Raw genomic sequence first — 54,245 nt, forward strand, 5'->3', positions numbered from 1 at the left:
CGCCGGTCGCCAGGATCGTGGCGCGCGCGGCGAAGCATTCGACGCGGCCAGTTCCGGTATCAAGCGCGTAGACGCCCCAGACGCGGTGACCGCCGCTTTCGCCGTCCGTGCGGTCGGCGCGGTGGCGGTCGGTTACCAGATCGATCGCGACCATGTCGGGCCGCAGGGTGATGTTGGGGTGCGCTGTGGCAGCCGCGATCAGCGCCTGCTGCACGGCCCAGCCGGTGGCGTCGTCGACATGGACGATGCGGCGGTGTGAGTGCCCGCCCTCGCGCGTGAGGTGCAAGGCGCCGGATTCGGCATTGAACGGGACACCGAGATCGGCGAGCCGGCGGATCGCCGCGGGTGCGTTCTCCACCACGAATTCCACGGTGTCGCGGCGGTTGAGGCCGGCACCGGCGACCATGGTATCGCGGATATGATCGTCGAAGGTATCCCCCTCGTCGAGCACGGCGGCAATGCCGCCTTGCGCCCACGCGGTCGAGCCGCCGTCCAGCGCGCCCTTGGCGAGCACGAGGACGCGGCAACGTTCTGCGAGCACCAGAGCGGCCGTGAGGCCGGCGGCGCCGGAGCCGATGATCAGGACATCAGGGCTGGCGGGTTCCGAGGCACTCATGACCAGACCCGGGGCACATCAGGAAGATGATCAAACACGCATGCTCTTTGCCTGTCCCTGCGGCGTTTGGAAAGTCTCATGCGGTGCGGGGCGCGAGGTAAAATAATTGTACTTACGCCTTTTGGGTGTTTGTTTCCGCATCTGCGAACTGGTAGGATTCTGGCGGTCGCTTCTCCACTCCAGGATCACATGCCATGCTATGGCGTCTACCATTCTGCCTGTTCAACAGGCATCGCTCCGATCCGGCGTCCGTACGGTGGAACGGCACCCGCCACGTCGGTCGGTGCCGTGACTGCAAACGCACGATCCGCCGGTCAGGCCGGGGCTATTGGAAGCTCTTTTCAGAGCAAAACGAGATTTAAAATCAAAAATATAGCAAAATGCTCGCGAGGCGCAGCGGGGTTTACCCGGCCGCGCCCGCAGGGGCGCTCGTCAGTTTGACGAAGACATCCTCGAGGTCTGCCTCGTCAGTCGAGACATCGACGATTCCGTAACCGAGCGACTGGACCAGCGTGAGCACGTCACCCGCGTTGATGCGGTCCTTGTTGTAGGTCACGCGAAGCTCGCGTTCGCCAGAAATCGTGCTCTTTACAAAGGCCTCGTGCTGCGGTGCGGCAACGATCGGGCGATCCAGTGTAAGCACCACGATTTTCTCGCGCATCATGCCCACCAGCTCACGCGTGGGCTGGTCGGTAATCAGCCGTCCGTGATTGATGATCGCGATGCGGTCGCACAGCTGCTCCGCCTCTTCGAGGTAGTGCGTCGTCAGGACGATGGTAACGCCCTGCTGGTTAAGATCGACCACCAGTTCCCAAAGCAGTCGCCGCAGTTCCACGTCGACGCCTGCGGTCGGCTCGTCGAGCACGAGGATCGGCGGGGTATGGACCATGGCCTTGGCGATGAGCAGGCGGCGCTTCATGCCCCCCGAAAGCGAGCGGGCATAGGCATTGGCCTTGTCGGCCAGATGGACCGACTGCAGGAGTTCGAGCGAACGGCGCGCAGCAGGCGGCACACCATAGAGCCCGGCCTGGATGTCGAGCACTTCGAGCGGCGTGAAGAACGGATCGAACACGATTTCCTGAGGCACGATCCCGATCGAGGCCTTGGCGTTGCGCGGCTCGCGATCAATGTCGAAGCCCCAGATCTCGACCGAGCCGGACGATTTCATCACAAGCCCGGCCAGCGTGTTGATCAGCGTGGACTTGCCCGCGCCGTTCGGACCGAGCAGGCCGAAGATCTGGCCCTGCGGCACATCGAAGCTCACGCCGCCGAGCGCGAGCTTGCCCTCTCCCGATTTGCTGCCAGCCGGGGCGTAGCGCTTGACGAGATCGCGGATGCGGATGGCGGGGGTCGTTTCCATGGGGTTCTCCCTGCCCCTTGATGCGCTTGGCGTAAAGGGGGCAAGGCAGGACGGGTGCAACCACCTGCTTGTCGGCGGCATGCCGGTTTGCTAACCGCGCGGCCATGACCACGATCCAGGCACCCGAGACGGTTCTCACCACAAGCTCGCGCGTCCGCTGCGACGGCGCTGACGGCATCCGCGGCGGCGCGGCGCTGGGGCATCCCCGCGTGTGGATCGAGATCGACGAGCGGGGCTACGCGGAATGCGGCTATTGTGATCGTCGCTTTGTGCTGAAGGGCGGACCGGCGGATCAGGCGGGCGCGTAATCACGGTGGCGTGATGCGGCAGGGCTGCCTATATCCCTGCGCATGACCCATACGCCCGATCCCCGCTCGCTGCTCTATCGTCCCGGACTGCTGACCCCTGAGGAGGCGCGGGCGTTGACCGCCACGGCGCTGGGCGCCTGCGAGGATGGCGAACTCTATCTCCAGTTCATTGCCAGCGAGAGCTTCGGTTTCGACGACGGGCGGCTGAAGACGGCGGACTATTCGCGCGATGCCGGGTTCGGCCTGCGCGGCGTTTCGGGCGAGATGACCGGCTTTGCCCATGCCAACGAGATTTCCGCCGCCGCCATCGCGCGCGCCGGCGAGACGCTGAAGCTGCTCGATCCGGCAAAGGGCGCGGCCGCCGTCCCGCCGCGCCAGAACAACCGCCATCTCTACACCGATGCCTCACCGCTCGATGCGATCCCCTTCGCGGCCAAGGTCAAGCTGCTCGAGACGATCGATGCCGCAGCGCGGGCGCGCGATCCGCGCGTGGCGCAGGTTTCGGCGAGCCTTGCCGCGAGCTGGTCGGTGGTCGAGATCGTGCGGGCGGACGGCTTTGTCGCTCAGGATGTGCGGCCGCTGGTGCGGCTCAACGTGTCGATTGTCGCGGAGCACAATGGGCGGCGCGAGACGGGCAGCTTCGGCATCGGCGGGCGGCGGCTCTATGACGATCTGTTCGAGGCGGACACGTGGAACCGCGCGATCGATACCGCGCTGGCGCAGGCGCTCGTCAATCTCGAATCGGTCGACGCCCCGGCGGGCGAGATGACCGTGCTGCTCGGGCCCGGCTGGCCCGGCATCCTGCTGCATGAAGCCATCGGGCACGGCCTTGAAGGCGATTTCAACCGCAAGGGCACCAGCGCCTTTTCGGGCCGGATCGGCGAGCGCGTGGCGGCACCGGGCGTGACCGTGGTCGACGACGGGTCGATCCCCGGACGGCGCGGCTCGCTCACCATCGATGACGAAGGCACGCCGACCGAGGAGACCGTGCTGATCGAGGACGGCATTCTCAAGGGCTATATCCACGACCGGATGAGCGCGCGGCTGATGGGCCTTGCGCCCACCGGCAACGGGCGGCGCGAATCCTATGCCCACGCGCCGATGCCGCGTATGACCAACACCTTCATGCGGGGCGGCAGCGACGATCCGGCCGAGCTGCTCAGCCGCGTGAAGAACGGCATCTTCGCCAAGTCGTTCGGCGGCGGGCAGGTTGACATCACCAGCGGCAAGTTCGTGTTTTCCTGCACCGAGGCCTACCGCATCGAGAACGGCAAGCTGGGCGCGCCGATCAAGGGCGCGACCCTGATCGGCGACGGGCCGAGCGTGCTGACGCGCGTGACCGGGATCGGCAATGACATGGCGCTGGACGAAGGCGTGGGCGTCTGCGGCAAGGGCGGGCAGAGCGTGCCGGCAGGTGTCGGCCAGCCGACCCTGCTGGTCGAAGGGCTCACGGTAGGCGGCACAGCCTGACCCCAGGGTATGCGGGTATTTGGCCCATGCCGGGCTGCAAACCGCCGCTTTCTGCGCTTCCGGTGCTCACGTACTGAAAGTACGCTGCGCGCCGGTTCTCGGAAGCGACGATTTTCGCTCCGGCCTGAGCCAAATCCCCGCACACCCTTGTGCGGACCGGGTCAGCAGTCTCGAAATGCGACACCAGGAGAACTACGTAGTAGGCATAGGGCCTGCGACTTGGTTTAGGGTGCCCTCAGGGAAACTACAGTCAGCGCTGGTTAAGGCGGCGCGGCGTAGCCTGCCCGCCAATTGGAATGAGAAAGGGCACGTCATGATCCGGAACGCCACAAAGCTCGGGTTCGTTGTCGCCGCCGGCGCGCTGCTGCTGGCTGGTGCGGCTGCCGACGCCCGTCCCCGCCTGACCGGTGAGGAACAGCTGGCCAAGCTGCTTGATGGCCGCGTTGCCGGCAAGCCGGTCAACTGCATCAACCTGCCCAACGTCCAGTCCTCGCGCGTGATCGACAAGACCGCGATCGTCTATGGCAGCGGCAGCACGCTCTATGTCCAGCGGCCGAAGTCGGGCGCTTCGTCGCTCAATTCGGACGATATCCTCGTCACCCAGCTGGTGAGCTCGCAGCTCTGCAATATCGACGTGGTTCAGCTGCGCGATCGCAACGGGTTGTTCTGGCGCGGATTCGTGTCGCTCGATCAGTTCGTGCCCTATAGCAGGCCGGCCAAGGTCGCGCTGGCCGATTGATTTCGGGCCGCGCGTGGCGGTATGGGCGCGGCATGCCTGCCACGTCCCTGCCGCTTCTGCGCCACGCCACTCCCGCCGATACCGCCGCGCTTGCCGATCTTGGCCGCCGCGCTGTCAGCGCCAAGTTCCAGCACCTCTACAAGCCGGAGGACTTCGCCACCTTCCTCGGGCAGGCGCACAGTGAGGAGAAGGTGGCCAAGGAAATCGCCGATCCCGGCATGCGCATCGCGGTGATCGAGGAAGACGGTGCGCTGGTCGCCTTCTGCAAGCTGGTGCTGCAGAGCACGATGCCCGCCGGGCACAGCGATGCGCGCGCGCCGCTGGAATTGAAGCAGCTCTACACCGATCCCGCGCGCATCGGGGGCGGATTCGGCGCAAAGCTGATGGACTGGGCGCTGGCCCAGGCAGAAGAAGTCGGCGCGGACGAGATCCAGCTCTCCGTCTATAGCGAGAATCCCGAGGCGCAGCGGTTCTACCATCGCTACGGCTTTGCCAAGATCGCCGATATCGAGTTCTGGGTCGGGAGCCACTGCGATCCCGAATTTCTTTATGCGCGCCGTCTCGTACGTGAAGGCCATGGCGGCGAAACCCATGGCCATGCCGGAGCCGAGCAGGTATAAGGCGACCCATGTCCTCAGTACGCCCCTGGCGCGATATCGCGCGCCGCAAGAGCCGCCAGATCATGGTTGGGTCCGTTCCCGTTGGCGGCGATGCGCCGATCACGGTGCAGACCATGACCAACACGCTGACCAGCGATCCCGTCGCCACGATCAACCAGATCCGCCGCTGCGAGGATGCGGGGGCGGATATCATCCGCGTTTCGTGCCCCGATGTGGAAAGCACTGCGGCGCTGGGCAAGATCGTGCGCGCGGCGCGCATTCCGATCGTGGCGGACATCCATTTTCACTACAAGCGCGCGCTGGAAGCCGCCGATGCGGGCGCGGCGTGCCTGCGCATCAACCCCGGCAATATCGGATCGAGCGACCGCGTGGCCGAAGTGGTGCGCGCGGCCAAGGCCAATGGCTGCGCGATCCGCATCGGCGTGAACGCGGGCAGCCTCGAAAAGGACCTCCTCGAAAAGTACGGCGAGCCTTGCCCCGAGGCGCTGGTGGAATCCGCGCTCGATCACATCAAGCTGCTGCAGGACCACGATTTCCACGAATACAAGGTGGCGGTGAAGGCCTCCGACGTGTTCCTTGCCGTCGCGGCCTACATGGGCCTCGCCGAAGCAGTCGATTGCCCGCTGCATCTGGGCATTACCGAGGCGGGCGGGCTGATCGGCGGCACGGTCAAGTCCTCGATCGGGCTTGGCAGCCTGCTCTGGGCGGGCATCGGCGATACGCTGCGCGTCTCGCTCTCGGCCGAGCCCGAAGAGGAAGTGCGCGTCGGCTTCGAGATCCTGAAGTCGCTCGGCCTGCGTACACGCGGCGTGCGCGTTGTCTCGTGTCCCTCGTGCGCGCGGCAGGGCTTTGACGTGATCCGCACGGTGGAGGCGCTGGAGAGCCGCCTCAGCCACATCAAGACGCCGATCTCGCTTTCGGTGCTGGGCTGCGTGGTCAATGGCCCGGGCGAAGCGCGCGAGACTGACGTTGGCCTGACGGGCGGCGGCAACGGCAAGCACATGGTCTACCTTTCGGGCGTGACCGACCACACCGTGCAGAGCGAGGAGATGCTGGAGCATATCGTCGCGCTGGTGGAGAAGAAGGCCGCCGAGATGGAAGCGGCGACGACCGATGCGGGGAAGGCGGAAGTGCTAGCGGAGTAGCTGCGCACAAGCCGCGCCAGCGAGGGGGACACGGCGCGATGGGTTTGAAGAACTGGCTTCTGGCAGCGGCGCTGCTGATCGGGCTGATCGCTGTGCCGGCTGCGGCCAGGAACAAGGTCGATCCCGCGGCAATCGCGGCGATGATCGAGAAGGCCAAGGCAAACGACGCCTCGACCGACATGCTCTGGCTGCGGCAGGAGAATTCGCGCGCGCTGGGCTACATGCCGCCATCGTGGGAAGACGGGGGCAAGGCCTATGACCTGCTCGACAAAGAGCCCGCCAAGGCGCTTGAGCGGGCGATGGTCTGGCTCAAGGTCAATCCGCTGGATATCGATGCCAACTACCTGTGCGAGATCGCCTACGAAAAGCTGGGCCGCAAGGACGAGCAGGCCCGCCAGCACAATCTGCTCATGTCGCTGCTGCAATCGGTGATGGGCGGCAAGAACGGCAAGACGCCGGACACCGCATGGAACGCGGTGAGCGTCGACGAGGAATACCAGATCCTGCGGCTGATCGGGTTCAAGCCCAAGAGTCAGGCCTTGCTGAACGACAAGGACAGGAAGTTCGATGCGATGACGGTCACCGATCCGCGCGATGGGAAGGACATGACCATCCACTTCAACATCGATTTCTTCTTCGCCAAGCAGTTTGAAGGCCTGGGCCTCTAACGTCCTCTGGCTCTAGCGGCAGGTCTTGGTGATTTCCTAACGCTTCGAGGGCACAATCGCCCCGTCATGACCCGCTTCATCGTCATTGCCGGCCTCGTCGTTTTCGGCAGCGCGCTGCTGGCGCCGCGGCTCACTGTCGAGCCGCCCGGAGATGCGCGCCCGGCAAGGCCGGAGCATGTCTCGCCATGGAGCAAGGATGCGCCCCCACCCAAGCGCGGCGGGACTGCCGAAATGATCGAGATTGCGCGCGATGCGCAGGGGCAGTTCCATCTCAATGTCGATGTGGGCGGTGAGCCGGTGCGCTTTCTCGTCGATACCGGCGCGGATGTGGTGGCGCTGACCGAGGATGATGCGGACCGGCTGGGGCTGCGGCCCGATCCTTCCGAATATCGCCCGATGCTGCAGACGGCCTCAGGCACCGGCATGGCCGCGCCGGTGGAGATCGAGCGGCTGACCATCGGCGGGCACGACCTGACCGGGATCGAGGCGGTCGTGGTGCCCGATCTGCCGGTCAGCCTGCTCGGCCAATCGGCGCTGCGGCGGCTGGGCAGTGTGACCTTGAAGGGTGACCGGCTGCTGATTGCGGGCTAAGAGCGCGCGCATGACAGTTACCATCCGCCCTGCCACGCCCGCCGATCTGCCGCTGATCGCCGACCTCATCCGCGCGCTTGCCGATTACGAGAAGCTGGCGGACGCCGTGCGCTTTGATGAAGCTGTGCTGGGGGCCAAGCTCTTCGGCGTGCGCCCTTATGCCGAGGTGATCATCGGCGAGGTTGATGGCGCGGCGCAGGGCTTCGCCTTGTTCTTTCACAACTTTTCGACCTTCGAGGGCAAGCCGGGGATCTATCTGGAGGACTTGTTCGTGCGGCCCGAGGCGCGCGGCAGCGGGCTCGGCAAGGCGCTCCTCTCGCGGCTCGCCGCGCTGGCAGTGGAGCGGGATTGCGCGCGGCTCGAATGGTCGGTGCTCGATTGGAACGAGCCCGCGATCGGTTTCTACAGGAAGCTCGGCGCGCGGCTGATGGACGAGTGGACGGTGATGCGGGTGGACGGCGCAGATCTGGCCCGCTTGGGCGCCCAATCGGACGCCCAGTCTGGAAAATCGGCGTAACTGGCCGTATATTCGGGACATATGACGGGACTGGTAAACAGACGCGGGCTCATCAAGGGCGCTGCGGCAACGGTTGTTGCTGCGGCCGCTCCTTTGCGCGTCTTTGCCCAGCCCTACAGCGTGCCCGAACAGAACCGCCGCATCCTTGCCGTGGCGAAGGAGCAGATGGAGCGCGTCAGATCGGTACTGTGGCGCACCGATATCGTTGGCGTTGCCGATTTCGCGCTGCCTTCGGCCATGCCGCGCCTGCATTTCGCCGATCTGGAGAAGGGCGAAGTCCGCTCGTTCCTCGTCGCGCATGGCAAGGGCTCGGACCCGGAGCACGACGGGTTTCTCAAGACCTTTTCCAACGACGTGGGCAGCCTCGCCACCTCGCGCGGGGCGTTCATCACCTATGAGTGGTACAAGGGAAAATACGGCACTTCGATCCGGCTCGGCGGGATCGATCCCGAAAACAGCAATACGCTGGAGCGTGCGATAGTGCTGCACCCGGCGTGGTATGCCAATCCCGACATGCTGGAGAAATGGGGCAAGCTGGGCCGCAGCGACGGCTGCTTCGCGATGAGCGAGGCGGACTTCAACGAGGCGCTCTGGCACCTTTCGGGCGGGCGGCTGCTCTATGCGGATCGGCTGGGGATTTATTGAGCGCCTCACCGTTCCCGCCTGCGCGGGAAGGACGAGGGGAGGATATGGCGTGCGGGCCAGAGCGCGCCGCAAAGTCTAACCCTCCAACCACCCCATCATCTTTGCCAGCAGCACCGCCTCCATGAAAACCAGCAGTGCATAGACCGTCAGCCACATCAGTGGGCGGGGCACTTGGGCCAGATCGGGTCGGCCTGCGGGGTGCCTGAGTGAAACCACGGTCCCTAGCGGCGGCTTCTGCGCTCCGCTGTAGACTGCTTCCACCACCTCATGCTCCGCGCTTTCGCTGGTAAAGTGATAGACCGGGGCGTAGCTGCGGCTGCCCTCGTTCCAGGTCGAGCGATAGCCCGTCACAACCGCCTCCACCCGCCGGGCCGGGCGCGTCAGCCGCACCCAGTCGCGGCGCGCCAGCACCCAGAGGCTGAAGAGGCACAATGCCTGTCCGGCGATGAGGACGTAGGATTCCATCCCGGGGAGCGTGGCATGGGGCCGGTTAAGCTCCCGTTCTCAACGTCCCGTTCGTGTCAAGTGAACGGCTGGCGTTGCAGGAGCGACGAACGGGATGCAGGGGCCATGGCCGCTCGCGTCTATTCCTCTTCCTTCAGCCGCGCCGCCAGCACCGCGATCTCCGCAGGCTCCAGCAGCCAGGTCCGCGTCGCACGGCCCTCGCGGTGGACCGGCACCGTCAGCAGCAGACGCGCATTCTCGCGCGCGTGCGGTTTGTAGAGCGTGAAGTGCAGCGCGCATTCGCGGATCGTGCCGATGATCGGCACGCGGCCTTCGAGGTCGATCATCGTCGCGGCCTGATCCCAGGGGATTTCGGCCAGAGTCGCGCCCGCCACCTCAGACGTCCAGGTTCGCCACGTTGAGCGCGTTTTCCTGAATGAAATCACGGCGCGGTTCGACCACGTCGCCCATCAGGCGGGTGAAGATTTCGTCGGTCACGTCGGCGTCTTCCATCTTCACCTGCAGCAGCGAACGCTGGGTGGGATCGAGCGTCGTCTCCCACAGCTGATCGGCGTTCATTTCGCCCAAACCCTTGTAGCGCGAGATGGCAAGGCCCTTGCGCCCCGCCGCCAGCACTTGCGCAAGGAGTTCGGACGGCCGGGTGATCCCGGCGCTTTCCTTGGTCGCAGGCCGCACGGGCGCTGGCGCTTCGGCCTCGCCCTCCTGCCCTTCCAGCACGGCCTCTGGCTCCGGCTCGGCAGCGGCGGCGCTGGTGCGCACCAGCCGCGCGGGCATGGCATAGACTTCGGCCTGCTCCCCGGCGAGGCGGGCGAGCTTGCGCGCCTCGGCACTCGAAAGGAAGCCGGGTTCGATCGTGTGGTTGTCAGTCACCCCGCGCCACACGCGCTGGATGCGATAGCCGCCATCGGGGGCCACTTCAGCAACCCAGCGCGCGTCGTGCTCGCCCCGGTCCATCCAGCGCACGCTGGCAGCCAGCGCCGCGTCGCGCTCGGCTGCGGTCATCTCGGGCTCAAGCGCGCCCGCCAGCGCCAGCGCCTCGATGATCGTCGGATCATAGCGCTTGGGCGCGAAGGCCATCAGGTTGCGGAAGCGCAGCGCGTGCTCGACAAGGCCGGCAAGATCCGCCCCGCTGCGCGCACCGCCGGCGGTTTCCAGCATGCGGCCGGCAAGGCCTGCCTCGACAAGGTAACGATCGAGCGCCGGGCCGTCCTTGAGGTAGACCTCGCTGCGCCCCTTCGCCACCTTGTAGAGCGGCGGCTGGGCGATGAAGAGGTGCCCTTCGCGGATGATCTCGGGCATCTGGCGGTGGAAGAACGTGAGCAGCAGCGTGCGGATATGCGCGCCGTCGACGTCGGCGTCGGTCATGATCACGATCTTGTGATAGCGCAGCTTGGCGAGGTTGAACTCGTCGCGAATGCCGGTGCCCATCGCCTGGATCAGCGTGCCGACTTCCTTCGAGCCGATGATCCGGTCGAACCGCGCGCGCTCCACGTTGAGGATCTTGCCCTTGAGCGGCAGGATCGCCTGGAAGTGCCGATCACGCCCCTGCTTGGCCGAGCCGCCTGCCGAATCGCCCTCGACGAGGAACAGTTCGCACTTGGCGGGATCGCGCTCCTGGCAATCCGCCAGCTTGCCGGGCAGGCTGGCGATATCCATCGCGCCCTTGCGCCGGGTCAGCTCGCGCGCCTTCTTGGCCGCTTCGCGCGCGGCGGCGGCGTCGATCACCTTCTGGATCACGGCGCGTGCATGGGCGGGGTTTTCCTCCAGCCATTCGCTCATCTTGTCAGCCATCAGGCTTTCGAGCGGCTGGCGCACTTCGGAGCTGACCAGCTTGTCCTTGGTCTGCGAGGAGAATTTGGGGTCCGGCAGCTTGACCGAAACGATCGCGGTCAGCCCCTCGCGCATGTCATCGCCGGTAAGCGAGACCTTCTCCTTCTTCAGCATCCCCGAGCGGTCGGCATAGCCATTGAGCGTGCGCGTCAACGCCGCGCGGAAGGCAGCGAGGTGCGTGCCGCCATCGCGCTGGGGGATGTTGTTGGTGAAGGCGAGGACGTTTTCGTAGTAACTGTCGTTCCATTCGAGCGCGACATCGATCCCCACGCCGTCGCGGCTCGCGGAAATGGCAATCGGCTCGGGCATCAGGGGCTGCTTGTTGCGATCAAGGTACTGCACGAACGCGCCGATCCCGCCGACATAATAGAGATCGTGCTCGGCCACTTCCTCGTGCCGCTTGTCGCGCAGCAGGATGCGCACGCCGGAATTGAGGAAGGCCAGCTCGCGGTAGCGGTGCTGCAACTTGTCGAAATCGAACTCGAGCACGTTCTTGAAGGTTTCGTGGCTGGCCGAGAACGTGACCCGCGTGCCCTTCTTGACCCCGCCCTTGCCATCGTCCGGAGCCGGGCCAGTGACCTTGAGCGGGGCGACCGCGTCGCCGTGTTCGAAGCGCATCCAGTGCTCCTGCCCATCGCGCCAGATCGTGAGCTCGAGCCATTCCGAGAGCGCGTTGACCACCGAGACGCCGACGCCATGCAGCCCGCCCGAAACCTTGTAGGCGTTGTCGTCGCTGGTGTTCTCGAACTTCCCGCCCGCGTGGAGCTGGGTCATGATCACTTCGGCGGCGGAAACGCCTTCCTCGGCGTGGATGCCGGTCGGGATGCCGCGGCCATTGTCTTCCACCGAGACCGAACCATCGGGGTTCAATTCGATCAGCACGAGATCGCAATGCCCGGCCAGCGCCTCGTCGATCGCGTTGTCCGAAACCTCGAACACCATGTGGTGCAGGCCCGAGCCATCATCGGTATCGCCGATGTACATGCCGGGGCGCTTGCGCACTGCATCGAGCCCGCGCAGGACCTTGATGGAATCGGCGCCATATTCGTTGGCGTTGGGGATGTTTTCGTTCGTACTGGCCATCATTCAGACATAGGCATTAAAGGCCGATTTCCCAAGCGAATCCGCCCTGTTTTGCACAAGGGAGAGCCCTGTTTCACCCGCTGAAGCGAGGGGGACTGGCGGCGGGGCGCCAATCGTGCTGAAACACGCCGCAACCCCCTCACGACAAAGGACTTGTCACCCCATGCGCAAGCTGCTGACCGGCGCCATTTCGGCCGCCCTGCTCACCTCTCCGGCACTGGCCGCGCCGGCCGCGAAGGCCGATCCCTACGGCGGAGAGGAAGCGTTCCGCAGCCTCTACAAGGAGCTCGTCGAAACCAACACGACACTCTCTTCCGGCAGCTGCACGCTGGCAGCCGAGCGCATGGCGGCGCGCCTCAAGACCGCCGGTTTCACCGACGACCAGCTGACGCTCTTTGCCACGCCCGAAAAGCCCAAGGAAGGCGGCCTTGTCGCCGTCATGCCCGGCACTTCGAAGACCGAGAAGCCGATCCTGCTGCTCGCCCACCTCGATGTGGTAGAAGCCAAGCGCGAGGACTGGGTGCGCGATCCCTTCACCTTGATCGAAGAGAACGGCTATCTCTACGCGCGCGGCACGAGCGACGACAAGGCGATGGCGGCCAGCTGGGTCGATACGCTGATCCGCTTCAAGCAGGAGGGCTTCAAGCCCAAGCGCACGCTCAAGCTCGCGCTCACCTGCGGCGAGGAGACGACTTACGCGTTCAACGGCGCCGAATGGCTGGCCAAGAACAAGCGCGATCTGATCGATGCAGCCTACGCGCTCAACGAAGGCGGCGGCGGGCGCACCAATGGCAAGGGCGTCTCCGAAGGCGGCAAGCTCGTCGTGGAATCGATCCAGGTCGGCGAGAAGGGCGTGCAGAACTACCGCTTCGAAACCCGCAATCCGGGCGGCCACAGCTCGATCCCGGTGCGCGACAACGCGATCTACGAACTCGCCGCCGCGCTCGTGAAGCTGCAGAACTACGACTTCAAACTCGAGCTTTCCGATACGACGCGCGCCTTCTTCGCCAAGGCGGGCGCCGCGCGGAATGACGATCTCGGCAAGGCGATGCAGGCGATTGCCGCCAACCCGGCAGACGGCTCGGCCGAGGCCGTGCTCAATACCGACCGCACGTTCCACTCGATGCTGCGCACCACCTGCGTCGCCACGCTGATCGACGGCGGCCATGCCAACAACGCGCTGCCGCAGCGCTCCGGGGCCAACGTCAATTGCCGCATCTTCCCCGGCCACTCGGTCGAGGAAGTGCAGAAGGAACTGCAGGCCGTTGTCGCCGATGCCGGGGTGACGGTGACCCTCGCTCCGCCCCTGCGGCCCATCGCCAAGACCCCACCGATGGATCCGGCGATCATCGGCCCGATGGAAAAGCTTGCTGCCAAGTACTTCCCTGGCGTGCCGGTGGTGCCGACGATGTCGACCGGCGCGACCGACGCGGTGTTCCTCGGCGCGGTGGGTATCCCGACCTATGGCGTGCCGGGCAGCTGGGGCAATCCGGACGGCAACGGCGTCCACGGCCTCAACGAACGGATCGAGATCAAGTCGCTGATGACCGGCCGCGCCTATCTCTATGAGCTGGTGAAGGCCTACAGCAAGTAACATCGCGGATTTGAAGTTCGGTTCATTTCTCAAAAGGCTTCCGTCGGCCCGTGCTTGACACGGGCCTGGGCTTTCCTTGGCAGCAAAGGTTAGCCAAGCCCCGTGTCAAGCACGGGGCGACGGGGAGTTTTCCGGGTAGGTGCCATGCGGATCACGCCCCTGTAATTGCTCGCTTTAGCGGGAATTGCCCCCATCCTGTCCACAGGCTTATGCACCTGTGGACAGGAATGCGCGCGTCCTCTTGACGCACGCGAGAGGGCTGTGGTCTTTTCTGCCCATGCGTCACGAAGCGGTCATCCGCATCCCTCACATCGCACCCCGAAGGCGCCTTGCTTCGCCTCCGGGTGAGGCTTCGGGCGCCAGGGAGCGAAAGGGCCGGTTGGGAGCATGCTTCACAGGGCGCTGATCGAGCGGGCGGCAGAAGCCAGGCCCCACGGCGGTGATACCGCGCTATTGGGCCATGATCGCCATCTTTCAAACTGCCCGGCGCTCGTGCTCAATGCGGACTACACCCCGCTCAGCTACTATCCCCTGAGCCTCTGGCCGTGGCAGACGGCGATCAAGGCGGTGTTCCTCGAACGGGTCGATATCGTCTCGACCTACGACCGCGAAGTCCACAGCGCCTCGCTCGACATGAAGATCCCTTCGGTCATCGCGCTCCGGCAATACGTGCGGCCGAGCGAGTTTCCCGCCTTCACGCGCTTCAACCTGTTTCTGCGCGACAAGTTCCAGTGCCAGTACTGCGGCTGCCCTGATCAGCTGACTTTCGACCATGTGGTGCCGCGCCGCCTTGGCGGGCGCACGACCTGGGAAAACGTCGTCGCCGCCTGCGCGCCGTGCAACATGCGCAAAGGCGGCCGCACCCCGGCACAGGCGGCGATGCGCCTGATCACCGAACCGATCCGGCCGACCTCATGGCACTTGCAGGAGCGCGGCCGCCTGTTCCCGCCCGGCCACCTCCACGATAGCTGGCGCGACTGGCTCTACTGGGACGTCGAACTGGAAGGCTGAGCGGTCTTCGTCAGAAGGCTCGCGCCTTTGAGAAACAGCAGCATCGCCACCACGGAAATGGCTGCGGCCAGCAGCATGGTAACGCCCGGCAGGTTGAGGATCGCAGCCGGGCCACTGAAGTGCGCCAGAGTCTGCGTGTAGAGCGGCGGGCCGATAATTGCCGCGATCGAATTGATCGACTGGGTCGCGCCCTGCAATTCACCCTGGCTTCGCGCATCAACCACCTTGCTGTTCATCGCCGCGATCGAGGGCTGGACCATGCCGGAGAGTGCACCAACGGCAATCGCGAGATAGACCACCCAGGTCGTGGTCGCGATCGTATAGAGCACCGCCGCCGCCGCCAGCGAGGCAACGCCCAGCATCACCGTCCGCCGCTCGCCCAGCTTCGGCATCACCAGCCTGAGCCCGAAACCCTGCACCAGCGCGCTGGTGATCCCCACCATCGCCAGCGCCAGCCCGACATCGCGCGTCGAAAAGCCATAGGCCGCAATCGCGAAGTAGGCCCAGGTCGAAGGGTAGACGATATAGGCCAGCTGCCACACGGCCAGCGCGCCGACAAACCACAGCACGGTCGTGCTCTGCTTGCGCAATGCGCGCAGCGAGGCAAGCGCATTGGCGCGGCGCCAGTCAAACGGGCGGCGGCTTTCGGGCGGAAGCGATTCCTTCAGAAACACGAGGCCGAACGCGAAGTTGGCCAGCGCCAGCACCGCCGCCGCCTCGAACGGCAGGCGCTGATCGATCGAGCCCAGCACCCCGCCGAGCGCCGGGCCGACCACGAAGCCGATCCCGAAGGCCATGCCCATCAGGCCAAAGCTCGCCGCGCGCTTTTCGGGCGGGGTGACATCGGCGACATAGGCATAGGCGGCGGAGAAGCTCGCGCCCGTCGCCCCAGCGACGAGGCGCCCGATGATCAGCCACCAGAAGGCCGGGGCCATGGCCTGCAGCAGGTAGTCCAGCCCCATCGCCAGAATCGCGGCGAGCAGCACCGGCCGCCGCCCGAACCGGTCAGACAGGTTCCCGATCACCGGCGCGAACACGAATTGCATCACGGCATAGCCCGCACCGAGCCAGCCGGCATATTCTGCCGCCACGGAAATCGGCACATGCGCGAGGGACATGATCAGCCCGGGCAGCACCGGCAGCGCAATGCCGAAGCCCAGCATGTCGATCAGCACAATGGCGAAGACGAAGCCGATGGAGGCGCGGTTCGCGGAAGGGGGCGGCACAGCGTTCACCTTCTTCGATCTGCGCTCAACCGCGCGTCAGCGCCGCCTCGCACTCCGTCATCAGTTCGGCCATGATCGCGGCGACCGGCTCTTCCTTAGTCACCATGCCGACAGACTGCCCGGCCATGACCGAGCCGCGTTCGACATCGCCGTCGATTACCGCGCGGCGCAGGGCGCCCGCCCAGAAATGCTCGATCTCCAGCTGCGCCTGGCCCATGTCGACCACGCCTTCATCAAGTCGCCGCGCGACTTCGATCTGCTTGGCGTTGAATTCCTCGCTGCCCTTGTTGCGCAGCGCGCGCACCGGGATGACGGGGAGGCGCGGATCGATCTGCACGCTGGCCACCGCATCGCGCGCATTGGCGCGGAAGAAGGCCGCCTTGAACGCCGGATGCGCGATGGATTCGCTGGCGCAGGCAAAGCGGGTGCCAAGCTGCACCCCGCTCGCGCCCATTTCGAGGTAGCTGGCGATCATCTCGCCGCGGCCGATCCCGCCGGCCACGAACACCACATGTTCAGCCGCCAGCGCGGGCAGGAATTCCTGCGCCAGCACCGAGGTCGAGACCGGGCCGATATGCCCGCCGGCTTCGGAACCCTCGATCACCAGCGCATCGGCGCCCGAGCGGAACAGCTTCTTGGCGAGTGCCAAAGTAGGTGCGAACACAATGACCTTGGCGCCGAACGCCTTGATCGCCTCAACCGAACCCTTGGGCGGAATCCCGCCCGCGAGCACGACGTGGCCCACCTTGTGGCGGCTGCACACCTCAATCAGATCGAACAGGCGCGGATGCATCGTGATGAGGTTCACGCCAAAGGGCTTGGCAGTAAGCGCCGCTGTCGCCGTGATCTCGGCATCGAGGAGTTCGGGGGTCATCGCCCCGCAGGCAATCACGCCGAAACCGCCGGCATTGCTGATCGCGGCCACGAGATTGCGCTCGGAAACCCAGCTCATCGCGCCGCACAGCACGGCATGCTCGGTACCAAGAAACTCTGCACCGCGCGCCATGAGGGCGTGGGTCTTGGGAAATGCGGTCATTCGGAACGTCTCGTCTAGCGCAGCCTGCAAACGAGCGCCTTTAGGGCTGCTTCGTGGCGGCAACAAGGCGGGAAGTTGGCAGCCTGATCGGCCGCCTCGATTTCAGTGCGCAAAGTTTGTCGTTTGCGCGATCGCCGTACAGCACGCAGAAAGGCGGCGTCAGGCATTTTCGAGAAAGCCGAGAGCCGGTCCACCAAGGCCCGGTCCCGGGTCGCACCCTGCCTTCCGGCTTCGCAACGGCGCCGGGAGGCGGGACTTTACGCCGCGTCGAGCTCGTAAGCGGTGTGCAGCACACGCACCGCGAGTTCCACTTCGTCCGCGTCGATCAGCACCGAAACCTTGATCTCGCTGGTCGAGATCGCCTGGATGTTGATGCCCCGGTCCGCCAGCGCCTTGAACATGGTCGAGGCGACGCCCGCGTGGCTGCGCATGCCGACGCCGACCACCGAGACCTTCGCGACCTTGCTGTCCGCGATCATGCGGTAGTAGCCGATCGCTTCCTTGCGCTCCTCGATCAGCGCCTGTGTGCGGGCGAGGTCCGCCTGCGGACAGGTGAAGGTCACGTCGGTCTCGCCCTTGTCCTTGGCGATGTTCTGGATGATCATGTCGACGTTGATGTTCGCCTCGGCGAGCGGGCCGAAGATCGCGGCCACCGCACCCGGACGGTCGGGCACGCGGGTCAGCGTCACCTTGGCCTCGTTCTTGTCGGCAGCGATGCCGGTGATCAGCTGGCGTTCCATGTCGGTTCCCTCCGTAATCTTGGCCAATTCTTCGTCGCTGACGATCATCGTGCCGGGAATGCTGTCGGCTGGCGGCGCGCTTTCATCGATGAACGAGGAGAGCACCTGCACGCGCACGCCTTCCTTCATCGCAAGGCTGACCGAGCGCGTCTGCAGCACCTTCGAGCCGACCGAGGCGAGCTCGAGCATTTCCTCGTAAGTCACGTATTTCAGCTTGCGCGCCTTCGCCACGATGCGCGGATCGGTGGTGTAGACGCCGTCGACGTCGGTGTAGATGTCGCAGCGGTCCGCGTGCACCGCCGCCGCCACCGCGACCGCCGAGGTATCCGAGCCGCCCCGGCCAAGCGTGGTCACTCGGGCCTGGGGGTCGAGGCCCTGAAAGCCCGGGATCACCGCAATCTCACCCGCCGCCATGGAGGCGAGCAGTGCGCCCGATTCGATATCCTCGATCCGCGCGGCAGCATGGGCATCGTCGGTGCGCACCGGCAGCTGCCAGCCAAGCCACGAGCGCGCCTTGCAGCCCAGCGCCTGAAGATGGAGCGCGAGGAGGCCTGCAGTGACCTGCTCCCCCGCCGCGACAACCACGTCGTATTCGGCGCGGTCATAGAGGGCATTGGCCTCGCGGCAGAACGTCACCAGTCGGTCGGTCTCGCCCGCCATGGCCGAGACGACGACGGCAACTTCGTGCCCCGCTTCCTGCTGGCGCTTGACGATGCCGGCCACGCGGCGGATGCGCTCGGTCCCGGCCATCGAAGTGCCGCCGAATTTCATCACGATCCGGGCCACGCTCTATCCCCCGCAGCAACAAAAAAGGTTTCCCCCGCGGCCCCTCGACCGCGCGGACGCGGCGCTTTAGAGTCGCAGCATGAGCAATGCAACCACCGCAGCAACCATCAGGCCCGAGGAAGCCGCCCATTTCGGCAAGCTGGCGGCCGAATGGTGGGATCCCAAGGGCAGCTCGGCCATGCTGCACAAGCTCAACCCGGTGCGGCTCGCCTTCCTGCGCGAAGCGATTGATTCGCACTTCGCCGCCGATCCGAAGGGCCTGCGCCCGCTGGCGGGGCGCCGCGCGCTCGATGTCGGCTGCGGCGCCGGGCTGCTGGCAGAACCGCTGGCGCGGATGGGCGCAAGCGTCACGGCAGTTGACGCGGCGGAAGAAAACATCGCCGCCGCCCGCGCCCATGCAGAGGGCAGCGGCCTTGCCATCGACTATCGCCACGGCGAACTGGCGGAGTTCGGGCTCACCGGCTTCGATCTTGTCACCTCGATGGAGGTGATCGAGCATGTGGCAGACAAAGCCGCCTTCATCGCGGGCCTCGTGGCGACGGTCGCAGAAGACGGCCTGCTGGTCATCTCCACCCCCAACCGCACCGCCGCCTCGCGCCTGTTGCTGGTCGGTGCGGCGGAAACGGTCGGCATGGTGCCCAAGGGCACGCACCACTGGGAGGATTTCATCACGCCGCTGGAGCTCAGCGATCTGCTCGCCGAAGCGGGATTTGCGATGGGCAACCCCAAGGGCATTTCGTGGAGCCCGCTGAAAGGCCTCCACCTCTCGGACGACCTTTCGCTCAACTACATTGTCACCGCGCGCAGAACGGAAGAGGTGCAAGCCTGATGGCGACCGGAAAAGTCTTCGAACGCCACAAGCAGGCCTGGACCACCGATGAGGTGCAGAAGCTGCACATGCTCGCCAAGAAGGGCATGGCGCTGAAGGGCCTCGCCAAGGCGCTGACCCGCAGCGAGGAATCGATCAAGATTCGCGCCAAGGAGGACGGACTGGAAATCGCGAAGCTGCGCTAAGGGGTGGTGCACAGACCCTCACCCCGCTCATCCTGAGCCTGTCGAAGGATGTTGCCGCAACCGCCGCGCTTGCATGCTTCGGCAAGCTCAGCATGAGCGGGGTGGGGTGCGAATTACCCCGCCGAAGTGGGCAGAAACTTCTCGACCAGTTCACGCGCCAGCCGCGCCGGACGCAAGGTGGCGGCATCGAGGCAGCACCAGCTTGATTTCACTTCGGCCAGCACATCCTCGCCGCGTTTGATGATCGTTTCGTAGAACGCGCGCGCACCCTGCACCCGCTCCAGAATCACATGCGCGATCACCGGATCGTTGAGGAACGTCGGCCGCCGGTACGTGATGTTGTGATTGGTCGCGACCCACACGTGGTCGGCAATCGCCTGCGCCGGGGCAAACGCGCGCCAGTGGCCGACGACGGCATCCTGAACCCATTTGAGGTAGGACGCGTTGTTGACGTGCCCCATGAAATCGATGTCCGAAGGATCGACGGTGATCGCAAAGGCGAAAGGTGCAGCAGTATTCACATCGATGTAGATAACACGGGGGAGCCCAGCTGAACAGGGCAACCCGCGTGTCTTTTCATGTCAATTCAGCCCAGAATGGAGCTCCACTCCGCTTCCTTGAATCCCACCAGCAGCCCGCCAGGATGCTCCACAATGGGCCGCTTGATCACCGAGGTATTGGCCGCCAGCACGTCCGGCGCACCCTCGCCGCCCAGCGCGGCCTGATCTTCGGACGAAAGCTTGCGGAAGGTCGTCCCCGCACGGTTCACCACTTTGTCGCGCCCCGCCGTAGCGATCCAGCCAGCGATCTTCGCAGAGTCCGCGCCCTGCTTCTTGTAGTCGTGAAAGGTGTAGGCGATCCCTTTTGCGTCCAGCCAGGTGCGCGCCTTCTTCACGGTGTCGCAATTGGGGATGCCGTAGAGCGTGATCGTCATGCCTTGGTCCTCGAAAAGCGGTGCACCCGGTTGGGCGTCCCCGCGAACAGCGTGTAGTCCTCGTAGTAGGTCTCGCGGCCCTTGGCCTGCATTTCGGCATGGCTTGCCACCCGCCGCCACGCCAGCGCCGCTTCCTCGTCCACCCATTCGCTGATCGCCACGACTTCGCCATCGTCGGCGGTGTAGCTCTTGAACGAGAGGTACCCCGGCTGCGCTGCGGCGAGCACTTCCATCGCATCGGCATCGGCGGCATAGGCAGCGGCATCAATGTCGGCGCGCTTGCGGTTGCGGAAGACGACGAGGAACATGGCGAAGCTCGGGTTTGGCCCTTCGACAAGCTCAGGGCGAGCGGGGTAGGGTTTGGCGCGAAATAACCGCTCGTGCTGAGCTTGTCGAAGCACCATTCACGCGCAAACGTGACATTTGCGGAAAATTGAGCAAAGGCGCTGCGCCATGAGCTTCAACACTTTCGGCCACATGTTCCGCTTCACCACCTGGGGGGAAAGCCACGGACCTGCCCTCGGCGCGGTCGTCGATGGGTGCCCGCCGGGCCTCGCCATCAGCGAAGCGCAGATCCAGCCCTTCCTCGATGCACGCCGCCCCGGACAATCGCGCTTCACCACGCAGCGGCAGGAGCCGGATCAGGTCCGCATCCTTTCGGGCGTGTTCGAAGGGCGCACCACCGGCACCCCGATCAGCCTGATGATCGAGAACGTGGACCAGCGCTCGAAGGACTACGGCGATGTCGCCAAGGCCTATCGCCCCGGCCATGCCGACTATGCCTATGACGCCAAGTACGGATTCCGTGACTATCGCGGCGGCGGACGCTCCAGCGCGCGCGAGACTGCGGCGCGCGTGGCAGCGGGTGCAGTGGCGCGCCTCGTCATTCCGGAAGTGACAGTGCTCGGCTGGGTCAGCGCCATCGGCGGCGATGCCATCGATCCGGCCAACTTCGATGCGGCAGAGATCACGCGCAACCCGTTCTTCTGCCCTGATGCCAAGGCCGCCGCACGCTGGGAAGCCCTGGTGGACAATGCCCGCAAGGCCGGTTCCTCGCTCGGCGCCGTCGTCGAATGCACCGCCACGGGCGTCCCCGCAGGCTGGGGCGCGCCGCTCTATGCCAAGCTTGATGCCGAGCTGGCTCACGCGATGATGGGCATCAATGCGGTCAAGGGTGTCGAGATCGGCGATGGTTTCGCCGCCGCGGCCAACACCGGTGAAGGCAATGCCGATCCGATGCGGCCACCAAAAACCGGATCGGGAGAAGAAGCGCCCGAATTCCTCGCCAATCACGCGGGCGGCATCGCGGGCGGCATCTCCACCGGTCAGCCGGTCCACGTGCGCGTCGCCTTCAAGCCCACCTCCTCGATCCTCACGCCCGTTCCCACGATCACACGGGAAGGCGAGGCGACCGAGCTCTTCACCAAGGGCCGGCACGACCCCTGCGTCGGCATTCGCGGCGTGCCGGTAGTCGAGGCGATGATGACGTTGGTGCTGGCCGATCAGAAGCTGATGCACCGGGCGCAGTGCGGGGGCTGACCGGCCAACGCCTTGCCTAATGCCACGACCCCGCTAGTCTCGCACGCCAAAGCAAACGGCAAATAAGCACACGGGGAGCCGAAAACTTGGGCACGCGCCTGACCCTCTACATCCTGATCGCCCTCTTCGCCGGTATCGGCGTGGGCTACGCGCTCAACGTTTCCTATCCGGCGGGCGACAAGCACCTCGCGGAGATCGCCGATCTCCTCAAGCTGCTGCCCGAGGTGTTCCTCCACCTCATCAAGATGATCATCGCGCCGCTGATCCTGGCAACGCTGGTGACGGGCATCGCCAGCATGGGCGATAGCGCCGCGCTGGGCCGGATCGGCGGGCGGGCGCTCGCCTGGTTCATCACGGCGAGCCTCATTTCGATCGGGCTCGGCCTGCTGCTCGTCAATCTGTTCCAGCCGGGCGCCGGGCTCAATATCACCTCGTCGACGCCGGTCTCCGATCTCGCCACGGCAGATCTGACGTTGCGCCACTTCCTGCTTTCGGTGTTCCCGACCAGCGCGCTCGACGCGATGGCCAACAACAACGTGCTGCAGATCCTCGTCTTCTCGATCTTCGCCGGACTCGGGCTTTCAGCGATGGGCGAGGAAGGCGCGCCGCTGGTGCGCGGCTGCGAGGCGCTTGCGACGCTGATGCTCACGATCACCGGTTATGTCATGCGCGCCGCGCCGCTCGGCGTGTTCGGCGCGATGGCCTCGGTGATCGCCACGCGCGGGCTCGGCATCATCGTGACCTACGGTGCTTTCGTCGCCGAGTTCTACTTCGGGCTGCTGATCCTGTGGACCCTGCTGCTGGGCATGGGCGGGATCTTCCTCGGCAAACGCGTGCTGCTGCTCGCGCGCTATATCCGCGAGCCGATCCTGCTCGCCTTCTCCACCGCCAGTTCGGAAAGCGCACTGCCCAAGCTGTTCGAGCAGCTCGACCGCTTCGGCGTGCCGCGCCGCATTTCGGGGTTCATGCTGCCGCTGGGCTACAGCTTCAATCTCGATGGCTCGATGATGTACACGAGCTTCGCCACGCTGTTCATCGCGCAGGCCTACAACATCCCGCTCTCTGCCGGGCAACAGGTGGCCATGCTGCTCACGCTTATGGTCACCTCCAAGGGCATCGCCAGCGTTCCGCGCGCGAGCCTTGTCGTGATCGCGGCGACACTCACCCAGTTCGGCCTGCCGGTGGAAGGCGTCGCGCTGCTGCTCGGCGTCGATACCTTCCTCGACATGGGCCGCACTGCCACCAACGTTGTCGGCAATGCCGTGGCGACCTCGGTGATCACCAAGTGGGAGGGCATGCTGCAAGTGCCGCTGGATCCCGATGCGCCCGAGCCGGTGCCCCCGTACGACACGCCGGAACACGGCCGCCGGGGGCTGCACCTCGATCCGGAGGCGTGAAGCCTACTTCTTCGTGTCTTTCGCCAGCTTCACCGGCTGGAACATCCCCAGCCCGCAGGAGCCCAGCGGACCGGTCGGGCCACCGCCGTTGCGGAAGACGGTGATGATATCGACGTTGCACAGTTGCGAGAGCGAGGTCGAATAGGAGAACGCCCGCTCGAAGCCCAGATTGCTGCACCGGTAGGGCAGACTGCTGCGATACCAGGTATCGCCGCCGGTGCGGAAATCGATGGTCCAGTCGTCGCGCACCCGGCTTTCCCGGATCGCGGTAATCGGGATGCAGCTGACGGCCTTGCCGGTTGGCGTCGCGGCAGGGACGTCGGCGGCGTGGCCGTTGGCGGCCCACTTCGCCCCGGCGCCGGGCGCACAGGCACTTAGCGACAGGGCAGCTGTCGTGGTCAGGGTCAGCAAGGCGGCGGTCCTCAAAGCACTCACGGCTTTTTCTCCTTGGCTTTCTTGCGCGCTCCGCCCCCCCGAGTCGCTGGCGTAGTCGCAGGTTTCACCCCCTTCTCGAGAATCTTCTCCTTGAAGCCGCAAAGGTCAACCACTTCGCAGCGCCAGCATTCGGGGCTGCGCGCCTTGCAGACATAGCGCCCGTGCAGGATCAGCCAGTGATGCGCCCCCACGCGGAACGGCTGCGGCACCTTTTTCTCGAGCTGCTTCTCCACCGCCAGCGGCGTCTTGCCCTTGGCAAGGCCAGTGCGATTGCCGACCCGGAAGATATGCGTATCGACCGCGAAGGTCTCCGCCCCGAAGGCGCAGTTGAGCACGACATTGGCGGTCTTGCGCCCCACGCCCGGCAGCAGGGTCAGCGCGTCGCGGTCGTTCGGCACTTCGCCGCCATGCTCGCGCACGAGGATCTCGGCCATGGCGATCACGTTCTTCGCCTTGCTGTTGAACAGGCCGATGGTCTTGATGTGCGCCTTCAGGCCCTCTTCGCCCAGCTCCAGCATCTGCGCCGGGGTCTTCACCTTGGCAAACAGCGCGCGCGTCGCCTTGTTGACGCCGACATCGGTCGCCTGCGCCGAAAGCGTCACGGCGACGAGCAGCTGGTAGACATTGCCGTATTCGAGCTCGGTTTCGGGCGCGGGATTGGTTTCGGCCAGCCGCCGGAAGAACTCGAAGACATGGTCCTTCTTCAAAGCCCAAGCACCTCCTGCATCGCATAGCGCCCCGGCTCCTTGCCAAGCAGCCACTGCGCCGCACGCACCGCGCCGCGCGCGAAGATCGCGCGGTTCTCGGCGAGGTGCGAGAGCGCGATGCGTTCGTTGTCGGCAAGGAAATGTACGGTGTGATCGCCCGCCACAGTGCCGCCGCGCAGCGCTGCAAACCCGATCGTGCCTTCCTTACGTGCGCCGGTCACCCCGTCACGCCCGGACACCGCTTCCTCCTGCAGCCGCACGCCGCGCCCGGCCGCCGCCGCCTCGCCCAGCAGCAGCGCCGTGCCCGAAGGCGCATCGACTTTCATGCGGTGGTGCGTCTCGACGATCTCGATATCCCAGTCCTCGCCCAGCCGCATCGCCGCCTCGCGCACCAGATGCGCCAGCAGGGTCACGCCGAGCGAGGTGTTGCCGGTCTGCAGCACGGGCACGGAGACCGCCGCTGCATCGACCAGCCAGTGGTGCCGCTCGGCGAGCCCGGTCGTGCCGACCACGATCGGGATCCCGGCATGGATCGCCGCATCGAGGTTGAACTCCAGCGCCGCCGGTGCCGAGAAATCGACCAGCACGTCGGAGGCCTGTGCCAGTGCGACGGGATCACCGCCCTGATCGATGCCGCCCGAGACTTCGTGCCCTGCGACAACGATCGCCTCGGACAGTGCTTTCCCCATGCGACCTGCGCTGCCGATAATGCCCACTCTAGCCATTGCTCACCTCGTGTCTGGCGTGCTTCATGGCCGCGATGCAGACCATTCGCAACATCGTCATCCTGACAGGCGCGGGCGTCTCCGCCGAAAGCGGAATCGATACGTTCCGCTCAGCCGGAGGCCTTTGGGAACAGCACCGCGTCGAGGACGTCGCTACGCCCGAAGGCTTTGCGCGCGATCCCGATCTCGTGCTGCGCTTCTACGACATGCGCCGCGAAGCCATCCAGACCAAGCAGCCCAACCCCGCCCACCACGCCTTGGGCCGGCTGGAGCGCGAATGGCCGAAGAAAGTGCCCGGCGGCAGCGTCACGCTCGTCACCCAGAACGTCGATGATCTGCACGAGCGCGGCGGCTCGCTCTCGGTCATCCACATGCACGGTGAGCACCTCACCGTGTGGTGCACCGCCTGCGATACGCGCGTGCCGTGGACCGGCCCGCTGATCCACCGCCCGCCCTGCCCTGCCTGCAGTGTCACCGCGCTGCGCCCGGACGTCGTGTGGTTCGGCGAAGTGCCCTATCGCATGGACGAGATCTTCGGCGCGCTTTCCGAAGCCGATCTGTTCGTCTCGATCGGCACCTCGGGCGCGGTCTATCCTGCCGCCGGCTTCGTGCGGACTGCGCGCGAGCTTGGCGCCGCCACGCTCGAACTCAATCTCGAACGCTCAGCCGGATCCTCGTGGTTTGAAGAGACCCGCCTCGGCCCCGCCAGCGAGATCGTGCCCGCCTGGGTCGAGGAACTGCTAGGCGGCTGACCCGCAGGCCCCGCACTCCGGGTCCTTGGCAATCCGCATCGTGCGCAGCGTGGGCTTCAGCCCGTCGAGCACATGGACCTGCCCCCACTGCGGATCGCCCAGCGTCGCAACGCCCTCCAGCAGCACCCGCAAGGCCGCCATCGCGCCAAACGCGCCCACCATGCCGACCATCGCCCCCAGCACCCCGGTATCGGCGCAAGTGTCGCAGTCCTCCGCATCGAATGCATCGCCGACAAAGCAGCGATAGCAGGCATGGCCCGCGCGGTGTCCCGCAAAATTCGCCACTTGGCCCTGGAACCGGCCCAGGGCCGCACTCGTCAGCGGCACACCCGCGGCGACACAGGCATCCGAAACCGCCAGCCGCGTCGCGAAGTTGTCGCAGCCATCGAGCACCACGTCGGCACCCGCGATCAGCTCGGCCGCATTGCCCCGCGTCAGCCGCGTGACATGCGCCGTGCCCGCAAGCGCCGGGTCAAAGGCCTGGAGCCACTCCGCCGCCGCCTCGGCCTTGGGCCGGCCAATGTCACCGGTCGCAAAGATCGTTTGCCGCTGGAGGTTCGAGGCATCGACCACATCGTCGTCGATCAGGGTCAGCCGCCCGATCCCCGCCCCCGCCAGATACTGCAAGGCGGGGCTGCCAATGCCGCCGAGCCCGACCAGCACGACATGGCTCCGCACGAGCTTCGCCTGCCCCGCGCCGCCAACTTCGGGAAGGACAATGTGGCGGGCGAAGCGGTCGAGGCGGTCAGGAGTCATGGGAGGGGAGTTAGGGAGAAAGATGAGAAAATGCGAGGGCCATGGATGCGGCCGCCCGATCAGAGCCAGAACCTCACGATGGTGGCGGTAGAGATAGGGTCCTATGCCATGCGGCTTGCGCGTTCGGCGAGGCGGTCCACCGCCGCCGCGTGGATCGCAGGCGCAGCGGCGAGGAGGCCGAAGGCGCGTGGGTCGCGCTTGTTGTAGGCGAGCGGGGCGCCGAATGCGTCGCTGACAGCAGCGCCGGCTTCGCGGGCGATGAGGGCGGCGGCGCCGATATCCCATTCGTAGCCCCAGCGCAGCGTGGCGAGGAGATCGGCCTCATCGGCGGCGACCATCGCGATGCGCAGCGCGATCGAATTGGGCTTGTCGACGAGGATGAGGTCGTGGTCCGCGCGGGGAAGCGCATCGGCGGGGACGCGCGCACCGGCAAGCGACTGGCGATTGCTGGCGGTCAGGGGCGCTTCGTTGCGGGTTGCGCCCTGCCCGGCGATGGCCTGCCAGTATTCGCCGCGCGCGGGGGCATCGAGTGCGCCGATCAGGGGGCGCCCTTCGGAAATGAGCGCGACCGATACAGCCCAGCCGGGCCGTCCGCGTACGAAGTCGCGCGTACCGTCGATGGGATCGACCAGCCAGCACAGCCCTTTGTCGAGCCGGGACGGATCGTCGACGGTTTCCTCGGAGAGCCAGCCGGCGGAGGGGAGCAGCGCCCCGAGTTCCTGCTTGAGATAGCCATCAACGGCGAGATCGGCGGCGGAGACGGGGTTGTTCGGAGACTTGTCCCACACATCGAGCGCGTGGCCGTGGCCGGGCCAGCTGGCAAGCGCCAGGCGTCCGGCTTCGGCCATGATGTGGCGGAAGCGGTCGAAGTCGATCATTGGCTTTCGGGATGCGGGTTTGGCGGCGCGAGCGCAAGGGGGCGCTGCGGGCGCGGACCCGGCTGTGCATTCGTATTCGGCGAAGGCGAGGCCGCGCAGGCGGAGAATGCATCCGTGCAGGCGCAATTGGGGTGTGCGAACCCTTTTCAAGCCCTTAGTCGTGTGCTTAAGGCAGCGCGACCTGCCGGGTTCAAACCGCTAGCTCTCATTCTCTCTTTGCGGGGATCACGCATGAACGTTCATGAATATCAGGCCAAGGAATTGCTGAGCCGCTTCGGCGTCGGCATTCCGGCGGGCATTGCTGCCCTGACCGTGGAAGAAGCGGTTGCCGCCGCGAAGCAGCTGCCCGGGCCGCTCTATGTGGTGAAGGCGCAAATCCACGCGGGCGGGCGCGGCAAGGGCAAGTTCAAGGAACTCGGCCCCGATGCCAAGGGCGGCGTACGGCTGGCCAAGTCGGTCGAGGAAGTCGAAGCGTTCGCCAGGGAAATGCTCGGCAATACGCTGGTGACGGTGCAAACCGGCGCGGCAGGCAAGCAGGTGAACCGCCTTTACGTGACCGACGGCGTTGATATCGCCAAGGAATACTACCTCTCGATGGTGGTGGACCGGGGCACCGGCCGCGTTGCCATGATCGTCTCGACCGAAGGCGGCATGGATATCGAAGAGGTTGCGCACAGCACCCCTGAGAAGATCGCCACGATCACGATCGATCCGGCACAGGGCTTCATGCCGCACCACGGCCGTGCCGTGGGCTATGCACTGAAGCTGACGGGCGAGCTCAACAAGCAGGCCGCCACGATCGCCAAGCAGCTCTACACCGCGTTCATGGCGCTCGATTGCGACATGCTCGAAATTAACCCGCTGGTGGAAACGAACGACGGCAACCTGCTCGTCCTCGACACCAAGATGAGCTTCGATTCGAACGCGCTCTATCGCCACCCCGATGTCGTCGCGCTGCGTGACGAGACCGAGGAAGATCCGGCCGAGATCGAGGCCAGCAAGTACGACCTCGCCTACATCAAGCTCGACGGCAACATCGGCTGCATGGTCAACGGCGCGGGCCTCGCCATGGCGACGATGGACATCATCAAGCTCAACGGCGAATTCCCCGCGAACTTCCTCGACGTGGGCGGCGGCGCGACGACCGAGAAGGTGACGGCGGCGTTCAAGCTGATCCTTTCGGATCCGGCCGTGAAGGGCATTCTCGTCAACATCTTCGGCGGCATCATGAAGTGCGACATCATCGCCGACGGCATCGTGGCCGCGGCGAAGGAAGTGAACCTGCAGGTTCCGCTGGTCGTGCGCCTTGAAGGCACCAACGTGCAGCAGGGCAAGGACATCCTTGCCAATTCGGGTCTCCCCATTGTCCCCGCCAACGACCTTGGCGATGCCGCGCAGAAGATCGTGGCCGCAGTCCGGAAGGTTTCCTGAACCATGTCGATTCTCGTCAACAAGCACACCAAGGTCATCACGCAGGGCATGACCGGCAAGACCGGCGCGTTCCACACGCAGGCGGCGCTCGATTACGGCACGCAGATGGTCGCGGGCGTCACCCCGGGCAAGGGCGGCACCAGCCACATCGGCTTGCCGCAGTATGACACCGTGGCCGAAGCCAAGGCTGCGACCGGCGCGACCGCCAGCTGCATCTACGTTCCGCCTCCGGGCGCTGCGGATGCGATCCTTGAAGCGATCGACGCGCAGATGGAACTGATCGTGTGCATCACCGAGGGCATCCCGGTGCTCGACATGGTGCGCGTGAAGCGCGCGCTGCAGGGCTCGAAGTCGCGCCTGATCGGGCCGAACTGCCCCGGCGTGCTGACCCCGAACGAATGCAAGATCGGCATCATGCCGGGCTCGATCTTCAAGCAGGGCTCGGTCGGCGTCGTCTCGCGTTCGGGTACACTGACGTATGAAGCGGTGTTCCAGACCACCAACATCGGCCTGGGCCAGACGACCGCTGTCGGCATCGGCGGCGATCCGGTGAACGGCACCAACTTCATCGACGTGCTCGAGCTGTTCCTGGCCGATGACGAGACCAAGTCGATCATCATGATCGGCGAAATCGGCGGCGACGCCGAGGAAATGGCGGCGCAGTTCCTGATCGACGAGGCGAAGAAGGGCCGCAAGAAGCCGATGGCCGGCTTCATCGCAGGCCGCTCGGCGCCTCCGGGCCGCCGCATGGGCCATGCCGGCGCGATCGTTTCGGGCGGCAAGGGCGATGCGGAAAGCAAGATCGCCGCGATGGAAGAAGCCGGCATCCGCGTTTCGCCGTCGCCCTCGCTCTTGGGTGAGACGCTGGCGGAAGTGCTGAAGGGCTGAGCCTTTTCGCACTTTGGTTTAAGGAAGAGGCCGGGGGGAAACCTCCGGCTTTTTTCTTCTTCACTGCGCTCGCAATGACGAAGGGAGAGGTCAATTCGCGACGCTGATTTCGGCGTCGATGGCGGCCGCATCCGCACCCATGTTCGTGCAGATGAAGCGGATAGCGGACTGGTAACGAGGCAGCGCGTCGTCAGGATCGGCGTAGCCAGCGATTTCGAGGCTGACGAGGCCATGCATCTGGCCCCAGACGAGGAAGGCGAGGTCCTGCACTTCGGCAGGATCGGGCGCCTTGGCGCGGTGGTGGGCGAGGCACGTGCCGACGGCATCGACCAGCGCGGCGAAGGCGGGGTAGGCATCCTCTACCGGCACGGCGAGCGAGGCGAAGCGGCTGTGGCGGCCAGTGGGGGAGAAGCGTTTCTCGCCGCCGAACATCAGCCGGTAGAGCCCGGTATGATCGAGCGCGAAGCGGCGATAGGCGAGCATCTGGCGGACCATCCAGCGCAAGGGGGCATCGCGGTGCTCGGCTGAGAGGGCGTAAGCGTGGAGCCGCGCGAAGCCGACCGCGTAGAGCGCCTGCATCAGCCCCGGCTTGCCGCCATAGAGCGTGTAGATCGCCATGGTCGAGGAGCCGCAGGCGCGGGCGAGTTCGCGCAGGGCGATGCCGTCTGGTCCGTCACGGCGGATGAGTGCTTCGGCCTCAGCGAGCAGGCGCGCGGCGAGATCTTCGCGCGGGGGCTCCGTGGTGACAGTCCTCCGATTCGGCATCGTGTTTTGCATGGGCGCTTGCGCTTTGAAGTTCCAGTGGTATGTCGGGTTTATAACGATGTTATAGAGTCGATCCGGCGCAAGGGAGCGGGTGATGGGCGACAACGATGCGGGCGCGCGCGGGCGGGCTGGCGCGATTACACCGATCACGGTGCGGCATGGCGCCTTTGCCTTTGCCGAGGATACGCCGGCGCACTGGATCCCGCATGCGCCCGAATTTGCGCAGATGATCAACGGCGCCTCGTTCGTGATGCCGCATCTTGAGCCGTTTCTGGTGGCCACGCTGGGCGAGGCGGCGAAGCAGATCGAAAACCCTGCGGTGCGGCGCGAGGCGCGCGACTTCTGCATGCAGGAGACGCAGCACTACCGCACGCATCGGCGGTTCAACGATGTGATCCTGGCCCAAGGCTATGCCAGCCTCGCCAATGTTGAAGCGGAGATGGCGCAAGCTTACGCGCGACTGATGACGCGCCCGCTGGCGGTGCGGCTCGCCTACGCGGCGGGGTTCGAGGCGATGACGCTGGGGCTGACCGAATGGCTGGTGGGCAACCGGGTGAAGCTGTTTCGCGGCGCGGACCGCCAGGTCACCTCGTTCATCCTGTGGCACATGGTCGAGGAAACCGAGCACAAGCTGGTGGCGCACGATGTCTATGAGGCGGTCTCGCCGGGGTACTGGCGGCGGGCGTTCGGCGTGCTGCATGGGTCGCTCGACGTGATCCGCTGGAGCCGCCGGTGCTACCGCGCGCTGCTGCTGGCGGATGGACGCTGGCGGCGGCCCGGCTCGCGGCTCAAGGTGTGGTGGTGGGCGGCGCGGTTTCTGCTGGGCGCGGGCCCCGCGTTGCTGCGCTCGCTGGTGCCGGGCCATGATCCGCGCGGGATGAAGGATCATCCGTGGGTGCGCGAATGGATCGCGGCGCATGCGCGTGCCGGGGAACGGGCCGGGGATCGGGCCGGGGATCGGGCCGGGGATCGGGGCGCGCCGATGCCGCTGATCGACACGCAGAGCGCCGCGATGCCGGTGCCGTTCTGAAGGGGGATGGATGATGGAAGGTTCGGAACTGCGCGGCGTGCAGCGCATGCTGATCGTGCAGGGCGGCTATGTGATGCTGCTGGGGTTCGTCGCGGGGTTCGGCTTCGTGTTCTACCTCATCGGCAGCATCGAGCTCTGGCCGATCCCGGGCAAGATCGCAGTGCAACTGCCGGGCAGCGACAAGGCCTGGCGCATGAGCCACATGGAAGGCGTGCTCAACGGGCTGATGCTGTGGCTGGTGGCGGCGCTGCAACCGGCGATGGCCCTGCCCTTGGCCACGGCGCGGCGTATTGCGCGGATGCTGGTGCTGACAGCGTGGTGCTTCCCCATCGCCTCGCTGTTCGACGCGCTGTTCAAGGACAGTCGCGGCCTGAAATTCGCCGCACCTGTGACGAACCTGATCCCGTTTTTCCTGTTCTACGTGGGCATCATCGCGCTGGTCTGGGCGGTGGTCGAGATCGTGGTGCGGGTGCGGCGGCAGATCTGAATTACCCCTCCACGATCCGATAGGGCACCAGATCACGCTGGCTGGGATCGACCGCGATGGCCTTGTCGCTTGGGGGGAAGGCGCGCTGGTCGCAGGTATCGCGCGGGCAGATGCGGCAGGAGATACCGATTCGGGTGACGGCGTCCTCGTTGGTGAGATTGAGACCGTCGGCGTAGACGAATTCGTCGGAGAGGGCGGCTTCGCAGCCGAGGACCACGGCATAGCGGCGGGGCTGGCGGTAGTAGCTGCCGCTGGGTTTCACGAGGCCCTTGGCGATCGAGACGTAGCGGATGCCATCGGGCATCTCGGCAAGCTGGACGTGGATGCGGTCCGGGATGGCGACCGCTTCGTGGACGATCCACAGCGGGCAGGCGCCGCCGAAGCGGCCGAACTGGAGGCGGGTGGCGGAGTGGCGCTTGGTGATGTTGCCCGCCATGTCCACCCGCGCGAAGAACACCGGGATGCCGCGCGCCTGCGGGCGCTGGAGCGTGGAAAGGCGGTGGCAGCACTGCTCAAAGCTGACGTGGAAGAGCTGGCGCAGGCGGTCGATATCGTGGCGGAGTGTGCGCGCGGCGCTGCGGAATCGTTCGTAGGGCATGAGCAGCGCGCCCGCCGCGTAGTTGCCTAGCCCGACGGTGAGGAGGTGGCGCGCGGCTTCGGTCTGCAGCGGGGCCGAGGCGACGATCTCGGCGATCTGATCCGAGAGGGCCAGCGCGGCGACCTGATAGGCCAGCTGGAACCGGCTCGATTCGTTGGGCTGCGCGGAATCGAGCTGGAGGTGCCGCTTTGCCGCATCGAATCGGCGCAGTGCGGCGCCGCTCGCCCATTCGATGGTCACGCCTTCACGGCGCAGCCATTGCTGCATCGTGCGGATGCGCGGACTTGCCTCGTCACCGGCGATTTCGTGGGCCAGCGCTTCGGCATCGCGGTCGATGCGATCGACGTAGTTGTTGGCGAGGTGGAACCAGTCGCGCACTTCCTCCCACGGCAGGCGGCCGCCCGCGATCTCGGAGCCACCAAGGTCTGCTCCGATCGCTTCGTCGAGCATTTCGAGGCGCTGGCGGCCCTTGGAGAACAGGCCGTGGAGCGCGACGAAACTCTCCGCGAAGGCGGGGAACTGGCGCGCCAGCCGCTCGACCTGCTCTGCCGGGATCGTGCCGGACAGTTGCGGATCGGCCAAGGCGTCGCGTAGCGACTCCGCGAGGGCATCGGCATCGGGCGGCGCGAAATCGGCCCAATCGATCGGGAAGGCGGCGCGCAGACGCTCTGCCAGCGCGGGGGTGAGGTGGCGCTCATCGGTTTCGAGCTGTGAGAGATACGGCGCGCTGATGCCGAGCGCAGTGGCCATCTCTGCCTGACGCAACCCGCGCCGCTGGCGCAAGGTGCGCAGGGCCTGTCCTGCAAAGATGCGGCGGTTTGCCATGGGTCTGCTTTTCCTCCCGATCCATCCCCACACCCGCTCATGCTGAGCCTGTCGAAGCATCATGCCCAGCGGTAGCGCCAGCACCCTTCGACAAGCTCAGGGTGAGCGGGGTTGGGCAGAGGCATGGAGTTGCAAGCCTAGTTTGCAAAGTGTGGCTTTGCAACTTTGCTCAATTGCATTGGACAGGCGCGCTGCGATGCGGCATCCGCCAGCGCCTTGAACGCTTGCAGTCGAGGAATGCTCCCGCATGTCTGCCAATATCGCCGAAATGGAAAAGCGCCGCGAGGCGGCCCGCATGGGGGGCGGCCAGCGCCGCATCGATGCCCAGCACGCCAAGGGCAAGCTGACCGCACGCGAGCGGCTCGATATCCTGCTCGATGAAGGCAGCTTTGAAGAGATCGATGCTTACGTCGAGCACAACTGCGTCGATTTTGGCATGCCCGAGCAGACCATTCCGGGTGATGGTGTCGTCACCGGATCGGGCACGATCAATGGGCGGCTGGTCTATGTGTTCAGCCAGGACTTCACCGTGTTCGGCGGCGCGGTTTCCGAGCGGCACGCGATGAAGATCTGCAAGATCATGGACACGGCGCTGAAGGTCGGCGCGCCGGTGATCGGCATCAACGACAGCGGCGGCGCGCGCATTCAGGAAGGCGTCGCGAGCCTTGGCGGCTATGCCGAGATCTTCCAGCGCAACGTGCTCGCCTCAGGCGTCGTGCCGCAGCTTTCCCTCATCATGGGGCCTTGCGCGGGCGGCGCGGTCTATTCGCCCGCGATGACCGACTTCATCTTCATGGTGAAGGACAGCTCGTACATGTTCGTCACCGGCCCGGACGTGGTCAAGACGGTGACCAACGAGATCGTGACCCAGGAGGAACTGGGCGGCGCGGTGACGCATTCGACCAAAACTTCGGTGGCCGATCTCGCCTGCGAGAACGATATCGAAGCGCTGCTGATGGCGCGCGAGTTCTTCGATTACCTGCCGCTGACCAACCGCTCCGGCGTGCCCGAGCGGCCGACGGCGGATGCGTGGGACCGGCTGGAGCCGAGCCTCGACACGATCATCCCGGCCTCGGCCAACCAGCCCTATGACATGCACGAGGTGATCGCCAAGACGCTGGACGAGGGCGAGTTCTTCGAAATCCAGCCCAAGCACGCGGGCAATATCCTCTGCGGCTTCGGGCGGATCGAGGGCAAGACCGTGGGCGTGGTGGCTAACCAGCCGATGGTGCTGGCGGGCGTGCTCGATATCAACTCCTCCAAGAAGGCCGCGCGGTTCGTGCGCTTCTGCGATGCGTTCGAAATTCCGATCATCACCTTCGTCGATGTGCCGGGCTTCCTGCCGGGCACCGCGCAGGAACTGGGCGGGATCATCAAGCACGGCGCCAAGTTGCTGTTCGCCTATGCCGAGGCGACCGTGCCCAAGATCACCGTGATCACGCGCAAGGCCTATGGCGGCGCCTATGACGTGATGGCATCCAAGCACTTGCGCGGCGATTTGAACTACGCTTGGCCGACCGCCGAAATCGCGGTGATGGGCGCGAAAGGCGCGGTGGAGATCATCTTCCGCGGGCTTTCGACCGAAGAGCAGGCGCAAAAGACCAAGGAATACGAGGACCGCTTCGCCAACCCGTTCGTGGCGGCGAGCAAGGGCTTCATCGACGAGGTGATCCACCCGCATTCGACGCGGCGGCGCATTGCGCTGGGGCTGCGCAAGCTGCGGAACAAGAGCCTCGAGAACCCCTGGAAGAAGCACGACAATATTCCGCTGTGAGCGGTGGCCTGAGGAAATTTCTACATGACTGACATCTTCATCGTTTCCGGCGCGCGCACGGCCATTGGCACGTTTGGCGGCAGCCTCGCCTCGTTCCGCCCGGCGGATCTGGGCACCATCGTGATCAAGGAGGCGATTGCCCGCGCGGGGATCAGCGCGGACAAGGTCGAGAACGTGGTGATTGGCACTGTCGTGCCGACGCAGCCGAAGGACGCCTATGTCAGCCGCGTCGCGGCGGTGAACGCGGGCGTGCCCATCGAAAGCCCGGCGATGAACGTGAACCGGCTGTGCGGTTCGGGCCTGCAGGCGATTGTCTCTGCCGCGCAGGGGATTGCGCTGGGCGAGCAGCAGATCGCCATCGGCGGGGGCTGCGAGGTCATGTCGAACGCGCCGCATATGGTGCTGACGGCGCGGAACGGGCAGAAAATGGGCGATCAGGTGATGATGGACGCCATGCTCGGCGCGCTGCACGATCCGTTCGAGAACATCCATATGGGTGTGACTGCGGAAAACGTGGCCGAGCGCCATCAGATCACGCGCGAAACGCAGGATGCGCTGGCGGTGGAAAGCCACAAGCGCGCGGCGGCGGCGACGGCGGCGGGCTACTTCAAGGAGCAGATCGTCCCGGTCGAGATCAAGACCCGCAAGGGCGTGACCGTGTTCGACACTGACGAGCATTTCCGTGCCGACGCCAGCCTTGAATCGATGGCCAGCCTGCGCCCGGTGTTCAAGAAGGACGGCACCGTGACCGCCGGCAACGCCAGCGGCATCAACGACGGCGCAGGTGCGGTCGTGCTGGCGAGCGGTGAGGCCGTGGCCGAGCATGGGCTGAAGCCCATCGCCAAGATCCTTAGCTGGGGCCATGCGGGCGTGGAGCCGAATGTAATGGGTCTCGGCCCGGTGAAGGCCGTGCCGGTGGCGCTGAAGCGCGCGGGGCTGACGCTGGATCAGATCGACGTGATCGAGAGCAACGAGGCCTTCGCGGCGCAGGCCTGCGGCGTGGCGAAGGAGCTGGGCTTCGATCCGGCCAAGACCAATCCCAACGGCTCGGGCATTTCGCTCGGCCACCCCATCGGCGCGACGGGCGCGATCCTGACGATCAAGGCGGCATACGAGCTGCAGCGCACGGGGGGGCAGTACGGCCTGATCACGATGTGCATCGGCGGCGGTCAGGGCATCGCCATGGTGATCGAGAGGGTTTGATCATGAAGCTTGGCAGGCTGAACCACATCGGCGTCGCGACGCCATCCATCGCTGACAGCGTGGTGTTCTGGCGCGACGTGATGGGCGCGACGAAGATCCACGAGCCGTTCGACCTGCCCGAGCAGGGCGTGAAGGTGTGCTTCGTCGATACGCCCGGCGCGGATGGCGCGCTGAACGGCACGCAGATCGAGCTGATCGAGCCGCTGCCGGGCAATGCCGGGATCGCCGCTTTTCTCGCCAAGAACCCGGCGGGCGGGCAGCATCACATGTGCTACGAAGTGCCCGATATTCATGCTGCCAAGGCGGCGTTCGAAGCACTGGGTAAGCGCGTGCTGGGCGAGCCCCGCATCGGCGCGCACGGGACGCTGATCTTCTTCGTCCACCCCAAGGACATGGGCGGGGTGCTGACCGAGATCATGGAGACGCCGAAAGAGGCGCACTAACTTCGAAGCCCTCTCCCCTTCAGGGGGGAGGGTTGGGAGGGGGGAACGCGCGAAGCAAGCGCCGAGGCCCCTCTCCAACTTCGGCTAGGCGCATTCGCGCCAAGCCTTCGTATCCTCTCCCCTCATGGGGAGAGGGCAAAGAGGTGAAGCATGGCGAATATCGAAGACTGGCAGAAGGCCGCCTCGAAGGAAGTGAAGGGCAAGGACCTCACCTGGCAGACGCCTGAAGGCATTGCCGTGAAGCCGCTCTACACGGCGGAAGACGCGCCGGTTGATCCCGGCCTGCCGGGCTTCGCGCCGTTCACGCGCGGGGTGCGCGCTTCGATGTATGCGGGGCGGCCCTGGACGATCCGGCAATATGCGGGCTTCTCCACCGCCGAGGAATCGAACGCATTCTATCGCCGCAATCTGGCTGCGGGGCAGAAGGGGCTTTCGGTTGCCTTCGATCTGGCGACGCACCGGGGCTATGACTCGGACCACCCGCGCGTGGTCGGCGATGTCGGCAAGGCGGGCGTGGCGATCGACTCGGTCGAGGACATGAAGATCCTGTTCGACGGAATTCCGCTCGATCAGATGTCCGTCTCGATGACCATGAACGGCGCGGTGATCCCCATCCTCGCGTTCTTCATCGTGGCGGGCGAGGAGCAGGGCGTGCCGCGCGCCGCGCTCGACGGGACCATCCAGAACGACATCCTCAAGGAGTTCATGGTCCGCAACACCTATATCTACCCGCCCGAGCCTTCGATGCGGATCATCTCGGACATCTTCGGCTACACCAGCCGCGAGATGCCGAAGTTCAATTCGATCTCGATCTCCGGCTATCACATGCAGGAAGCGGGCGCGACGCAGGTGCAGGAGCTCGCGTTCACCATCGCCGACGGCATGGAATACGTGAAGTACGGCGTCGCCTCGGGCCTTGATATCGACAAGTTTGCCGGGCGCCTCAGCTTCTTCTTCGCCATCGGCATGAACTTCTTCATGGAAGTGGCCAAGCTGCGCGCCGCGCGCGTGCTGTGGCACCGGGTTATGACGCAGCTGGGCGCGCAGGACGAGCGGAGCAAGATGCTGCGCACGCATTGCCAGACCTCGGGCGTCTCGCTGCAGGAGCAGGATCCCTACAACAACGTGATCCGCACCACGATCGAGGCGATGGCCGCGATGCTGGGCGGCACGCAGTCGCTCCACACCAATGCGCTCGATGAAGCCATCGCGCTGCCGACCGACTTTTCCGCACGCATCGCCCGCAACACGCAGATCGTCATCCAGGAAGAGACCGGGATGACCAAGGTCGTCGATCCGCTCGGCGGCTCCTACTATATCGAGGCGCTGACGCAGGAGCTGGTCGACAAGGCGTGGGAGATCATCGAGCGCGTCGAAGCCGAGGGCGGCATGGCCAAGGCCGTCGCGGCGGGCTGGCCCAAGGCGATGATCGAGGAAGCGGCGGCTGGCCGTCAGGCGCGGGTGGACAAGGGCGATGACGTGATCGTCGGCGTCAACAAGTACCGCCTCGCCAGCGAAGACCAGCTCGATACGCTGGAAGTCGACAACATGGCAGTGCGCGAAGGCCAGATCGCGCGGCTGAAGTGGGTGCGCGAGACGCGCGACGAAACCAAGTGCCGCGCGGCGCTCAATGCGCTGACCGAAGGCGCGAAGACTGGCGGCAATCTGCTCGAACTAGCAGTGGAAGCCGCACGGCACCGCGCGACGCTGGGCGAGATTTCGGATGCGATGGAAATCGTGTTCGGTCGCCATGGCACGCACCCGACCCCGGTGAAGGGCGTCTACAGCGCCTATTATGCAGGCGATTCGCGCTACCAGCAGGTGCTCGACGGCGTGGAAGCCGTGACGCGCCGGTTGGGCCACGCGCCGCGCATGCTCGTCTCGAAGATGGGCCAGGACGGGCATGATCGCGGCGCGAACGTGATTGCCTCCGCGTTCGGCGACATGGGCTTCGACGTGACCAGCAGCCCGCTGTTCCAGACGCCGGAGGAAGCCGCCAAGCTGGCGCTGGAGAACGAGGTCGATGCAGTCGGCGCGTCGTCGCTGGCGGCAGGCCACAAGACGCTGATCCCCGAACTGATCCGCCATCTGCGCGAAGCGGGGCGCAGCGACATCAAGGTCGTCGCGGGCGGCGTGATCCCGCCGCAGGACTACGACTTCCTGCGCGAGGCCGGGGTGCAGGGCATCTACGGCCCGGGCACCAACGTGGTTGAGGCAGCGGCGGATATGCTCCGCCTGCTGGGTCACAATATGCCGCCTGCGGGCGAAGAACTGGCAGCGGCGGAGTAATCCCAATGTTCAAGAAAATCCTCATCGCCAACCGTGGCGAAATTGCCTGCCGCGTCATCAAGACCGCGCGCCGAATGGGTATCCAGACCGTCGCGGTCTATTCGGATGCCGATGCGCGCGCGCCGTTTGTGAAGATGGCGGATGAGGCGGTGCATATCGGGCCTTCGCCTGCGGCGCAGTCCTACCTCATCGCGGACAAGATCATCGCGGCGTGCAAGCAGACGGGCGCCGAGGCGGTGCATCCGGGCTATGGCTTCCTGTCCGAGCGCACCTCCTTTGCCGAGGCGCTGGCGGCGGAAGGCATCGCGTTTATCGGGCCGCCTGTGAACGCCATCGCCGCAATGGGCGACAAGATCGAATCGAAGAAGCTGGCGAAGGCGGCGGGCGTGAACGTCGTGCCCGGCTTCGTGGGTGAGATCGAGGATACCGAGCATGCGGTGCGCATCTCGGACGAGATCGGCTATCCGGTTATGATGAAGGCTTCGGCCGGCGGCGGCGGCAAGGGCATGCGGCTGGCGTACTCCGAAAAGGACGTGCGCGAGGGCTTCGAGGCGGTGAAGCGCGAAGGCCTGAACTCGTTCGGCGACGACCGCGTGTTCATCGAGAAGTTCATCCTGAACCCGCGCCACATCGAGATCCAGATCCTCGGCGATCAGCACGGCAATATTCTCTACCTCAACGAGCGCGAATGCTCGATCCAGCGGCGGCATCAGAAGGTGGTCGAAGAAGCGCCCTCGCCCTTCGTGACGCCCAAGATGCGCAAGGCGATGGGCGAGCAGTGCGTCGCGCTGAGCCGTGCGGTGGGGTATTATTCGGCGGGTACGGTGGAGCTGATCGTTTCGGGCGCGGACCCGAGCGGTGAGAGCTTCTACTTCCTTGAAATGAACACCCGCCTGCAGGTGGAGCACCCGGTGACCGAGGCGATCACCGGCATCGACCTTGTCGAGCAGATGATCCGCGTTGCGGCGGGCGAGAAGCTGGCCTTCACGCAGGACGATATCGGCATCGACGGCTGGGCCATCGAAAACCGCGTCTATGCCGAAGATCCCTATCGCGGCTTCCTGCCCTCGACCGGGCGGCTGGTGCGCTATGATCCGCCGGTGGAAGGCTGGACCGACGACGGCGCGGCCAACGGGCGGCGCGGCGTGGACGGCGTGCGCGTGGACGACGGCGTCTATGAAGGCGGCGAAGTCTCGATGTTCTATGATCCGATGATCGCCAAGCTGGTGACCTGGGGCGAAACGCGTGACGAGGCGGCGGACCGGCAGATCGAGGCGCTCGATGCGTTCGAGATCGAGGGGCTGGGCCACAACATCGATTTCGTCTCGGCCATCATGCAGCACCCGCGCTTCCGCTCGGGCGAGCTGACCACCGGGTTCATCGCCGAGGAGTATCCGGACGGGTTCCACGGCGCAGCGACATCTGACGAGACCAAGCGGTCGCTCGCGGCGCTGGCGGGGTTCCTCGCCACGGCGCGGTCGGACCGGGCACGGCAGGTCGATGGGCAGTTGGGGGTGACGCTCGATCCACCGTCCGAATGGGCGGTGCGGATCGGCGAGACCGACTATGCAGTTTCGGTCGACGAGGAGGCGATCACCGTCGATGGCGCGGAAGTCGAGCTCGCGCTGGAATACACCCCCGGCGAACGCGTGGTCATGGCCGAAGTGGGCGGCAAACCGCTGACGGTGAAAGTTGCCACGCGGCCGGCAGGCTTCCGCCTGACGACGCGCGGGTGCAGCCACGACGTGCGTGTGCTGCCTGCGCGAATCGCGCCGCTGACCAAGCACATGATCGCCAAGGTGGCGCCGGACATGTCGAAGTACCTCGTCTGCCCGATGCCGGGTCTGCTCGTGGCGCTGCATGTCGGCGTGGGTGATAGCGTCGAGGCCGGCCAGCCGCTCGCGGTGGTCGAGGCGATGAAGATGGAAAACATCCTCCGTGCCGAGAAATCGGGCAAGGTGAAGGCGGTGAACGCGGCGCAGGGCGAAAGCCTTGCGGTGGATGCCATCATCCTTGAAATGGAGTAGAAGCGCACCTGATGCCCGTGCTCACTTTCCTGCATGGGCAATGGGGTGAGGTTGACGTTTACGTAAGCGCCACTTATGCGCGCGCCACAAGTTCAAGAAAGGCCTGACACGATGAAAGCCCTGGTCTGCGTAAAGCGGGTGATCGACTACAACGTGAAGCCGCGCGTGAAGGCGGATGGCACGGGGGTTGACCTTGCCAACGTGAAAATGAGCATGAACCCGTTCGACGAGATCGCGGTCGAGGAAGCCATCCGCCTCAAGGAAAAGGGCGTGGTTACCGAGATCGTGGCGGTTTCGGTCGGACCGGCCAAGGCGCAGGAAACGCTGCGCACCGCGCTCGCCATGGGTGCGGACCGCGCGATCTTGGTGGTCAGCGAAACCGAAGTCGAGCCGCTGGCGGTGGCCAAGATCATCAAGGCGATTGCCGACGAGGAACAGCCGGGCCTGATCATCACCGGCAAGCAGGCGATCGATGACGACGCCAATCAGGTCGGCCAGATGGTCGCCGCGCTGCTCGGCCGTCCGCAGGGCACGTTCGCCAACGAGATCGCGGTCGAAGGCGACAGCGTCGTCGTGAAGCGCGAGATCGACGGCGGTCTGGAGACGGTAAAGCTGGCGCTGCCCGCCATCGTCACAACCGACCTGCGTCTCAACGAGCCACGCTACGCCTCGCTGCCCAACATCATGAAGGCGAAGTCGAAGCCGCTCGCGAGCAAGGCGCCGGAAGATTACGGTGTCGATATCGCGCCGCGTCTCAAGACGCTCAAGGTCACCGAACCGCCGGTGCGCAGCGCGGGCATCAAGGTGCCTGACGTCGATGCGCTGGTTGCCAAGCTCAAGGAAATGGGAGTCGCCTGATGTCCAAGACACTCGTTTGGGTCGAACACGACAACGCCTCGGTCAAGGACGCCACGCTCGCCGTCGTCACCGCTGCCGCACAGATCGGTGAAGTCACTGCGCTGGTCGCTGGTTCGGGCTGTGATGCCGCGGCCGCCGCTGCCGCGCAGATTGCTGGCGTCACCAAGGTGCTCAAGGCGGATGACGCGGCTTATGCCCATGCGCTCGCCGAAAACGTCGCACCTCTCGTCGCTGGCCTGATGGCCGATTACGACGTGTTCGTCGCGCCCGCCACGACGACCGGCAAGAACATCGCCCCGCGCGTCGCCGCGCTGCTCGATGTGATGCAGGTCTCGGACATTCTCTCGGTCGAAGGCCCCAAGACCTTCACCCGCCCGATCTACGCCGGCAACGCCATCGCAACGGTCGAATCGACCGACGCCAAGCTGGTTGTCACCGTGCGCGGCACGGCCTTTGCCAAGGCGGACGCAACTGGCGGTTCGGCGGCTGTGGAAGCCGTTGGCGCCGCGGGCGATGCCGGCACGTCGAGCTTCCTCGGTTCGGAAATCGCCAAGAGCGAGCGTCCGGAGCTGACCTCGGCAAAGATCATCGTCTCGGGCGGCCGTGCCCTCAAGGATGCGGAAACCTTCCAGAGCGTGATCATCCCGCTGGCCGACAAGCTCGGCGCGGGCGTTGGCGCGAGCCGCGCGGCGGTGGACGCGGGCTATGTGCCCAACGACTACCAGGTCGGCCAGACCGGCAAGATCGTGGCGCCGGAAGTCTACATCGCGGTCGGCATCTCGGGCGCAATCCAGCATCTGGCTGGCATGAAGGATTCCAAGACCATCATCGCCATCAACAAGGACGAGGACGCCCCGATCTTCCAGGTCGCGGACATTGGCCTCGTCGGCGATCTGTTCACGCTGGTGCCGGAACTGACCGGCAAGCTCTGAGCAGACGGTTTGCGTTGAGTACAAGAAGGCCCTGCTCCGGCGGGGCCTTTTTCGTTGGAGCTACCCCTCCAGCACCCTTCGGGCGGTCCCCCTCCCCTTGCTGGGGAAGTTCTCAAAGAACCAGACTGAGGCACCAGCTGAATTCATCCACCACATAGTCGGCGAAGGCCTCGCACTCCTCAAACCCATACTTGCGATATAGCGACACCGCAGGCGTAAACGCCTCGGTCCGCCCCGTCTCAAGGCTCACGCGCGCATAGCCGCGCGTCCTGGCCACCCCGAGCAAGTGCACCAGCATCGCCTCACCCACGCCCTTCCCCCGCCATTCCGGAGCGGCGCGCATTGATTTGAGTTCGCCGTGTGTTTCGTCGAGATGCTTGATCGCACCCATGGCCGCGAGCGCGCCGTGGATGCGGGCGGTGAAGAAGGTGACGCCGGGCTGGCGCAGCTTGTCGAGCGGCAGGGCGTGGACTTTACAGGCGGGGCTTTCGGCGTGCATCCCGCCGAGGTGGTAGGCCACCAGCTCCTGTACGTCCGCGCCCGAGAGGTCGTCTTCGGTGATCTCCAGACCTTCGATCATGCGCCCCCCCGCTGGCCTTGCCGGTCTGATCTGCTATCGCGCTGGGCATGACCGATACAAGCAAAACTGAGGCTGGCAAAAGCCGCTGGGCCATCGCCATCCATGGCGGGGCCGGAGCGATGACGTCCGAGACGATGGATGCCGCAGGCGTCGCCGCGCACGAAGCAGCGCTGGGCGTGGCGCTCGATGCCGGGCGCGATGTGCTCGCCTCCGGTGGCACCGCGCTGGACGCGGTCTGCGCGGCGGTTTCGGCGCTGGAGGATGATCCGCACTTCAACGCGGGTCGCGGGGCGGTGTTCACATACCACGGCACCAACGAGCTTGATGCTGCAGTGATGGAGGGCGCTACGCGGGGCGCGGGCGCAGTCTGCGGGGTGACGCATACGCGCAATCCGGTGCAACTGGCGCGCGCGGTTATGGATAAGAGCCCGCACGTGTTTCTGAGCGGCGCGGGGGCCGAAGAGTTTGCGCGCGAGCAGGGCGTGCCGCAGGTCGATCCGGACTGGTTCGCCACCGAGGCGCGCTGGCAGCAGTTGCAGGAGCTCAAGGCGAAGAAGCTCGGCTGGTTCGATGCGGGGCTCAAGTACGGCACGGTGGGCGCGGTGGCGGTGGACGCGAGCGGTCATGTCGCGGCGGCGACTTCGACCGGAGGCCTCACTGGCAAGCGCTGGGGGCGGATCGGGGATTCGCCGCTTATCGGTGCAGGGACCTATGCCGATGACCGGGCGGCCGCAATCAGCTGCACCGGTTCGGGCGAACAGTTCATCCGCGCAGCCGTGGCGCACGAGATTTGCGCGCGGATGCGGCTCGGCGGCGAAGGTCCGCAGGCGGCGACCGAGGCCGTGCTCGGCGAAGTTGGCGCGATGGGCGGGGTTGGCGGCGTGATCTATGCCACGCCGGGCGGCGAGACCGGGTTTGCTTTCACCACGCCGGGCATGTTTCGCGGGCGGGCCGATAGTGCGGGCCTGCGCGAAGTGGGCATCTTCGGCGGAGAGTAGGTCCTAGGCGGCGTACTTGTCCGCCTTGCGGCGGCCAAGCCGCAGGCCCTGCTCCAGCTGGGCGCGGAGCTGGATATAGTAGGATTCGAGGAAGACCCGTTCGGCGCGGTAGGGATAGGGGCGGCCGATCTTGCGGCTGATCGCATCGGCGACATCGTCGAGCGCCGAACCCTTGTCCTCGCGCAGCACCCGTTCGAGCGTCTGGAGTTCGTACTCGCCATAGACCGCGAGTTCTGCGGAGGTGAACGTGAACGCCTGATCGGCGGCGGCTGCCGGTGCGCTGACGGACAGCGCCTGGCCCAGCTTGCGGTTCTGCGCCTCGACCACCCAGGTGCCGGCGATCACATCGCCGCAGCGCAGGGAATCGCGGTTGAAAAACGGGAACAGCAGGAAGATCGCGCACCAGATGGCGCCCGCCCAGCCGGCGACGTCGGTATCGCTGCCCGACGCGATGGCGCTGCTGATAAATACGATCGGCATGAACAGCTCGATATCGCGCACGATATTGCGGGCGATCACGGCTTCGGTGGTCAGCCGCTCGGTGCCGCGCGCGGCGATGCGGATGCCGGTCACGCGCTTGCCCGGCGTCGCCCCGCGCGGGCCGAGTTCGAAGAACAGGAACCAGGCATTGCGGAACAGGAACATCGCGATGATCCACACGATCGCCAGCGCCTGCACGGCGCGCGTTTTGGGGCCATCCGCGTCGACTTCGTCGATCTTGATGCCGATGCCGCCGGCGATCCAGATCAGCGTGAGCGTGGTGACGGTCATCGCGGTGACGATCAGGATGAGATCGATGAACAGCGCGGCAGCCCGCGAACCGCGGGAGGCAAGCACGAGAGGGAGCGCAACGCCTTCGGGCGTTATCACCGTGCGATTGCGGTTGCGGGGCGGGCGGCGCGCCATCAGGCCGATTTCCCCGCGCCGCGCCAGACGAAGAAATAGACAGTCCAGAACACCAGCATGAACGTGCCGACGATAAGGCGGCCGGCGGTGTTGTCGATCAGCTGGCGGGCGAAACCCTCGAGCAGGCCCGCGACGATCAGCATCAGGACCACGCCGACCATGACCTGTGCGCTGCGCCGCCCGGCGGCAGCGGCGGCATCGAGCACGGACGCTTCGCCGGGAAAGGCCATCGCGCGGCCGATATGAAGCCCCGCCGCACCGGCCAGCAGGATCGCGTAGAGCTCGGTCGTCCCATGGACCGAAAGCCAGCCGATGATCTCCAGAGTCAGGCCCTGCCCGTGATAGAGCCAGAGCAGCGCGCCCAGCATCGTGGTGTTCTGGATCAGCAGCAGCGCGGAGGGCAGGCCGAACGCGAAGCCGAGCGCGAAGGCGAGGATCGCGACTTGTGCGTTGTTGGAAAACAGTGCGGCGGCAAACACGGCGAGGCCATGCTGGTCCTGCTGGCCGAACAAGGTGCGCAGGAGCACCGCGCGGCTCGCGCCCGGAACGCGGGCATCGGCCATGCCGCCGGGGATCAGCGCGTAGTACCAATCGGGATCGCTGGCGACGAGCAGCCAGCCGACGATCGTGCCGGCCACCATCAGCGCCAGCGCGATCAGGATTTCGCTGCGCAGCGCGCGTACGCTGGCCCCCCAGCCGCCGCCGAAGAAGCGCAGCAGCCAATCGCCCAGCCCTGCGCGCGGACCATAGACGATGAACCACGCGCGGCGGGTCAACCCTTCCAGCCAGAGCAGCGTTTCGGCATCGAGTGAGGTTTCGCGCGCAACGGCGAGGCTGGAGACGGCGGTGCGATAGAGCGCGGGGAGCGCGAGGAGGTCTTCATCCGAGACACCGCGCAGCCGCCCGCGCTCGATGCGCGAGACGATGGCTTCGAGCCGCTTCCATTCGCCCTCGCGCTCGAGCCGGAAGCGGTCCGAGCGCAGCGCGGCGCTTGTCGCGGCAGCGATGTCCGCGCTGGCGGCGGGACTGAACCAGCCACCGAGCCTGCCGAGGAGAGAGGCGTTTGCGGGCTCGTTCATCCGAGGCTCCCCGCGCGCTTTACCGCGAGATAGGCATCGAGCAGGCGATTGCCGATATGCTTGTGGGGCGCTTCGACCACGAGAATGCCCGCACGGCGCAGGCGCTGGAGCACTACCGTGCGCTGGTGCTGCAAGGTGGTGGCGGTGACGGCCATTGCCGCATCCTGCGCGCTGCGGACCGGCGCGCTGACGAACTCGGCCAGTTCGGCATCGGCCATGACAACGAAGATCACGCGGTGCCGCTCGACCAGACGGCGCATCGATTCGATCATGAGTTCGGCGCTGGTGGGATCGGTGAATTCGGAGAAAACCACGATCAGGGAGCGCCGCCGCAGCCGCGCGGCGAGCGTGGAGAGCGCGAGGGTGAAGTTGGGCTGCTCGGCGCTATAGTCGAGCGCGGCAGCGGCTTCCTGCAGCCGGGCGAAATCGCGCGGGGCGGTGACGAAGGGGCTCAGCACTTGCGGGCGTTGGGCAAAGCCATAGACCGCGACCCGGTCCTGCGCGCCCAACGCGATCCAGGCGGTGGTGAGCGCGGCGGTGACGGCGCGGTCGATGCGGGGGAGGCCCGCGATGGGTTCGCACATCGTTTGCCCGCAATCGAAGGCGAAAACGATCTGGTTGTTGCGCTCGGTCTCATACTCCTTGGCGAAGAGCCGGGCGTGGCGCGCGGAAGACTTCCAGTCGATGCGGCGGCGGTCCATACCCGCCTCGTATTCGGCGAGCGCCTCGAACTCGGTGCCCTCACCCCGGATGCGACGAGCAACCATGCCGAACTGGGCATCGCGCAGGAACAGTTGCAGCGCAGGGCTGCGCACCGGGGCGATATTGGGGCGGATGCGGATCGCGGCATCAAGTTCGCGGCGGACCTGGCGCGAGGCGAGGCCGAGCGGGCCATCCCAGCGCAGCCACACCGCGTCGACTCGTCCGGTGCCGCGCCGGGTGGGTGTGGTTTCGATCTCGGCGCTCCATACGCCGCTGGCACGCCGGAGCGGCGCCACCAGCCGTCCACCGGGGGCAAGCCGGGGGTCGAGCGCCAGCGCGGCCATCGGCGCGGCGCGCGGCACGTCGATGCGGAAATCGGCGAGCACGGTGAGGCGCAGCGGCTCGCCCACTTCGCCATCCTGCGGCACGATGACACGCAGGTCTGCCAGCGCAGGAGCCAGCAAGGCATCGAGAAGGACCATCACAAGCAGCGCGCCGCCAAGCGCGGGCGCGGCGATCCATGCCTGCGGCGCGGCGGCGGCGAGCACCACGGCCAGCGGCGCGGCGAGCGCAAGCAGCACCGCCGTGCGCGCCGAAGGGTAGAATACCGGGAAGGGCCAGCGCAGCGCCAAGGGCTATCTCGGCGCTTCGGTGCGCTGGATGAGATCTGCGACAATGCTCTCGGCGGCGCGGCCCTCGATCTCGGCAGCGGGGCTGAGCAGCATGCGGTGGCGCAGCACGGCGATGGCGAGGGCCTTCACGTCATCGGGGATGACATAATCGCGCCCGTCGAGCGCGGCGCGGGCGCGGGAGGCGCCGGCGAGGACCACCGCCGCGCGCGGACTGGCCCCGGCAGCAAGATCGGCGCTCTCGCGCGTCGCCCGGACGAGGCGGACAATGTAATCGACCACGGTTTCCGACATCGTGACGGTGGTGACGGCGGCGACCGCCTGACCGATCGCATCGCCTGCGGTAACCGCGCTCACCCCCAGCGCCGCCGGGCTCGGCGCGCCGCGCCCTGCGCCGTAGCGGGTGACGATCTGGGCTTCTTCCTCGGCGCTGGGGTAATCGACGAGCAGCTTGAACAGAAAGCGATCGAGCTGCGCTTCGGGGAGCGGATAGACGCCCTGGCTCTCGATCGGGTTCTGCGTGGCGACGACCATGAAACGGTCTGACAGCGCATAGGTCTCGCCATCGAGCGTGACGCGGCGTTCCTGCATCGCTTCGAGCAGCGCGGCCTGCGTCTTGGGCGGGGTGCGGTTGATCTCGTCGCCCAGCAGCAGTTCGTGGAAGATCGGGCCGCGCGTGAGGGTGAACTGGCTGGTCTGGAAGTTGAACAGGTTGGAGCCGAGGATATCGCCGGGCATGAGATCCGGCGTGAACTGGATACGCCCGAAATCGAGCCCCAGAGTGGTGGCAAAGCTCTGCGCGAGCAGGGTCTTGGCGGTGCCCGGCGGCCCTTCTAGCAGCACGTGGCCACCGGCCAGCAGCGCGATCAGCAGGTGATCGACGACGCTGTCCTGCCCCACCACGGCCTTGGCCACTTCGGCGCGGATAGTGGCGGCCAGAGCGCGGACGTCTTCGAGAGTCATTCGGTCAGGTCCCTTTCAAGGCGTTGCAGGGCAGCCGCGCGCTGCACCACGTCGGTGCTGCGGCGGGCCGCGCGCAGGCGTGCGGCAAGTTCGGACCAGCGCGGTCCGGTCGTATCGAGGCGGGCTTGCAAGCGATCGATCGCCGCATCGGTTTCCTCCGGCGGGCGGCCGCGCGGCAGGCCGAGTGCAAGGACCAGCCGTTCGCGCGCGGCATCGCCATAGGGCCCGGCGATCAGGCGCAGCCGTCCGGCGCGGCGAATCAGGCCAGCCGTGTTGCGCACCAGCACGGTCTTGCCGAGCGGGATCTCGCGCCCGGCCACACGTGCCGGCCCGAAACGGTTGAAGCTGCGCCAGCCGGCTGCCAGCAGCGCCATCAGGAAGCACAGCGTGGCGGCGAGAAACGGCGGCTCGAAGGCAAGCGTGAGGAGGTTGCGGCTCGCGCCGAGGCCATTGAGCGTGAGATCGAAGGTCACTTCGTTCGGGCGGCCACCGGCAGCGGCGAAGATCAGGCGGCGGGCAAGGAGGCCGGTCTGCTTGTCCGCGAGGCCCCAGTTGTCGAGCAGGTCGGGCTCGAACACCAGCACCACCGGGAAGCTACGAGTAAAATCGTTGCTGGCGTCCGCTTCGTCCGGATCGCCGTCGGCATGACGCTCCATGCCGATCCAGCGCTCCAGCGCGGGGTTGCTGCCATCCCCGCTGAGATAGCCGGCAAGGACGCGCCCGCCCGGCGTTTCCACCAGCGCTTCGAGGCCGGGGCCGGTGCCGGACTGCACCTTGCGCTCATCAGGCAGGCGGCCATGCAGCGCGGAGAATGCGCCGGAGCCGGTCCACCCGTGTGCCGCGCCGGGCACGAAATCGAGGCTGACATCGTCGTGATAGCCCTTCCATTCGGGCGGGCGGGTTCCGTCGATCCGCGTCCAGCCGCGCCGCGTCAGCGGGCTCGTGAAGTCGGGGTAGGTCACCCACTTGGGCGTTACGACAAGCGTCGGGCCAATCGTGCGCCGCGCGGCGACGATCTCGGTGATATCGCTGCCCTTGGCCTCGGCCGGCGGCGTCAGCACGAGCAGGCCGGGCTGCCGCAGCGCGTCCTTGCTGCGCGCGCGGTGGACGGTGATGTCGTCCGCCTCGAGCATCGCGGCAAGGCCGGCATAGCCGTTCAGCCCGCGCCCCGCGGCATGCCCGCCGCCGTTGTTCGTCGCCCCGCCGCCAGTTCCGAGCCAGTAGAGCACCGTGACAAAGGCGAGAGCGCCGATCAGCACCACGCCCAGTGTGGTGCCCCGGCCGAAGGTGGCATCCTTCACCGGCCTGCCTCCAGATTCTGCAACGCGAAGGCGGCATAGGCTTCGCGGGCGCGGTGCCAATCATCCGCCGCCAACGCGCGCAGGGCGTAGAGGCTGCGCTCCACCTCGCGCGCGATGAGCGTGAAGGCCTGCCGCGCGGCCGCAGGCAGGCCGGGGATCAGGCCGATCTCGCGCGCAGTGCTGGAGGGGGAAAGCCAATCGGGCCGGGCGGCTGCGATGTGATGAACGCTGCGCTGGAGCAGCAGATGCACCGCCTCGTCAAACCGGCCCTGGGCTGCCAGCGCATCGGCATCTTCGAGCAGAGCAAGCGCGGCTGCGCGGTCGATCACCGGCTTGGCGGCGACCGGTGCGGCAAGCGCAAGGGTGAGCCGCCAGCGCTGGAAGAGCGTCCAGCCGATCCATGCCGCGCCGATCACGGCAAGTAGCACCAGCACGACCTCGACAGCGCTCCAACCCGCGCCAAGCCAGCGGCCCAGCGGCTCGATCAGCTTGCCGAGGAAGCGGAAGAGCGCCTCGAGCCATTCGGGCGGCTCGCTCTTGGGGATCTTGTTGGTCGGCAGCGGGGCGTACTGGATCTCGCGCATCGCGCGTGCAGCTTCCCAGGCGCGTTCGCCTGCATTGGCGCTGTCCGGTCCCGGTGCTCCTGCCACGGCACAAGTCGTCGCATGCCCTGCCCGCCGCTAGCAAGCGATTATCGCGCCGGTCTGGTGTTCGATCCCGGAACGGGACGTCAGCCGCGCACGCGTTCCAGCGGATAGGTGCCGAGAATGCGCAGATCCTTGGCGAAGAAGGTGAGTTCCTCGAGCGCACGATCGACCGGCGGTTCGCCCGGCGCGCCAACGATATCGGCGAAGAAGGCGGTGGCGGAAAAGCTCGCGCCGCGCTGGTAGCTTTCCAGCTTGGTCATGTTGACGCCGTTGGTCGCGAAGCCGCCGAGCGCCTTATAGAGCGCGGCGGGGATGTTGCGCACTTCGAAGATGAAGGTGGTGATCGCGGGACCGGTGATCGTGCCGAGTTCAAGCGGCTCGCGCGCCAGCATGACGAAACGGGTCATGTTGTCGTGCGCGTCCTCGATGTTTTCCTCGACGAGCGTGAGGCCATAGAGTTCGGCAGCGATGCGCGGGGCGATGGCGGCGATGGCGGGATCGCCGAGTTCGGCGACATAGGCGGCAGCGCCCGCTGTATCGGCATGGGACATCGGCACGATGCCCCGTGTCCGCAGGTAGTGGCGCGACTGGCCAAGCGCCTGCGGGTGGCTGTAGGCGCTGGTGAAGGGCCCGGTGCCGAGGCCCATCAGGCAGGCGTGGATCGGCATGAAGTGCTCGCCGACGATCGACAGGCCGCTTTCGGGCAGGAGAAAGTGGATATCGGCGACACGACCGTGCTGCGAGTTTTCGATCGGGATGATCGCCTGGCCGGCGCGGCCGTCCCTCACCGCCTCCAGCGCATCCTCGAACGAGAAGCACGGCAGCGGCAGGCAGTGCGGCAGCGCTTCAAGCGCGGCGCGGTGCGAATTGGCACCCGGCGCGCCCTGAAACGCAACCGTGCGCGCCGGATCGGCGGCGGCGGCCTCGGTCATTTCAGCAACGAGGCGGGCGGCGGGGGCGGGGTAACTGGCCATCGACCGAGGCGCTTAAGGCCCCGCGATGGGCGCGGCAAGGCGCTTCTGCAGCTTCCAAGATCATGGACGCATGCGATTCTTGTGTTCCAACCTATTGCAATCGCTCTTGCGCGCGCGCGGGGGCGTGACTAGAGCGGCGGCGAAAATTCACGCGGCACGCGGGCCGTGCAAACTCCATATGGGGCTCGGAATGGACGATCGTTTCAATACCATTGCCGGTTGGACCTTGTTCGGCGGCATCGTTGCACTGGGGCTTTCGAGCCTTTCGGGTCACTACTTCCTGGCCGACAAGGACCATCGCCCCGAAAAGATGGGCTATGTGATCGAGGGCGTCGAAGCCGAAGCCGGCGCTGGTGCGGCGGCTGCCGAACCGATCGCGAACCGCCTTGCCAAGGGCGATGTCGCCAAGGGCGAAGCCACTTTTGCCAAGTGCAAGGCTTGCCACACGATCGCGCAGGGCGGGGCCAACGGCATCGGCCCGAATCTCTGGGGCGTGGTGGGTGAAGCCCAGGCGGCCGGCCGCGGCGGCTATGCTTTCTCCGATGCGCTCAAGGCCAAGGGCGGCAAATGGGACTTCGCCAGCCTCGATGAATGGCTGACCTCGCCCGCCAAGTACGCGACCGGCACCAAGATGTCGTTCGCCGGGATCGGCGATCCGCAGCAGCGTGCCGACGTGATTCTGTACCTCAACTCGCAGGGCAGCAATCTGCCGCTTCCCGCCGCCGAAGCCGCAGCGGCACCGGCTGGCGATGCCAGCGCTCCGGCAGCGGACGCCAGCGCTGCTGCGCCCGAGGCGAGCGAAGCCGCCAAGTAAGTTCAGGCTGCAACGAAAAAGGCCCCTCCGGCAGCGCATTCCCGCGCGGCCAGAGGGGCCTTTTTCGTGTCGGCGTCGGGCCGGGGGTCAGTCGACCATTTGGCGGACGAGCTTCTGCAGTTCCTGCGCTGTCAGTACGGGCGAAGTGCGCCTGGTCGGCGCTGCCTTGCGGTCCATCCGGGAAACCCTGTGGGCAGGCAGAAAGCTGTGGCTGATCGTATAGGCGTGCGTTGTGTTCAAAATCGGTGTCATGAAAATCCCTGGCGCGCACGGCGCGCCGATGTGTTGTCTGGCGCGCAGAACGCGCCGATAGGTTGCCCGGCGCGCAGGGCGCGCCGATATATTGAGAGTATGCGAGGCCATCGCGCGCCAATGCGCCGGATCGGCCGCGGGTCTGGAGCGGAGTGTCAGCGCCGCTTCTTGAACGCGCCGCCGCCGCTGCTGGCGACCTTCTCGCGAAACACGATACGGCCCTTGGTCAGGTCGTAGGGTGTCATTTCCACCTTCACGCGGTCTCCCACGATCGAGCGGATGCGGAACTTGCGCATCTTCCCCGCCGTATAGGCGATGATGCGGTGTTCGTTCTCGAGCATGACGCCGAAGCGGCCGTCTGGCAGGATCTCGTCGATCTGGCCGTCGAGGGTCATCACGTCTTCTTTCGCCATGGCTCAGTTGCCCTTCTGATGAGCAGGAGCAGCGGGATAAAGACGAGGACTGGTAGCGGGCATAAGGGCCCCTTTCACGAAAACAGAATACGCGGCTACAGACGATGCAACCGGTGCTGGTGGCGTGAGAGGGGAGAATTCGGCCCGGCTGCAAGTTCCGGTGCGTGATAATCCGTCGCAGGCGACGATAGCGAGGCCTATATGGGCTGCAGCCGCCAGATTGTCAATGACAGCCCGGCGGCGCTTTTGCCAAGGTCTTCTAAAGGCTGGCGATCTTGTAGGAGCCCTGCCCGCCCGGCACGAGCACATAGGGCGCTTTGAGCTTTGCGCGCAGGTTCGACGCGAGCACCTTGAGATAGTTGTACGACATCTCGTCGTTGCCATGGCTGAGCTCGGTGCGGAGCTTGTAGTGCGAGACCGGCTCGCCAAGCCGATTGGCGAGGAGCGTGAGCAACTGGCGTTCGCGTTTGCCGAGGAGGTGGAGGTGCGCGATGCGCTCCAGCGAACTCGCCAGCTCCTGCTCGGCGCGCGCCTGATGCGCCGCTGCCCGGTAGCGCGAAAGGATCGCAGCACAGCGCGCCGTGGCTTCTTCCGGGCTCATCCTGGCGCTGTCGAACACATCGTCAAAGCCGGCGTTGAGCGCCTTCGCGCGCTTGCCCGCAAGACTGCCGTGCATCAGCGCGATCTTGACCTTGCGCGCAAGGATCGGGCGATTGATCCGCAGGAACCGCGCCGCGCGCACCGGATCGTTGCCGCCGATGATCAGCGTTTCATAGTCCTGCTCGGCGATCGAGAGAAAGCGGGTATCGAGATCGACGAAGGTGTGCTGCTCGATCGTATCGAACGCGCT

Annotated in this window: 58 protein-coding genes (2 of these 58 running past the window's edge); 29 read left to right on the forward strand and 29 right to left on the reverse strand. The window is 66.1% G+C overall.

Annotated features, from left to right (window positions below):
- Both nadB and ACODS2_RS09140 read right to left on the reverse strand, forming a co-directional pair.
- Nucleotides 1–616 carry the 5' end (the start) of an L-aspartate oxidase gene (gene nadB, locus ACODS2_RS09135; RefSeq protein WP_488998524.1) on the reverse strand. 1,004 nt of this gene lie to the left of the window's left edge, so the window shows 616 of its 1,620 coding nt (coding positions 1–616); it begins with the start codon at nucleotides 614–616; its stop codon lies off the left edge, out of view.
- Nucleotides 617–1,019: 403 nt separating this feature from the next.
- Complete coding sequence (locus ACODS2_RS09140; RefSeq protein ID WP_488998525.1) at nucleotides 1,020–1,976, reverse strand: ABC transporter ATP-binding protein; 957 nt, start codon at nucleotides 1,974–1,976, stop codon at nucleotides 1,020–1,022.
- Between the two features lie 104 nt (nucleotides 1,977–2,080).
- Between ACODS2_RS09140 and ACODS2_RS09145 the strand changes: the two genes are divergently transcribed.
- The 9 genes from ACODS2_RS09145 (at nucleotide 2,081) to ACODS2_RS09185 (ending at nucleotide 8,679) form a co-directional block, all read left to right on the forward strand.
- On the forward strand, nucleotides 2,081–2,284 hold the full coding sequence (locus ACODS2_RS09145; protein WP_488998526.1) for a zinc-finger domain-containing protein: 204 nt from the start codon (nucleotides 2,081–2,083) through the stop codon (nucleotides 2,282–2,284).
- A gap of 42 nt (nucleotides 2,285–2,326) precedes the next feature.
- Entirely contained in the window at nucleotides 2,327–3,754 is a 1,428-nt protein-coding gene (gene tldD / locus ACODS2_RS09150) for a metalloprotease TldD (RefSeq protein ID WP_488998527.1), read from the forward strand.
- A 313-nt stretch (nucleotides 3,755–4,067) separates the two neighbouring features.
- The gene (locus ACODS2_RS09155; protein ID WP_298164306.1) at nucleotides 4,068–4,493 is read left to right on the forward strand and encodes a hypothetical protein; all 426 of its coding nucleotides are present in this window, start codon (nucleotides 4,068–4,070) and stop codon (nucleotides 4,491–4,493) included.
- Nucleotides 4,494–4,525: 32 nt separating this feature from the next.
- Nucleotides 4,526–5,113 carry a GNAT family N-acetyltransferase gene (locus ACODS2_RS09160; RefSeq protein ID WP_488998528.1) on the forward strand — a complete coding sequence of 196 codons (588 nt, stop codon included), beginning with the start codon at nucleotides 4,526–4,528 and terminating at the stop codon, nucleotides 5,111–5,113.
- 8 nt (nucleotides 5,114–5,121) lie between these two features.
- Nucleotides 5,122–6,258: a flavodoxin-dependent (E)-4-hydroxy-3-methylbut-2-enyl-diphosphate synthase gene (ispG, locus tag ACODS2_RS09165; RefSeq protein ID WP_488998529.1), complete on the forward strand. Its 1,137-nt coding sequence runs from the start codon at nucleotides 5,122–5,124 to the stop codon at nucleotides 6,256–6,258.
- Between the two features lie 38 nt (nucleotides 6,259–6,296).
- On the forward strand, nucleotides 6,297–6,926 hold the full coding sequence (locus tag ACODS2_RS09170) for a DUF4919 domain-containing protein (RefSeq protein WP_488998530.1): 630 nt from the start codon (nucleotides 6,297–6,299) through the stop codon (nucleotides 6,924–6,926).
- Nucleotides 6,927–6,992: 66 nt separating this feature from the next.
- The gene (locus ACODS2_RS09175) at nucleotides 6,993–7,517 is read left to right on the forward strand and encodes a retropepsin-like aspartic protease family protein (protein ID WP_488998531.1); all 525 of its coding nucleotides are present in this window, start codon (nucleotides 6,993–6,995) and stop codon (nucleotides 7,515–7,517) included.
- Nucleotides 7,518–7,527: 10 nt separating this feature from the next.
- Nucleotides 7,528–8,034 (forward strand): GNAT family N-acetyltransferase, encoded by a 507-nt coding sequence (locus ACODS2_RS09180; RefSeq protein ID WP_488998532.1) that lies wholly within the window; start codon nucleotides 7,528–7,530, stop codon nucleotides 8,032–8,034.
- 21 nt (nucleotides 8,035–8,055) lie between these two features.
- Nucleotides 8,056–8,679 carry a murein L,D-transpeptidase catalytic domain-containing protein gene (locus ACODS2_RS09185; protein ID WP_488998533.1) on the forward strand — a complete coding sequence of 208 codons (624 nt, stop codon included), beginning with the start codon at nucleotides 8,056–8,058 and terminating at the stop codon, nucleotides 8,677–8,679.
- A gap of 75 nt (nucleotides 8,680–8,754) precedes the next feature.
- On the opposite strand, the gene ACODS2_RS09190 is transcribed toward ACODS2_RS09185, so the two are convergent.
- From ACODS2_RS09190 to gyrB, 3 genes are all read right to left on the reverse strand, one after another.
- A complete protein-coding gene (locus tag ACODS2_RS09190) occupies nucleotides 8,755–9,144 on the reverse strand; it encodes a hypothetical protein (RefSeq protein WP_488998534.1) in 390 nt (129 codons plus the stop codon).
- Between the two features lie 119 nt (nucleotides 9,145–9,263).
- Complete coding sequence (locus tag ACODS2_RS09195; protein ID WP_488998611.1) at nucleotides 9,264–9,470, reverse strand: hypothetical protein; 207 nt, start codon at nucleotides 9,468–9,470, stop codon at nucleotides 9,264–9,266.
- A 49-nt stretch (nucleotides 9,471–9,519) separates the two neighbouring features.
- The gene (gene gyrB / locus ACODS2_RS09200; RefSeq protein WP_488998535.1) at nucleotides 9,520–12,057 is read right to left on the reverse strand and encodes a DNA topoisomerase (ATP-hydrolyzing) subunit B; all 2,538 of its coding nucleotides are present in this window, start codon (nucleotides 12,055–12,057) and stop codon (nucleotides 9,520–9,522) included.
- Between the two features lie 163 nt (nucleotides 12,058–12,220).
- Here gyrB and ACODS2_RS09205 point away from each other — a divergent pair, with 163 nt between their 5' ends.
- Both ACODS2_RS09205 and ACODS2_RS09210 read left to right on the forward strand, forming a co-directional pair.
- Complete coding sequence (locus tag ACODS2_RS09205; RefSeq protein ID WP_488998536.1) at nucleotides 12,221–13,651, forward strand: M20/M25/M40 family metallo-hydrolase; 1,431 nt, start codon at nucleotides 12,221–12,223, stop codon at nucleotides 13,649–13,651.
- 387 nt (nucleotides 13,652–14,038) lie between these two features.
- Entirely contained in the window at nucleotides 14,039–14,662 is a 624-nt protein-coding gene (locus ACODS2_RS09210; RefSeq protein WP_488998537.1) for an HNH endonuclease, read from the forward strand.
- Here ACODS2_RS09210 and ACODS2_RS09215 read toward each other — a convergent pair.
- The 3 genes from ACODS2_RS09215 to ACODS2_RS09225 all read right to left on the reverse strand — a co-directional run bounded on the left by ACODS2_RS09215 (nucleotide 14,635) and on the right by ACODS2_RS09225 (nucleotide 18,450).
- Nucleotides 14,635–15,888: a TCR/Tet family MFS transporter gene (locus tag ACODS2_RS09215; RefSeq protein ID WP_488998538.1), complete on the reverse strand. Its 1,254-nt coding sequence runs from the start codon at nucleotides 15,886–15,888 to the stop codon at nucleotides 14,635–14,637. The genes ACODS2_RS09210 and ACODS2_RS09215 overlap by 28 nt on opposite strands.
- A gap of 25 nt (nucleotides 15,889–15,913) precedes the next feature.
- Nucleotides 15,914–16,924: an NAD(P)H-dependent flavin oxidoreductase gene (locus ACODS2_RS09220; RefSeq protein WP_488998539.1), complete on the reverse strand. Its 1,011-nt coding sequence runs from the start codon at nucleotides 16,922–16,924 to the stop codon at nucleotides 15,914–15,916.
- A gap of 257 nt (nucleotides 16,925–17,181) precedes the next feature.
- Nucleotides 17,182–18,450 carry an aspartate kinase gene (locus ACODS2_RS09225; protein WP_421836665.1) on the reverse strand — a complete coding sequence of 423 codons (1,269 nt, stop codon included), beginning with the start codon at nucleotides 18,448–18,450 and terminating at the stop codon, nucleotides 17,182–17,184.
- 79 nt (nucleotides 18,451–18,529) lie between these two features.
- Here ACODS2_RS09225 and ubiG point away from each other — a divergent pair, with 79 nt between their 5' ends.
- The gene (gene ubiG, locus ACODS2_RS09230; protein WP_488998540.1) at nucleotides 18,530–19,279 is read left to right on the forward strand and encodes a bifunctional 2-polyprenyl-6-hydroxyphenol methylase/3-demethylubiquinol 3-O-methyltransferase UbiG; all 750 of its coding nucleotides are present in this window, start codon (nucleotides 18,530–18,532) and stop codon (nucleotides 19,277–19,279) included.
- On the forward strand, nucleotides 19,279–19,464 hold the full coding sequence (locus ACODS2_RS09235) for a hypothetical protein (RefSeq protein WP_488998541.1): 186 nt from the start codon (nucleotides 19,279–19,281) through the stop codon (nucleotides 19,462–19,464). Before ubiG ends, ACODS2_RS09235 begins: the two co-directional genes overlap by 1 nt.
- Nucleotides 19,465–19,577: 113 nt before the next feature.
- Here the strand turns inward: ACODS2_RS09235 and ACODS2_RS09240 are convergent, their stop codons facing one another.
- The 3 genes from ACODS2_RS09240 to ACODS2_RS09250 all read right to left on the reverse strand — a co-directional run bounded on the left by ACODS2_RS09240 (nucleotide 19,578) and on the right by ACODS2_RS09250 (nucleotide 20,706).
- Nucleotides 19,578–19,985, reverse strand: a complete 408-nt coding sequence (locus ACODS2_RS09240; protein ID WP_488998542.1) for an acyl-CoA thioesterase — start codon at nucleotides 19,983–19,985, stop codon at nucleotides 19,578–19,580.
- A gap of 65 nt (nucleotides 19,986–20,050) precedes the next feature.
- Nucleotides 20,051–20,398: an arsenate reductase gene (locus ACODS2_RS09245; RefSeq protein ID WP_488998543.1), complete on the reverse strand. Its 348-nt coding sequence runs from the start codon at nucleotides 20,396–20,398 to the stop codon at nucleotides 20,051–20,053.
- Nucleotides 20,395–20,706 carry an antibiotic biosynthesis monooxygenase family protein gene (locus ACODS2_RS09250; RefSeq protein WP_488998612.1) on the reverse strand — a complete coding sequence of 104 codons (312 nt, stop codon included), beginning with the start codon at nucleotides 20,704–20,706 and terminating at the stop codon, nucleotides 20,395–20,397. Before ACODS2_RS09250 ends, ACODS2_RS09245 begins: the two co-directional genes overlap by 4 nt.
- A gap of 145 nt (nucleotides 20,707–20,851) precedes the next feature.
- Here ACODS2_RS09250 and aroC point away from each other — a divergent pair, with 145 nt between their 5' ends.
- Complete coding sequence (gene aroC / locus ACODS2_RS09255) at nucleotides 20,852–21,937, forward strand: chorismate synthase (protein ID WP_488998544.1); 1,086 nt, start codon at nucleotides 20,852–20,854, stop codon at nucleotides 21,935–21,937.
- Nucleotides 21,938–22,023: 86 nt separating this feature from the next.
- Entirely contained in the window at nucleotides 22,024–23,334 is a 1,311-nt protein-coding gene (locus ACODS2_RS09260) for a dicarboxylate/amino acid:cation symporter (RefSeq protein ID WP_488998545.1), read from the forward strand.
- Between the two features lie 3 nt (nucleotides 23,335–23,337).
- On the opposite strand, the gene ACODS2_RS09265 is transcribed toward ACODS2_RS09260, so the two are convergent.
- The 3 genes from ACODS2_RS09265 to dapB are packed head-to-tail and all read right to left on the reverse strand — an operon-like array spanning nucleotide 23,338 to nucleotide 25,201.
- Nucleotides 23,338–23,769, reverse strand: a complete 432-nt coding sequence (locus ACODS2_RS09265) for a hypothetical protein (RefSeq protein ID WP_488998546.1) — start codon at nucleotides 23,767–23,769, stop codon at nucleotides 23,338–23,340.
- Nucleotides 23,766–24,476 (reverse strand): endonuclease III, encoded by a 711-nt coding sequence (gene nth / locus ACODS2_RS09270; RefSeq protein WP_488998547.1) that lies wholly within the window; start codon nucleotides 24,474–24,476, stop codon nucleotides 23,766–23,768. The genes ACODS2_RS09265 and nth overlap by 4 nt, the downstream gene beginning before the upstream one ends.
- On the reverse strand, nucleotides 24,473–25,201 hold the full coding sequence (dapB, locus tag ACODS2_RS09275) for a 4-hydroxy-tetrahydrodipicolinate reductase (protein ID WP_488998548.1): 729 nt from the start codon (nucleotides 25,199–25,201) through the stop codon (nucleotides 24,473–24,475). Before dapB ends, nth begins: the two co-directional genes overlap by 4 nt.
- Nucleotides 25,202–25,236: 35 nt before the next feature.
- Here dapB and ACODS2_RS09280 point away from each other — a divergent pair, with 35 nt between their 5' ends.
- Entirely contained in the window at nucleotides 25,237–25,953 is a 717-nt protein-coding gene (locus tag ACODS2_RS09280; protein WP_488998549.1) for an NAD-dependent deacylase, read from the forward strand.
- On the opposite strand, the gene ACODS2_RS09285 is transcribed toward ACODS2_RS09280, so the two are convergent.
- Both ACODS2_RS09285 and ACODS2_RS09290 read right to left on the reverse strand, forming a co-directional pair.
- Nucleotides 25,942–26,709 (reverse strand): HesA/MoeB/ThiF family protein, encoded by a 768-nt coding sequence (locus tag ACODS2_RS09285; protein ID WP_488998550.1) that lies wholly within the window; start codon nucleotides 26,707–26,709, stop codon nucleotides 25,942–25,944. The genes ACODS2_RS09280 and ACODS2_RS09285 overlap by 12 nt on opposite strands.
- A 101-nt stretch (nucleotides 26,710–26,810) precedes the next feature.
- A complete protein-coding gene (locus tag ACODS2_RS09290) occupies nucleotides 26,811–27,587 on the reverse strand; it encodes a 3'(2'),5'-bisphosphate nucleotidase CysQ (RefSeq protein ID WP_298170756.1) in 777 nt (258 codons plus the stop codon).
- A gap of 231 nt (nucleotides 27,588–27,818) precedes the next feature.
- Here ACODS2_RS09290 and sucC point away from each other — a divergent pair, with 231 nt between their 5' ends.
- Both sucC and sucD read left to right on the forward strand, forming a co-directional pair.
- Nucleotides 27,819–29,018 carry an ADP-forming succinate--CoA ligase subunit beta gene (gene sucC / locus ACODS2_RS09295; protein ID WP_298170762.1) on the forward strand — a complete coding sequence of 400 codons (1,200 nt, stop codon included), beginning with the start codon at nucleotides 27,819–27,821 and terminating at the stop codon, nucleotides 29,016–29,018.
- A 3-nt stretch (nucleotides 29,019–29,021) separates the two neighbouring features.
- Nucleotides 29,022–29,906 (forward strand): succinate--CoA ligase subunit alpha, encoded by an 885-nt coding sequence (sucD, locus tag ACODS2_RS09300; protein WP_421836650.1) that lies wholly within the window; start codon nucleotides 29,022–29,024, stop codon nucleotides 29,904–29,906.
- Between the two features lie 90 nt (nucleotides 29,907–29,996).
- Here the strand turns inward: sucD and ACODS2_RS09305 are convergent, their stop codons facing one another.
- Nucleotides 29,997–30,671, reverse strand: a complete 675-nt coding sequence (locus ACODS2_RS09305) for a TetR-like C-terminal domain-containing protein (RefSeq protein ID WP_488998551.1) — start codon at nucleotides 30,669–30,671, stop codon at nucleotides 29,997–29,999.
- Between the two features lie 94 nt (nucleotides 30,672–30,765).
- Between ACODS2_RS09305 and ACODS2_RS09310 the strand changes: the two genes are divergently transcribed.
- Complete coding sequence (locus ACODS2_RS09310; RefSeq protein ID WP_488998552.1) at nucleotides 30,766–31,701, forward strand: metal-dependent hydrolase; 936 nt, start codon at nucleotides 30,766–30,768, stop codon at nucleotides 31,699–31,701.
- A gap of 10 nt (nucleotides 31,702–31,711) precedes the next feature.
- Nucleotides 31,712–32,188: a styrene oxide isomerase gene (locus tag ACODS2_RS09315; protein ID WP_488998553.1), complete on the forward strand. Its 477-nt coding sequence runs from the start codon at nucleotides 31,712–31,714 to the stop codon at nucleotides 32,186–32,188.
- A gap of 1 nt (nucleotide 32,189) precedes the next feature.
- Here the strand turns inward: ACODS2_RS09315 and ACODS2_RS09320 are convergent, their stop codons facing one another.
- Nucleotides 32,190–33,611 carry a helix-turn-helix domain-containing protein gene (locus ACODS2_RS09320; RefSeq protein WP_488998554.1) on the reverse strand — a complete coding sequence of 474 codons (1,422 nt, stop codon included), beginning with the start codon at nucleotides 33,609–33,611 and terminating at the stop codon, nucleotides 32,190–32,192.
- Nucleotides 33,612–33,858: 247 nt separating this feature from the next.
- Here ACODS2_RS09320 and ACODS2_RS09325 point away from each other — a divergent pair, with 247 nt between their 5' ends.
- The 7 genes from ACODS2_RS09325 (at nucleotide 33,859) to ACODS2_RS09355 (ending at nucleotide 43,137) form a co-directional block, all read left to right on the forward strand.
- Complete coding sequence (locus ACODS2_RS09325; RefSeq protein ID WP_488998555.1) at nucleotides 33,859–35,385, forward strand: acyl-CoA carboxylase subunit beta; 1,527 nt, start codon at nucleotides 33,859–33,861, stop codon at nucleotides 35,383–35,385.
- A 24-nt stretch (nucleotides 35,386–35,409) separates the two neighbouring features.
- The gene (locus ACODS2_RS09330) at nucleotides 35,410–36,588 is read left to right on the forward strand and encodes an acetyl-CoA C-acyltransferase family protein (protein ID WP_488998556.1); all 1,179 of its coding nucleotides are present in this window, start codon (nucleotides 35,410–35,412) and stop codon (nucleotides 36,586–36,588) included.
- A gap of 2 nt (nucleotides 36,589–36,590) precedes the next feature.
- The gene (mce, locus tag ACODS2_RS09335) at nucleotides 36,591–37,031 is read left to right on the forward strand and encodes a methylmalonyl-CoA epimerase (protein ID WP_488998557.1); all 441 of its coding nucleotides are present in this window, start codon (nucleotides 36,591–36,593) and stop codon (nucleotides 37,029–37,031) included.
- Nucleotides 37,032–37,181: 150 nt separating this feature from the next.
- Nucleotides 37,182–39,320, forward strand: coding sequence for a methylmalonyl-CoA mutase (gene scpA / locus ACODS2_RS09340; protein ID WP_488998558.1), 2,139 nt, complete (start codon nucleotides 37,182–37,184; stop codon nucleotides 39,318–39,320).
- A gap of 5 nt (nucleotides 39,321–39,325) precedes the next feature.
- Entirely contained in the window at nucleotides 39,326–41,347 is a 2,022-nt protein-coding gene (locus ACODS2_RS09345; protein ID WP_488998559.1) for an ATP-binding protein, read from the forward strand.
- A 111-nt stretch (nucleotides 41,348–41,458) separates the two neighbouring features.
- Nucleotides 41,459–42,205, forward strand: coding sequence for an electron transfer flavoprotein subunit beta/FixA family protein (locus tag ACODS2_RS09350; protein WP_488998560.1), 747 nt, complete (start codon nucleotides 41,459–41,461; stop codon nucleotides 42,203–42,205).
- Nucleotides 42,205–43,137, forward strand: coding sequence for an electron transfer flavoprotein subunit alpha/FixB family protein (locus tag ACODS2_RS09355; protein WP_488998561.1), 933 nt, complete (start codon nucleotides 42,205–42,207; stop codon nucleotides 43,135–43,137). Before ACODS2_RS09350 ends, ACODS2_RS09355 begins: the two co-directional genes overlap by 1 nt.
- A gap of 112 nt (nucleotides 43,138–43,249) precedes the next feature.
- Here the strand turns inward: ACODS2_RS09355 and ACODS2_RS09360 are convergent, their stop codons facing one another.
- Nucleotides 43,250–43,717 (reverse strand): GNAT family N-acetyltransferase, encoded by a 468-nt coding sequence (locus ACODS2_RS09360; protein WP_488998562.1) that lies wholly within the window; start codon nucleotides 43,715–43,717, stop codon nucleotides 43,250–43,252.
- Between the two features lie 47 nt (nucleotides 43,718–43,764).
- Between ACODS2_RS09360 and ACODS2_RS09365 the strand changes: the two genes are divergently transcribed.
- Nucleotides 43,765–44,715, forward strand: a complete 951-nt coding sequence (locus ACODS2_RS09365) for an isoaspartyl peptidase/L-asparaginase family protein (RefSeq protein WP_488998563.1) — start codon at nucleotides 43,765–43,767, stop codon at nucleotides 44,713–44,715.
- A 3-nt stretch (nucleotides 44,716–44,718) separates the two neighbouring features.
- Here ACODS2_RS09365 and ACODS2_RS09370 read toward each other — a convergent pair whose 3' ends face one another.
- From ACODS2_RS09370 to ACODS2_RS09400, 7 genes are all read right to left on the reverse strand, one after another.
- Nucleotides 44,719–45,621 carry an RDD family protein gene (locus ACODS2_RS09370; RefSeq protein ID WP_488998564.1) on the reverse strand — a complete coding sequence of 301 codons (903 nt, stop codon included), beginning with the start codon at nucleotides 45,619–45,621 and terminating at the stop codon, nucleotides 44,719–44,721.
- Complete coding sequence (locus ACODS2_RS09375) at nucleotides 45,621–46,700, reverse strand: stage II sporulation protein M (RefSeq protein WP_488998565.1); 1,080 nt, start codon at nucleotides 46,698–46,700, stop codon at nucleotides 45,621–45,623. Before ACODS2_RS09375 ends, ACODS2_RS09370 begins: the two co-directional genes overlap by 1 nt.
- On the reverse strand, nucleotides 46,697–48,028 hold the full coding sequence (locus ACODS2_RS09380; protein WP_488998613.1) for a DUF58 domain-containing protein: 1,332 nt from the start codon (nucleotides 48,026–48,028) through the stop codon (nucleotides 46,697–46,699). Before ACODS2_RS09380 ends, ACODS2_RS09375 begins: the two co-directional genes overlap by 4 nt.
- A gap of 9 nt (nucleotides 48,029–48,037) precedes the next feature.
- A complete protein-coding gene (locus ACODS2_RS09385) occupies nucleotides 48,038–48,994 on the reverse strand; it encodes an AAA family ATPase (protein ID WP_488998566.1) in 957 nt (318 codons plus the stop codon).
- The gene (locus tag ACODS2_RS09390; RefSeq protein ID WP_488998567.1) at nucleotides 48,991–50,295 is read right to left on the reverse strand and encodes a DUF4350 domain-containing protein; all 1,305 of its coding nucleotides are present in this window, start codon (nucleotides 50,293–50,295) and stop codon (nucleotides 48,991–48,993) included. Before ACODS2_RS09390 ends, ACODS2_RS09385 begins: the two co-directional genes overlap by 4 nt.
- Nucleotides 50,292–50,945 carry a hypothetical protein gene (locus ACODS2_RS09395; protein WP_488998568.1) on the reverse strand — a complete coding sequence of 218 codons (654 nt, stop codon included), beginning with the start codon at nucleotides 50,943–50,945 and terminating at the stop codon, nucleotides 50,292–50,294. The genes ACODS2_RS09390 and ACODS2_RS09395 overlap by 4 nt, the downstream gene beginning before the upstream one ends.
- 80 nt (nucleotides 50,946–51,025) lie before the next feature.
- Nucleotides 51,026–51,916: a prephenate dehydratase gene (locus tag ACODS2_RS09400; protein WP_488998569.1), complete on the reverse strand. Its 891-nt coding sequence runs from the start codon at nucleotides 51,914–51,916 to the stop codon at nucleotides 51,026–51,028.
- Between the two features lie 190 nt (nucleotides 51,917–52,106).
- Here ACODS2_RS09400 and ACODS2_RS09405 point away from each other — a divergent pair, with 190 nt between their 5' ends.
- Nucleotides 52,107–52,730, forward strand: a complete 624-nt coding sequence (locus ACODS2_RS09405) for a c-type cytochrome (RefSeq protein ID WP_298170830.1) — start codon at nucleotides 52,107–52,109, stop codon at nucleotides 52,728–52,730.
- Nucleotides 52,731–52,817: 87 nt separating this feature from the next.
- Here ACODS2_RS09405 and ACODS2_RS09410 read toward each other — a convergent pair whose 3' ends face one another.
- The 3 genes from ACODS2_RS09410 to ACODS2_RS09420 all read right to left on the reverse strand — a co-directional run.
- Nucleotides 52,818–52,982, reverse strand: a complete 165-nt coding sequence (locus tag ACODS2_RS09410; RefSeq protein WP_298170833.1) for a hypothetical protein — start codon at nucleotides 52,980–52,982, stop codon at nucleotides 52,818–52,820.
- Between the two features lie 155 nt (nucleotides 52,983–53,137).
- Nucleotides 53,138–53,395 (reverse strand): translation initiation factor IF-1, encoded by a 258-nt coding sequence (gene infA, locus ACODS2_RS09415; protein WP_298170836.1) that lies wholly within the window; start codon nucleotides 53,393–53,395, stop codon nucleotides 53,138–53,140.
- Nucleotides 53,396–53,654: 259 nt separating this feature from the next.
- Nucleotides 53,655–54,245 carry the 3' portion of a winged helix-turn-helix domain-containing protein gene (locus ACODS2_RS09420; protein WP_488998570.1) on the reverse strand. Its footprint extends 42 nt past the window's final position, so the window shows 591 of its 633 coding nt (coding positions 43–633); the start codon falls outside the window, past its right edge; the stop codon is at nucleotides 53,655–53,657.

It is taken from the genome of Novosphingobium sp. FG137 (genome assembly GCF_057809735.1).

Coding starts and splice junctions, on each gene's coding strand:
- ACODS2_RS09140 (WP_488998525.1), bottom strand. CDS start 1,976: ATGGAAACGACCCCCGCCATCCGCATCCGCGATCTCGTCAAGCGCTAC.
- ACODS2_RS09145 (WP_488998526.1), top strand. CDS start 2,081: ATGACCACGATCCAGGCACCCGAGACGGTTCTCACCACAAGCTCGCGC.
- tldD (WP_488998527.1), top strand. CDS start 2,327: ATGACCCATACGCCCGATCCCCGCTCGCTGCTCTATCGTCCCGGACTG.
- ACODS2_RS09155 (WP_298164306.1), top strand. CDS start 4,068: ATGATCCGGAACGCCACAAAGCTCGGGTTCGTTGTCGCCGCCGGCGCG.
- ACODS2_RS09160 (WP_488998528.1), top strand. CDS start 4,526: ATGCCTGCCACGTCCCTGCCGCTTCTGCGCCACGCCACTCCCGCCGAT.
- ispG (WP_488998529.1), top strand. CDS start 5,122: ATGTCCTCAGTACGCCCCTGGCGCGATATCGCGCGCCGCAAGAGCCGC.
- ACODS2_RS09170 (WP_488998530.1), top strand. CDS start 6,297: ATGGGTTTGAAGAACTGGCTTCTGGCAGCGGCGCTGCTGATCGGGCTG.
- ACODS2_RS09175 (WP_488998531.1), top strand. CDS start 6,993: ATGACCCGCTTCATCGTCATTGCCGGCCTCGTCGTTTTCGGCAGCGCG.
- ACODS2_RS09180 (WP_488998532.1), top strand. CDS start 7,528: ATGACAGTTACCATCCGCCCTGCCACGCCCGCCGATCTGCCGCTGATC.
- ACODS2_RS09185 (WP_488998533.1), top strand. CDS start 8,056: ATGACGGGACTGGTAAACAGACGCGGGCTCATCAAGGGCGCTGCGGCA.
- ACODS2_RS09190 (WP_488998534.1), bottom strand. CDS start 9,144: ATGGAATCCTACGTCCTCATCGCCGGACAGGCATTGTGCCTCTTCAGC.
- ACODS2_RS09195 (WP_488998611.1), bottom strand. CDS start 9,470: ATGATCGACCTCGAAGGCCGCGTGCCGATCATCGGCACGATCCGCGAA.
- gyrB (WP_488998535.1), bottom strand. CDS start 12,057: ATGGCCAGTACGAACGAAAACATCCCCAACGCCAACGAATATGGCGCC.
- ACODS2_RS09205 (WP_488998536.1), top strand. CDS start 12,221: ATGCGCAAGCTGCTGACCGGCGCCATTTCGGCCGCCCTGCTCACCTCT.
- ACODS2_RS09210 (WP_488998537.1), top strand. CDS start 14,039: ATGCTTCACAGGGCGCTGATCGAGCGGGCGGCAGAAGCCAGGCCCCAC.
- ACODS2_RS09220 (WP_488998539.1), bottom strand. CDS start 16,924: ATGACCGCATTTCCCAAGACCCACGCCCTCATGGCGCGCGGTGCAGAG.
- ubiG (WP_488998540.1), top strand. CDS start 18,530: ATGAGCAATGCAACCACCGCAGCAACCATCAGGCCCGAGGAAGCCGCC.
- ACODS2_RS09235 (WP_488998541.1), top strand. CDS start 19,279: ATGGCGACCGGAAAAGTCTTCGAACGCCACAAGCAGGCCTGGACCACC.
- ACODS2_RS09245 (WP_488998543.1), bottom strand. CDS start 20,398: ATGACGATCACGCTCTACGGCATCCCCAATTGCGACACCGTGAAGAAG.
- ACODS2_RS09250 (WP_488998612.1), bottom strand. CDS start 20,706: ATGTTCCTCGTCGTCTTCCGCAACCGCAAGCGCGCCGACATTGATGCC.
- aroC (WP_488998544.1), top strand. CDS start 20,852: ATGAGCTTCAACACTTTCGGCCACATGTTCCGCTTCACCACCTGGGGG.
- dapB (WP_488998548.1), bottom strand. CDS start 25,201: ATGGCTAGAGTGGGCATTATCGGCAGCGCAGGTCGCATGGGGAAAGCA.
- ACODS2_RS09280 (WP_488998549.1), top strand. CDS start 25,237: ATGCAGACCATTCGCAACATCGTCATCCTGACAGGCGCGGGCGTCTCC.
- ACODS2_RS09285 (WP_488998550.1), bottom strand. CDS start 26,709: ATGACTCCTGACCGCCTCGACCGCTTCGCCCGCCACATTGTCCTTCCC.
- ACODS2_RS09290 (WP_298170756.1), bottom strand. CDS start 27,587: ATGATCGACTTCGACCGCTTCCGCCACATCATGGCCGAAGCCGGACGC.
- sucC (WP_298170762.1), top strand. CDS start 27,819: ATGAACGTTCATGAATATCAGGCCAAGGAATTGCTGAGCCGCTTCGGC.
- sucD (WP_421836650.1), top strand. CDS start 29,022: ATGTCGATTCTCGTCAACAAGCACACCAAGGTCATCACGCAGGGCATG.
- ACODS2_RS09305 (WP_488998551.1), bottom strand. CDS start 30,671: ATGCCGAATCGGAGGACTGTCACCACGGAGCCCCCGCGCGAAGATCTC.
- ACODS2_RS09310 (WP_488998552.1), top strand. CDS start 30,766: ATGGGCGACAACGATGCGGGCGCGCGCGGGCGGGCTGGCGCGATTACA.
- ACODS2_RS09315 (WP_488998553.1), top strand. CDS start 31,712: ATGATGGAAGGTTCGGAACTGCGCGGCGTGCAGCGCATGCTGATCGTG.
- ACODS2_RS09320 (WP_488998554.1), bottom strand. CDS start 33,611: ATGGCAAACCGCCGCATCTTTGCAGGACAGGCCCTGCGCACCTTGCGC.
- ACODS2_RS09325 (WP_488998555.1), top strand. CDS start 33,859: ATGTCTGCCAATATCGCCGAAATGGAAAAGCGCCGCGAGGCGGCCCGC.
- ACODS2_RS09330 (WP_488998556.1), top strand. CDS start 35,410: ATGACTGACATCTTCATCGTTTCCGGCGCGCGCACGGCCATTGGCACG.
- mce (WP_488998557.1), top strand. CDS start 36,591: ATGAAGCTTGGCAGGCTGAACCACATCGGCGTCGCGACGCCATCCATC.
- scpA (WP_488998558.1), top strand. CDS start 37,182: ATGGCGAATATCGAAGACTGGCAGAAGGCCGCCTCGAAGGAAGTGAAG.
- ACODS2_RS09345 (WP_488998559.1), top strand. CDS start 39,326: ATGTTCAAGAAAATCCTCATCGCCAACCGTGGCGAAATTGCCTGCCGC.
- ACODS2_RS09350 (WP_488998560.1), top strand. CDS start 41,459: ATGAAAGCCCTGGTCTGCGTAAAGCGGGTGATCGACTACAACGTGAAG.
- ACODS2_RS09355 (WP_488998561.1), top strand. CDS start 42,205: ATGTCCAAGACACTCGTTTGGGTCGAACACGACAACGCCTCGGTCAAG.
- ACODS2_RS09360 (WP_488998562.1), bottom strand. CDS start 43,717: ATGATCGAAGGTCTGGAGATCACCGAAGACGACCTCTCGGGCGCGGAC.
- ACODS2_RS09365 (WP_488998563.1), top strand. CDS start 43,765: ATGACCGATACAAGCAAAACTGAGGCTGGCAAAAGCCGCTGGGCCATC.
- ACODS2_RS09370 (WP_488998564.1), bottom strand. CDS start 45,621: ATGGCGCGCCGCCCGCCCCGCAACCGCAATCGCACGGTGATAACGCCC.
- ACODS2_RS09375 (WP_488998565.1), bottom strand. CDS start 46,700: ATGAACGAGCCCGCAAACGCCTCTCTCCTCGGCAGGCTCGGTGGCTGG.
- ACODS2_RS09385 (WP_488998566.1), bottom strand. CDS start 48,994: ATGACTCTCGAAGACGTCCGCGCTCTGGCCGCCACTATCCGCGCCGAA.
- ACODS2_RS09400 (WP_488998569.1), bottom strand. CDS start 51,916: ATGGCCAGTTACCCCGCCCCCGCCGCCCGCCTCGTTGCTGAAATGACC.
- ACODS2_RS09405 (WP_298170830.1), top strand. CDS start 52,107: ATGGACGATCGTTTCAATACCATTGCCGGTTGGACCTTGTTCGGCGGC.
- ACODS2_RS09410 (WP_298170833.1), bottom strand. CDS start 52,982: ATGACACCGATTTTGAACACAACGCACGCCTATACGATCAGCCACAGC.
- infA (WP_298170836.1), bottom strand. CDS start 53,395: ATGGCGAAAGAAGACGTGATGACCCTCGACGGCCAGATCGACGAGATC.